This window comes from Motilibacter rhizosphaerae (assembly GCF_004216915.1).
Taxonomy (GTDB): Bacteria; Actinomycetota; Actinomycetes; order Motilibacterales; family Motilibacteraceae; genus Motilibacter; species Motilibacter rhizosphaerae.
The window spans coordinates 1-50,852 of the sequence record NZ_SGXD01000008.1 but is presented as its reverse complement, the minus strand read 5'-3'; the positions used below and the strand labels follow the sequence as shown (position 1 = coordinate 50,852).

Genomic DNA, 50,852 nt, shown 5'->3' with positions numbered 1-50,852 from the left:
CGGGCCGCCAGCAGCTCTACGCCGACCTCCTCCACCGCCTCGACTCCGCACCAGCATCATGATCACTTGACACGGATCACCCGCATAATGCCGATTAAAGGACGTTGCGTTGCCCATGGGCCCGCGCTCGGCTGATCCCGGGACCACGTACTGGAGAGCGGCCTGGGACTAACTCGGGGCCTTTGGCTCCGACAGCAGACCCAGGGTGAAGAGCAGCGGTCGCAACGCGTGCGCCAGCGCGGCGTCCATCTCCTCGTCGGTCAGGTCGCTCGGGAGCACCCGATGTTGGGCAAAGTACCCACGGGACCAACTGTCGGGGCGCTCGAGTAGAGCGTCCTGCTCCTCCTGCGAGTACGTCAGGTCGACGCTGATCATGATGTTGACGTCGGGCATGACGTCATCCTCGCTCACCACTTGCCACCCACGACTAGCGCTTCGTTGGCCAACAGCGGTCGGGGTATGCATCTGCCATGACATCTAAGCCCGCCGGGCGACGAGCTGCACTGCCCCTCGTTCTGCTCTTCCTAGGCGTCGTTGAGGCCGCTGCGCTGACGCTCTCCGTTTGGTCCTCCGGCGGATGGCGCTGGGCCTTCCTGCTGCCGGCTCTACTCGTGGCCGCGGTTGTGGTGGACCTCTGGAGTCGGCGCCCTCGCTGAGACTGGTCCGCTCATGCCCCCGTGGGCGCGCTCCCCGCCTACCGCTGCAGCAGGGCGACAACCACCGGCGCAACAACGATCGCCAACACCAAACCGGCCAGCCGTCGCCACCAGGCCGAACTGCCCCGGGTCGGGCGCTTGCTTGAGTCCTCCACGACCCCGAGGGACTCGGCCATCTGCCAGAGCCGTGATCGCTGCTCGCCCATGCAGAGACCGTAGGGGCTTACGAGCCCCCTGGCGAACATCCGCACGTGCCGCCGCTGGCGCTCAGCGGCACTGGCACTCGCCCGGCTGCACGAGTCGGACAGCGTCGCTTCCCATGCCCAGCGAAGCCGAGGCAGCGAGCTGCTGCTCGATCCTCCCGCAACCCCGAGGCGCAGGAGAGGATGCGCAGCACCAGAGCGCACGGCCGCTAGACCCGGCCCGGGCGTCGTGACGCCGAGACGGCGTCCCCTCGCTGCGCGACATCCGCTGCCGCCCTATGCGCGCCAGCGGACTACCTCAAGAAGGCAACGAGCAACTCGACCAGGCCCACCCCGGCCATGACCCCTGCGACGACCAGGAGGGTCCGCTTCAGCGCCGGTCGACCAACCCGCCTCGCGTTGTACAACACCGACCCGGCCATCACCAGCGAGAGCACGCCATAGACACCGGAGGGACTGCCCAGGGTTCGGTTGACACTTCCGCTGTGAGGATCTTGTCCTCGCTGGAAGGATCAGCATCGTGCCCACGCCCTATCCCAAGGAGTTCCGCGAGGACGTCATCAAGGTCGCCCGGCAGGGTGACCAGTCCATCGCGAAGGTCGCCCGCAGCTCCGGGGTCTCGGAGTCCTGCCTGTCGCGCTGGCTGCGGATCGCCGACCGCGACGACGCCCGCGCCGCCGGCGGCGCCCCAGGTGCGCCGTCGTCGGGCGGCGGTGATGAGTCTGCGGAACTCCGCGAGCTGCGCCGCCGGACCAAGCAGCTCGAGCAGGAGAACGAGATCCTGCGCCGGGCGACGGCCTACTTCGCCCGCGACGTCCTCCAAAATGATGTACCCGCTGGTTCGCGAGCTCGCCGCCGACGCCATCCCGGTGACCCGCTCGTGCCGGGTCCTCGGGTTCTCTCCCCAGGCGTACTACGCGTGGTGCGCCGAGCCGGTGAGCCAGCGGGACTGGGACGACGCCCACCTCATCAACGCCGCCCTCGAGGTCCACCACGACGACCCCGAGTTCGGCTACCGGTTCATCACCGACCAGCTCTCGCCGCCCGCGGCCACATCGCCTCCCGCAACCGGGTCAACCGGCTCTGCACCCAGCAGGGCTTCTTCTCCGCGCACTCCCGCAAGCGCGGGACCGGCCGACGGCCCGGGCCACCGGTCCGCGACGACCTCGTGACCCGCGAGTTCACCGCCAGCCGAGTCGACGAGCTGTGGCTCACCGACATCACCGAGCACCCCACCGCCGAGGGCAAGCTGTACCTCTGCGCGATCAAGGACGCCTGCTCCACCCGCATCGTGGGCTACTCGATCGACATCCGCATGACCGCCGAGCTCGCTGTCAACGCCCTGCGCAATGCGATCGCCCTGCGCCGCCCCGCGCCCGGGACCGTTGTGCACTCGGACAGAGGCAGCCAGGGCGGACTCAACCGGTCGTCGCAACATCTCGTGATCGTGGAGGTGTGTGGTGGTGCGTCGTCAACAGGCAGCGGACCGGGCGGTGCGGCCGGTGATGAGGTCACCGGGCCGGCCGTCTCCCGCGCGGGAGGTGGAGCGGGCGTTCTGGCGACTGATCGGACAGGGCAAGAGCAGCGAGGACGCGTCGCGCGGTGTCGGCGTGTCCACGCCGGTCGGTGCGCGCTGGTTTCGCGAGGCTGGCGGGATGCCGCCGCTGAGCCTGGCCGAGCCGTCCGGCCGCTACCTGTGCCTCGCCGAGCGTGAGGAGCTCGCGGTCCTCAAGGCGCAGGGGCTTGGGGTCCGCGCGATCGCTCGCTGTCTCCAGCGGGACCCGGGAACGGTCTCGCGGGAGTTGCGGCGCAACGCCGCCACCCGCGGGCACACGCCCGAGTACCGGGCATCGGTCGCGCAGTGGAAGGCCGAAGCTGCGGCGCGGCGCCCAAAGCCAGCCAAGCTGGTGAGCAACCCGCGGTTGAAGGAGTACGTGCAGGAGCGGCTCTCCGGGCAGCTGCAACGCCCGGACGGGACCGTCGCCGCCGGCCCGCTGACCACCTGGACGGGGCTGAACAAGCCGCGCCGCGCGGACCGTCGCTGGGCGAGCGCGTGGAGCCCGCAGCAGATCTCCGCACGCCTCGTCGTGGACTTCCCTGACGATGAGGGCATGCGCATCAGTCATGAGGCGATCTACCAGGCACTCTTCATCGAGGGACGCGGCGCGCTGAAGCGGGAGCTGGTGGCCTGCCTGCGCACCGGGCGGGCGTTGCGCAAGCCTCGGGAACGCTCGCGCAACAAGCCCCAGGGCCACGTCACCGCAGAGGTCGTGATCAGCGAGCGGCCGGCGGAGGCCGAGGACCGGGCGGTCCCGGGCCATTGGGAAGGCGACCTCATCATCGGGCTGAACCGCTCGGCCATCGGAACGGTCGTCGAACGCACCAGCCGCTACCTGCTGCTCGTGCACCTGCCGCGCCTCGAGGGCTACGGGCTCGTCGCGCCGGTGAAGAACGGGCCCGCTCTCGCCGGCTACGGCGCCGTCGCGATGAACACCGCCCTGCAGGCCGCGGTCGCCAGCATGCCCTCGGATCTGCTGCGGTCGCTGACCTGGGACCGGGGCAAAGAGCTCGCTGCGCACGCGCAGTTCACCATCGCCACCGGCATGGCGGTCTACTTCGCGGACCCCCACTCGCCCTGGCAGCGTGGCACGAACGAGAACACCAACGGCCTGCTCCGGCAGTACTTCCCCAAGGGCACCGACCTGTCCCGCTGGAACCGGGACGACCTCCTCGCCGTCCAGACAGCGATCAACAGCAGGCCCCGACAGGTCCTCGGCTGGAAGACACCCGCCGAGGTCCTCGACGAGCGCCTACAGTCGCTGCAACAGGCAGGTGTTGCAACGACCGGTTGAGCCTGGTCAGTTCCGCTCCCACGCCTTCGTCCGCGCCCTCACCGCCGGCGGGCTTCGCGGCTCGATGGGTCGGGTCGGCACCTGCGCGGACAACGCCGCCATGGAGTCGTTCTTCGCGCTGCTTCAGAAGAACGTCCTCAACCGGCGCCGCTGGCAGACCCGCGAGCAGCTCCGCCTCGCCATCGTCACCTGGATCGAGACCACCTACCACCGCCGACGACGTCAGGACCGGCTCGGCAGACTCACCCCCATCGAATACGAGACACTGCTTCAAGTCGCGCCAGCGGCGTGACCGCCCCCACCCACCCGTGTCAACCGAACCCTGGGCAGTCCCTGCCGCCGGTCGCGTGGTTGGGTCGGTGGCCCGCCGACAAGTTGCAGCGCGCCGGTGACGGGCACGAGGGAGGTCGTCTTCGTCGGCCAGCTCTCCATCGCGAACATGGAGCCTCGTCCGAGACCGCCGCAGACGTCCTTGACAGAGCGGACGGGTACGCCGGGCCCTCCGTAGGTGAAGGTGTCGCCCTCGGTGAGGGCGACCCGTCCCTCCGGGTCAAGCACCTGGACGAGCCCCTGGTCGTTCCGGCGGGCCGTGAAGCCCGCCGGCCAGACGAGGCGGCGGACGCCCGCGGGCGGAGATGGGCAACGTCGTCTACCGTGAGGCCCGGTGCGGTGCTCAGCGGGGAGCGGCGGGACCACCGGCAGGCTGGAGTCCGACCATGCAGACCACCCGCGACATCGTCGCCGCCCCGGTGCAGCGATAACCGCCCCGGCGCGGCCGCGGACGAGCCGCTGCGCGAGCGAGTACGCCGAGCTGTCCCGCACCGTCCGTGACGCCCGCCTCCTGGAGCGCCGCCTGCCCTGGTACTGGGCGCGGATCCTCGGGTCGACCGCGGCCTTCCTCGCCGGCTGGGCCGTCTTCGTGGTCCTGCAGGACTCGTGGTTCCAGCTCGCGGTCGCTGCCGGCCTCGCCCTCGTCGCGGCGCAGTTCGGCTTCCTCGGCCACGACGCAGCGCACCGGCAGATCTTCGCCTCCGCCGCGTGCAACACCTGGGCCGCCCGGCTGATCGCTGGGGGTCTGGGCGGCCTGAGCCACACGTGGTGGGCGAGCAAGCACAGCCGCCACCACGCGGCGCCCAACCAGGAGGGCAAGGACCCGGACATCGGGGCGGGCGTGATTGCCTTCACCGCGCAGGCGGCCCACCGCCGGTCCGGTGTCGCGCGCTGGTTCACCGACCGGCAGGGCTGGCTGTTCTTCCCGCTGCTCGCGTTCGAGGGCCTGCACCTCCACGTCGCGAGCTTCCGCGTGCTGCTCTCCCGGCGCGACGCGCCCTACCGCCGCCTCGAGCTCGGGCTGATCACCGCTCGGCTCGGGGCCAACCTCGCGGTCGTCCTGCTCGTGCTCCCCGTCGGCAAGGCCGCGGCCTTCCTCGCCCTGCAGGTCGGGCTGCTCGGCGTCTTCCTCGGCGGCTCGTTCGCGCCCAACCACAAGGGCATGCCCGTCGTACCGCGCGAGGCGAAGCTCGACTTCCTCCGCCGTCAGGTGCTGGTCTCGCGGAACATCGACGGCGGACGTCTGACGGACTTCGCGATGGGAGGGCTCAACTACCAGGTCGAGCACCACCTGTTCCCGAGCATGCCGCGGCCCAACCTGCGCCGGGCGCAGCCGCTCGTCCGGGCGTTCTGCGAGGAGCGCGGCGTGCCCTACACGCAGACCAGCCTGCTGGGCTCGTACGCGATCGTCGTGCGCTACCTCAACCGCGTCGGCCTCGCCGCACGCGACCCGTTCACCTGCCCTCTGGTGGAGCGCTACCGCGCCTGACGGCGACGTCATCGTCGACGGCCGGGCCCAGACCGTCCCCGCAGGCCTCGGGGTCGATCCCGCCCGCCAGCTCTTCGCCGAGCTCCACACCCACGACGAGAGCGGCATCCTGCACGTCGAGTCGAGCAGCGACAGGGCGCGCTTCACCCTCGGACAAGCCTTCGTCGAGTGGAACGTCCGGCTCGACGCCACGCACCTCGGCGGCCTCACCACCGCCAACGGCACGACGCTGCACGCCTACGTCAACGGCGCGCTCGTCAACGGGGACCCGGCCGACATCCAGCTCGCCGACCACCAGGAGATCGCTCTCGTCTACGGAACAGGGCGTCCCGCTACTGTCCCCTCCACCTACGACTGGCGGTCACACGGCGTCTGACGTAGAGCGGAGGCGAGGCCCCACCCGTCCACGACACGAGTCGCCCGCGAGTCGTGCCCGGGCCCTGCCCGCTGGCCGTACGCGGTCGCCGGCGGCGGGAGTCCCGCTCCTGCCCAGGTCGGCGAGGTGGAACGCCGCGGCCCCTCAGGGCAGCATCTTGGGCGTGCGCTGCTGCTGCAGCTGGACTCCCTGCGCGGTGACCGGCGCGTACAGGTTGACCAGTGTCCCGTCGGGGTCCCGCACCAGGGCCGAGACGTTGCCCCAGGGCATCATCGTCGGCGGCTGGACCACATCGAGCGCGTCGCCGAACTCGGCCTGCAGGCGAGTGAACAGCTCGTCGACGTCCTGCACGAGGAACTCGACGATGGCGCTGCTGTTGGCAGCAGCCCGCGGGGTCCGGTCGGTGATGAAGGCGACGCGCCGCGGGTGGCTGAGCGCGAACGTCGCGGACGGGGTCACCAGCTCGACGAAGTCCTCGGTGAGCCACTGCGGGGTCGCCCCGGTGAGCAGCCCGTAGAAGCGGACGAGGCCCTCCACGTCCTCGGTGAGCACGCGGACAGAAGCCAGCTGGACGGTGTTGGTATGCGTCATGAGTGGCACGCTAGGACCATTGCCGGACACATCCCGCCCGGTATTCGTGCAGGATGTGGACATGGCTCGTCCCACCGCTCGAGTGCTGGCCCTGCTCGAGCTGTTGCAGACCGGGGGCACGCGCACGGTGTCGGAGCTGGCGGAACGGCTCGCGGTCGACGAGCGCACGGTCCGCCGCTACGTGGAGCACCTGCGCGATCTCGACGTCCCGGTGGACGGGGTCCGCGGGCGCTACGGCGGCTACCGGCTGGCGCGCCACTACCGGCTGCCTCCGCTGATGCTGAGCGACGAGGAGGCGCTCGCGGTGGTGTGGGCGCTGCTGCTCAGCGAGCAGTCGCGCTCCGGACCGGCATCCGCGCTGGCCGTGCAGAGTGCCACGGCCAAGATCCGCCGGGTCCTGCCCGAGGCGCTCGCGAAGCGCGTGGCCGCCGTGCTGCAGGTGGTGAACTTCACCGCCCACCCTGACCACGACGGACCAGACGGCAGCGGCGGGCAGAGCCCGCCCGGCCGGCACGGGGAGCACGGGGCGGCCGGCACCGAGGCGCGAGCACTGCTGGAGCTCTCCGAGGCGGCCCGGGACCGGCACCCCGTCAGGTTCGGCTACACCACGCGCCAGGGCGTACCGGCTGAGCGTGTCGTGCACCCGTACGGCGTCGTCGCGCACCGCGGCCGGCTCTACCTGACCGGGTTCGACGTGCAGCGCCAGGCCGGGCGTACCTTCCGCCTCGACCGCATCCAGGCGGTCGCCGTGCTCGAGGGCACCTTCAGCACGCCCGCCGGCAGCGACCCCGTGCAGCAGGTCCTCGGGCCCCTCGCACCAACCCCAGATCTGCACGACGTGTCGTTCCGCATCCGCACCGACCTGACGCACCTGAGGTCGCAGATCCCCGAGACGCTCGCGTCCGCCACGCCGATCGAGGGCACCACCACCAGCACCGCCGGATGGCTGCAGGTGTTCATGCGCGCCGAACGCCTGCCATGGGTCGCAGCGGCACTGGCCGCGCTCGACCGACCCTTCGTCATCGACCACCCCGAGGCCCTGCGCGACGTGGTGTCCGAGCTCGGGCGACGACTCCAAGCGGGCGCAGCGGCAGTCACCGACGAGCAGACCGCTAGCCGGTAGCCGGTGAACGGCGTTCCGAGCCCGTCTCTTGCCAACGGTTCTTTGCAAAGACTACGTTGCCCCGGTGACGAACGTCCCCGACCACCCGCCTGCCGACGAGCTCGTCCTCGACGCACGCACCCTGCGCGGCATCGCCCACCCGCTGCGCATGCGCCTGCTGGCGCTGCTGCGTCGCGACGGTCCTTCGACGGCGACGAAGCTCGCCGAGCGGGTGGGCGTGTCCAGCGCGTCCGCGAGCTTCCACCTGCGGACGTTGGCGACGTACGGCTTCATCGTGGAAGACGAGGGCCCGGCTGACCGGCACGGTCGCGAGCGCTGGTGGCGGGCAGCGCACCGTGGCACGCGGCTCGAGGACATCCCGTCCGATCCCGCTGCGCGGGCTGCCGCCATCGAGTTCGTGGGCGTCGTCGCGGCGGCGCACGCGCAGCGCATGCAGAGCTGGGTCGCGGCCATGGACACAGCGCCCGCGGAGTGGCTGCAGGTCGGGTCGCTCTCGGACACGACCCTCGACCTCACTCCGGCCCGCGCGCAGGAGCTGCTCGATCGCATCGAGGTCCTGCTCGCCGACTTCCAGCGCCACGAACCCGACCGGACCCTCGCGCCGGACGAGGAGCGGGTGAGCTTCCAGTGGCAGCTGCTGCCCGAGCCGGCGGCCGCCCCGAGGGGCCACCGGTGACCCTCGGCGTCGCCGCACGGACCCCGCGCCGGGCACTCCCGGCGCTGCTCGTGGCTCAGGGTGTCTCCACGGTGGGCACCCGCATGTCGGTCATCGCGGTGCCGTGGTTCGTGCTGGTCACGACGGGAAGTGCGGCCCGTACGGGCCTGGTCGCCTTCGCCGAGCTGGCGGCGTACGTCGTCAGCTCGGTGGCGGGCTCACCGGTGGTCGACCGGGTAGGCCCCCGGCGCGCCAGCCTGGTGTGCGACGGACTCAGCGGAGTGGCGGCGGCGGCCGTCCCCGTGCTCCACGCAGCGGGCATGCTGCACCTGTCGATGCTGCTCGTCCTGGTCGCGCTCCTGGGGGCGGCGCGCGGACCGGGTGACAACGCCAAGTTCGTGCTGCTGCCCGACGTCGCCGCGGGCTCGGGCACGACCACCGCGACCGCGACAGCGTTCTACGAGGGTGTCGACCGCGGAGCGGCGCTCGTCGGGGCACCGCTGGGGGGCGTCCTCGTTGCGGAGTTCGGCGCAGCACCCGTCGTCGCCCTCGACGCGGCGAGCTTCGTGGCGGCCCTGGGCTGCACGCTGCTCGTGCCGCGACGGACCCCCACACCAACGGAGGGGGCGTACCTGAACCGGTTCACCGACGGCCTTCGCTTCCTGCGCCGCGATGGTCTGCTGCTCGCCATCGCGCAGATGCTCCTCGTGACCAACCTGCTGGACACCGCTTTCGCCACCCCGCTGCTTCCGCTGTGGGTGCGGAGCGAGGGGCGCGGTGCCGGCACCATCGGTGTGGTGTTCGGCGCGGCAGCGCTCGGCGCCACGGTCAGCTCGCTCGCGATGGTGCGCCTCAGTACGCGGCTGCCGAGGCGTGCGACGTTCGCGGTCGGCCTGCTGCTGGCCGGGTTCCCCCGCTTCGTCGCGACCGCGCTCGATGCCCCGGTCCCGCTGCTCGTCGCGGTCGTGCTGAGCGGCGGGCTGGCCGCCGGACTGCTCAACCCGATCCTGGCGACGGTGCAGTTCGAGCGCATCCCCGAGGCACTCCGCGCTCGGGTGCTGGCCGTGAGCGTCGCGGTGGCGTTCGCCGGCATGCCGCTCGGGGGACTCGTCGGGGCCCTGCTCGCCTCCACGCTGGGTGTCCACGGAGCGATGGCGGCGGCGGGGGCCGCGTACCTGCTCACCGGCGTCCTGCCCCTCGGTCACCGCTGGCGCGCGATGAACGAACGGACCGCACCCGGCGCCACCCGCCTCCCAGCATGATCCGTGCTCCGTGCGGCGATGCTGCTGCAGTCGGGCCCTGCCAGGGCGGATCAGGACGTGGATCTGGTCCTCGCCCGAGCGTTCGCGCTGGGCACCTCCCGCCGGCGCTGCTCCACCCTCTCGGCGACCTGAGGGCTGACCCGGGAGCCGAAGACCAGCACGGCGATGGGGCAACGGTGCAGACTGGCGGTGGTCAGGGGGAACGGGGCGCGAAGGGGCGTGGACCGTGCAGGTGGACGAGCAGTCGGCCGATCTGTGGCGCGAGCTGTTCGAGGGGGCTCCGGACCAGCAGGCCGTAGCCGGGCCGGACGGGCGGGTCGTGCTCGCCAGCGCGGCCTGGCTCGCCGCGACCCCCGCCCGACCGGCGCAGGGGGAGCTCCTCCTGGACGCCGACCGGTGGTCCCGCGAGCTCGGCACCACCGCTGCGACGGCGCTCGTCGACGGCGTGGCGGCGACGCTCCGGGAGCGCCGCGAGGTCCGGATCGAGCTCCCCGGCCGCGGCCCGGACAGCCCCGCGCGGGTGGAGGTCACCAGCTGGCCGCTGGACGCCGGCAGCGCGGTCGTCCGCCTGAGCCGGTTGCCCGAGGCCCGCGTCGCGCACGCAGCCGCGCTGCGCCGCTCGACCCACGACGCCCTCACGGGCCTGCCCGGCCGCTTCCTCGTCGAGGAGCGGCTGACCCAGGCGAGCGTGGCGGCCCGGCGCACCCGCGGTGCCGTGGCGGTGCTCGTCATCGACCTCGACGACTTCACGGCCATCGACACCACGCACGGCCACGACGTCGCGGACGAGGTGCTCATCGGCGTGGCCCGTCGGCTGCAGCGCTGCGTACGCCCCTCCGACACGGTCGGCCGGCTCGTCGCCGACCAATTCGTCATCGCCGTCGCCGGGTACCCCGCCGGCCTCGCGGCCGAGGAGATCGCGACCCGCGTCACGAGGGCGATGGAGGACCCCTTCCGTGCCGGCGGGCGTCGCATCCGCGTCGCGGTGAGCATCGGCATCCACACCGCGACGAGCTGGGACGAGGAGCCGGAGGAGCTGGTCGCGGCGGCCTACGACGCGATGGCCCGGGCCAAGGCCGCCGGCGGCGGCAGGACCGCGCGCTCGGGCCGCGGGGCCCTCCCGGCCGGTGCCGGCGGCGAGCCCGTCGAGGTGGTGCTCGGGGCGGGCTACCCGGCCGAGGAGGGCGACGAGGGGTACGCCGGGTCGGTCCTCCGCCTGCTCCGCCTGCTGCGGCTCCAGGTGGGGATGGACGTCGCGTGGACGAGCGAGTTCGTCGGCTCCGAGCAGGTCTTCCGCTTCGTCGACGCGGCCCGCGGGGCGCTGGCTCCGACCCCCGGAACGGGTCTGCCGCTGGCAGGGGCCTACTGCACGAGCGTGCTCAACGGGACCATGCCCGCACTGATCCCCGACGCCCGGGCGGACCCGCAGGGCGCGCTGCTCCCCGTGACCTTCGAGCTGCGCATCGGCTCCTACCTCGGGGTGCCCCTGCAGGACCCCGACGGCAGCACCCGCGGGATGCTCTGCGCCATCGGAGCGGCACCGGCGCCGGACCTGGGCTCCGACGACCTCAACTCCGCAAGGCTCATCGCGGAGGTCCTCGAGGACATGCACTACCGGGCCCTGCACGAGGCGGAGGAGATGCGCCTCCACGAGGACCTGCGCGACCAGGTCGCGGCGCTGTGCGACGGCGAAGGACGCACGGCGGTGCTCCAGCCCATCGTCGACCTGCGCACCGGCGAGATCGTCGCCGCAGAGGGACTCACCCGCTTCCGGGGCAGCGAGCGTGGACCCGCGCAGTGGTTCGCCGCCGCGGCCAGCGTGGGGATGACCGGCCGGCTCGAGGTCGCGACCGGGCGAGCCGCGCTGCTCTTCCTCGACCCGCCGATCTCGGCACCCGTCGTCACCGTCAACATGTCGCCCTCCGTCGTGACGGACGGCGGTCTGGACGTCCTGCTGGACGGGTGCGACCCCGCGCGCGTGGTCCTGGAGATCACCGAGCACGCGCCGGTGACGTCCTACGAGGACCTGCACGAGGTCCTCGCGCCCTTCCGCGCTCGGGGCATGCGGATCGCGGTGGACGACGCGGGCGCGGGGTACGCGAGCATGCGCCACGTCCTGCGCCTGCGACCGGACCTCATCAAGATCGACATGTCGCTCGTACGCGGCATCGACGATGACCCGGTCCGCCGCGCGCTGGTCGGTGCCCTGCACGACTTCGCCGTCAGCAGTGGAGCGACGACGATCGCGGAGGGCGTCGAGACGGGGGACGAGCTCCGCGCCCTCGCCGGTCTCGGCGTCGTCCTGGTCCAGGGGTTCCTGTTCGGGGAGCCGGCGCCGACGATCCCCGTGCTCGAGCCGGGCCGGTGGACCGCGGAAGCCCTGCACGCGCTGTAGCGCGCGGACCCGCGACCATCCACCCGGGGCCGTTGGCGATCGCCCAGCGCCGTCCCTTGACGTCTCCCTGGTCATCTGGGCCAGTCAGCGCGGCGACTGCCACGCGCCCGGTCGCCGTCCGAGGGTCCACGCTCCCGCGCTCACCCCGCCGACGAGCACCAGCGCGAGCGCCATGGCCCAGGCGGCGCCCGCATGCAGGACCAGGACAGCTCCCGCCGACGCCCCCATGAGCATGGCGGCGACCGCGACCAGCCGGCGCAGGAGCACCCGTACGTCGCGCCGACGCAGCTCGGCGGCGAGACCCGTCAGCGTCATGGTCAGCACGGTGGTCGTCGCATCGGGGAGGGCGAGCTCGCGGGCGACGGCGTTCTGCATGCCGAGGGCCCCAGCCGCCACCAGGGCGACGGCATCGCGCGGCGCGGCGCCGTACGGCTCCGAGCAGACCGTCGCGATGACCAGCGCGACGGCGAGGAGCACGACCTCGACGGTGGTGCCGACGGCGAGCAGGGTCCCCCGGGCCGTGCGCCACCGCGCGACCAGCACGCCGCTCGCCGCCGCGCCCAGCAGGAAGCCGACCAGCGCGAGCACCGAGGCGACGAGCGAGAAGCCCGGCGCACCGGCCAGCGCGAAGCCGATGAAGACGACGTTACCGGTCATGTTGGCGATGAAGACCCGGCCCAGCGCCAGGATGCTGACGGCGTCGACCACACCCGTCGCGACCGTCAGCGCGAGCAGCAGCGCAGGCAGAGGACCGTGCCGGGCGTCGTGCAGCCAGCCCCCGCCGGTCGCTGTCCCGCTCACGCGCCCTCCTCGGTCCTCAGGCCTCATATCCTGGCGAGAGCCTCGTCCGCGCACGTCGCCGGGTGGGCGCTAGCGCAGGACCGCCGGGTGCAGCGGCCGTCCTGCGCGGGTAGCGCTCACGCCGCCGCCCGGCCACGCAGAGCGCGCCGGGCCGCGGCCGCCAGGCCGATGCTCGCGACGGCCGCGGTCGACGGCTTCGGTGACCAGTGGAGTGCGCCGACCGCCCAGTCGACGGGCGTGTCGCGCTGCCGGTCGGACGTACGCGCCGGTGCGGCCCGCTGCGCCGGCGCCGACGAGAAGGCCTCGATCATCCCGTGCACGAACGCCGTCATGTCCTGCGGCCCTCTGCTCGTGGTGAGGTTCCCGTCCTGCACGAGCTCCTGGTCGAGCCAGACGGCCCCGGCGTTGACCAGGTCGTCGCGGATCCCTGGCCAGGAGGTGAGGGTCCGGCCCTCGAGCAGACCGGCGGACGCGAGCACCCACGGGCCGTGGCAGAGCGTGGCGATGGGCTTGTCCCGCAGGACGAAGCCGCGGACGAACTCCCGCGCCGCAGCGGACTGCCGGAGGAGGTCAGGGTTGATGAACCCGCCGGGGAGGAGCAGCGCGTCGTAGCCGCTGGGGTCGGCCTCGTCGACCGTCACGTCGACGCGTACGCGGCTGGCGGGCATGTGCAGGTTGACCCCACGGATGCGCCCTCGCCGCAGGGACACCACGTCGACGCTCGCCCCGGCCGCCTCCAGGGCGCGGAGCGGGACCACCAGCTCGACCTTCTCGAAGCCGTCGGCCGCGAGGACGGCCACCTTCGTCCCCCTGAGCCTGCGTCGCACGGACATGCCGTCTCTCTCCGGTCGCGGGCACGGCCGGCGTCGCAGGAGCGGCTTCCTGCGCTCGACGCCGTGAGCCCTCGCCCCCAGCAGACCCGCTGCCGCGTGGTGTCCGGTATCGGCAGATGTGCCGATCCCGTCCCGGTGCCGGGGTGCACGATCGGGCGCAGCATGCCGGGGACGGGAACGCCGCGACGAGCCTGCGCGTCGTCAGCGGGCGTGGACAGGACTGCTTCCCGCATCGCCGGTGCGATCCTCGCCGTCGTCTTCGTCGCAGCCATCGTGGGCTTCAGCGGGCTGGTGGACTTCGGGTCGTCCGGCCGGCAGGCGGTGCCCTCCCCCTTCGGCTCCGCTGTCCCGGGAGCGCCCACCCCGGGCTCCGCCGACGCCGTGCGCGTCGCGGCCAGCCCGTCGCTTCCGCCCTACACGGCCCAGGCCCAACCGGACCTGACGGTGCCGGGCGCCACCGCGGCCGCAGCGCCGAAGGGCGCCGTCCCGCTGGAGTCCCTGGGCGGCGAAGTCGTCCAGTCGCCGCTCACGGTCGCCGCCCCCGGGGGCACGACGACGGTCGTCTGGCTCGTGGACCACCAGGTGCTGGCGAAGCAGACGGCGGCTCCGTTCGCGGTGACGCTGAAGCTGGCGAAGGGCGAGCACCACCTCGAAGCACGCGCCACTGTGGGCGGCTCGCCGCACCGCTACCGCGCCCGCTTCACCGTGAGCGGCACGGCGGCACCCGTCGCCACCGTGGTGCGCGCCTCCGTCCCGCTGAGCTCGCTGCCTCCGGCCAAGCACACGGTGCACGTGTCCGGCGCGGACGAGCTGACGACCGCGCTGGCCCGCGCGAAGCCCGGTGACCGCATCCAGCTGGCGGACGGCACGTACACCTCCACGCAGTTCGAGGCCTCCGGGTCGGGGACTCGGACGGCTCCCGTCGTGCTCGTGGGCTCGCCGCGCGCGGTGCTGACGACGGGCGAGACGACCAAGGGCGGCTACGCGCTGCACGTGACCGGAAGCTACTGGCACCTCGTCGGCTTCACGGTCCGTACGGCCAAGAAGGGCATCGTCCTCGACGGCTCCATCGGCAGCGTCCTGCAGGGGCTCGACGTCGGGTCGATCGGCGAGGAGGGCGTGCACTTCCGGGACGGCTCCAGCTCCAGCTCGATCATCGACTCGACCGTCCACGACACCGGGCTGTTCCAGGCGCGCTTCGGTGAGGGCGTCTACGTCGGCTCGGCGCAGTCCAACTGGGGCAAGGTCACCGGCGGCAAGCCGGACCGTACGGACCACGTCCTCATCGCCGACGACACCGTCTCGAACACGGCGGCCGAGGGCATCGACGTCAAGGAGGGCACCACCGGCGGCGTCATCCGCGGCGTGCACTTCAGCAAGGACGGCACCAGCGGGCAGAACAGCGCCGACTCCTGGGTCGACATCAAGGGCAACGACTGGACCGTCACCGGCAACTCCGGCAGCACCACGCTGCTCGACGCCTTCCAGGTCCACCAGGTCCTCGCCGGGTGGGGGCAGGACAACGTGTTCCGCGGGAACCGCGTCGCGGGCGGGGTTCCCGGCTGGACCGTGGGCGTCTACCCGCCGAAGGCCGCCAGCGGCAACCGCGTCGCGTGCGACGACACCGGTGCGCACGAGGGCGTCTCGAACATCGCCTGCGGCTGACGATCGGCAGACCTGCCGATGCCAGGGCGCCGTCGCGCTCTGTACGGTCGCCGGAGGCCCCGACACCGGGCGAGCTCGCGTGCTGCCGAGGAGACCACCGATGACCGCACCCACCACCCGGACCGTGTCCCTGCCCGGCGGGGACGCCGTTCCTGCGCTGGGTCTGGGCACCTGGTACCTCGGCGAGGACCCTGCCCGTCGGGCCACGGAGCTGGCCGCGCTGCGGTCGGGGATCGAAAGCGGCCTCACGCTCATCGACACGGCGGAGATGTACGGCGACGGCGCCGCCGAGGAGCTCGTCGGCGAAGCCGTAGCCGGGCGGCGGGACAGCGTCTACCTGGTGAGCAAGGTGCTCCCCAGCAACGCCACGCGGCGGGGGACGGTGGACGCGTGCCGTGCCAGCCTGCGGCGCTTGGGCACCGGACACCTCGATCTCTACCTGTTGCACTGGCGCGGGCGCGTACCTCTCGCCGAGACGGTCGCCGGGTTCGAGGACCTGCTGCAGGCAGGGGAGATCCGCGGCTGGGGCGTGAGCAACCTCGACGCGCCGGACCTCGACGAGCTGGCCTCGGTCGCCGGCGGGTCGCAGGTGCAGACCGACCAGGTGCTCTACAACCTCGCGCGTCGCGGGCTGGAGCACGACCTCCTGCCGAGGTGCCGCGCCGCCGGCGTGCCGCTGATGGCCTACTCCCCCGTCGACCACGGCGAGCTGCTCCGGCAGCCCGCCGTCCGCCAGCTGGCCGCCGCGAAGGGCGTCACGCCAGCCCAGCTCGCCCTCGCCTGGGTGCTGCGCCTTCCCGACGTCTTCGCGGTCGTCAAGGCCTCGACTCCCGAGCGGGTCGCGGAGAACCGCGCGGCGCTGGACCTCGTCCTCAGCCCCGAGGAGCTGGACGAGCTCGACCGGTCGTTCCCGCCGCCGACCCGCAAGGTGCCGCTCGAGATGCGGTGACCTCCCACGAAGCAGAGGTGAGCGCGGTCCGAAAGGTCCGCCGCAGCACGGTCAGCGCTTGACTCCGTCGATGAGCGGCTTCATCCACGCGGTGACGAGGGACGCGACCACTCCGAGGAGGGCGAACCACAGCGCCACGTCGACGGCGCCTCTCCAGGTGCTGGCAAGGAACAGGCGGGCCAAGGGGATCCCGACCCCGAAGCTGACGACCGCGAGGAGCACCTCGGCGGCCAACCACCGCACTACGCGCATGATCGTCTCCTGCCCAGACGCCTCGTCCTCACTCCGGGCGTCACGCGCTCGAGCGGGCCTGCTTCCATCGGCGCCGCCCCTCAGACCAGCTCGCCCCTCCGCCGCTGCAGGTACGCCCGCTCGGCGGAGTTGCGGGTCGCGGCCAGCGCCGCGTCGTACGCGTCCCTCGCCTCACCGCTGCGGCCCAGCCGGCGCAGCAGGTCGGCGCGGGCCGCGTACCAGGCGTGGTAGCCCTCCAGCGGCAGCCGGTCGACCAGGGCGAGGGCCACCTCGGGACCGTCGAGCTCGGCCACCGCGACTGCGCGGTTCAGCGCGACGACCGGTGAGGGGTCGAAGCGCAGCAGCTGGTCGTAGAGCGCGACGACCTGCGACCAGTCGGTGTCCTGCGCGCTCGGGGCGTCGGTGTGGACGGCGTTGATCGCGGCGAGGACCTGGAAGCGTCCGGGGCGGCCCGTGGCGAGGCACTCGCGCACGAGGCCGTGTCCCTCGGCGATGAGGGCCCGGTCCCAGCCGGCCCGGTCCTGGTCCGCCAGCGTCACCAGCTGCCCGTCGCGTACGCGGGCGTCCCGCCGTGCCTCGAGGAGCAGGAGGAGGGCGAGCAGGCCGGCGACCTCCGGCTCGTCGGGCAGCAGGCGGCGCAGCTGCCGGGCCAGCCGGACCGCCTCGTCCATGAGGTCGGTACGCAGCGGAGCCCCCTCCCCGCTGGCGAGGTAGCCCTCGTTGCCGATGAGGAACAGCACCGTCAGCACGCCGCCGAGCCGCTCCGGGAGGTCGGCAGCGGCCGGGACCCGGTAGGGCACGTGGGCCGCGGCGATCTTCTTCTTCGCCCTGGTGATCCGCTGCCCCATCGTCGTCTCGGGCACGAGGAACGCCTGCGCGATCTCGGCCACGGACAGCCCGCCCAGCAGGCGGAGCGTGAGCGCGACCCGTGCCTCCGGAGCGAGCGCGGGGTGGCAGCAGGTGAACAGCAGGCGCAGCCGGTCGTCCTCGACCGGACCCGTGGGTTCGTGGGGGGTGTCGTCGTAGACCATGACGGCCGCCTGGTGCTTGGCGTCGCGCTGTCCCTCGCGGCGCAGCCGGTCGATCGCGCGGTTCCCCGCGGTCGTCGTGAGCCAGCCGCCGGGGTTGGGAGGGACGCCCGTGTCCGGCCACTTCTCCAGCGCCGCCACGAGCGCCTCGCCCGCCGCCTCCTCGGCGACGTCGATGTCGCCGAAGCGGCGGACGAGCGAGGCGACCACGCGGCCGTACTCCTCGCGGAAGACGCGCTCGACGGCACGCACGCCGGGCCGGTCGTGCGGAGCCGGCGCGCCCCCCGCGTCGTCGACGCCGATCAGGCCACGCCCTCGAAGGGGCGGACCTCGACCACGCCCCGGCACGCCTTCGACCCGGCGGCGGCGAGGGAGAGCGCCACGTCGAGGTCGGGGACGTCGACGACCCAGAACCCCCCGATGAGCTCCTTGGTCTCGAGGTACGGCCCGTCGCTCAGCACGGGAGCCTCCCCCCGGCCGTCGACGACCGTGGCGGTCGCGGCCGGCTCGAGCCCGCCGGCGAAGACCCAGTAGCCGGAGGTCTTCAGCTCCTCGTTGAAGGCACCGGTCGCGGCGAACGCCTCCTCCATCGCCTCGCGGGAGCCGTAGTCGCCGAACTCGCCGCGCTCGGCCGGGCCGTGCACGCTGAGCAGGTAGTGCGCCATGGGAGTCCTCCTCGTTCCGTACGGCCTCGGTGACCGCGTCGTACCTCCACCACGAACGGGTCGGCCCGGATACGACAACCTGCCACAGCCGGGTCCCCGCCCGCCGCGTCGCGCCGGCGCGTCCGTGGCAGCATGAGCGCATGGCAGACGGACGCGCCCAGACCGTGGCATACCCGGACCCCAGCGCGCGGTCCTACAGCCGCGAGCCCGACCACCTCGACCCCCACGTCATCGTGCTGTTCGGCGCGACCGGCGACCTCTCGCGGCGCAAGCTCCTGCCGGGCCTGGCGTACCTCGCGCTGTCCGCGCTCACCCCGGACGTGCAGGTGGTCGCGACCTCCCTCGAGGACCTCAGCACGGACCAGTTCCGCGAGTTCGCCTTCGAGGCGGTGGAGGAGTTCAGCTCGCACCCGCTGAACACCGAGCAGTGGGCGGAGTTCGCCGGCAAGCTGCGCTACGTCCCGCAGAGCGCAGGGCCCGAGGCGCTCGCCAAGGCGGTCGCGGAGGCCGAGGGCGAGCTGGGCCCGGGCGTGCGCCGCCTGCACTACCTCTCGGTCCCGCCGCGGGCCGCGCTCGCGGTCGTCACCATGCTGAGGGACGCGGGCCTCGTGGAGCGCTCCCGGGTCATCATGGAGAAGCCGTTCGGCACCGACCTGGAGAGCGCGATCCGGCTCAACGAGCAGGTCCACGCCGTCTTCGACGAGAGCCAGATCTTCCGCATCGACCACTTCCTCGGCAAGGAGGCGGCGCAGAACATCCTGGCCTTCCGCTTCGCCAACGGCCTGTTCGAGCCCATCTGGAACCGCAACTTCATCGACCACATCCAGATCGACATCCCGGAGACCCTGGGGCTCGACCGTCGCGCCGGCTTCTACGACGTCACCGGCGCGTACAAGGACATGGTCGTCACGCACCTGTTCCAGGTCATGGCCTTCGTCGCCATCGAGCCGCCCACCGCTCTGGAGCCGCGGGCGATCAGCGAGGAGAAGAACAAGGTCTTCCGCTCCCTGCTCCCGATCAACCCCGAGGACGTCGTCCGCGGCCAGTACATCGGCTACCGCAACGAGGAGGGCGTCCACCCGGACTCTGAGACCGAGACCTTCATCGCCCTGCGCGCAGGCATCGACAACTGGCGCTGGGCGGGAGTGCCGTTCTACCTGCGCACCGGCAAGCGCATGGCCGAGGGCCAGCGCATCATCTCCATCGCCTTCCGCGAGGCGCCGAAGTCGATGTTCCCCACAGGCTCCGGCGTCGGGCGCCAGGGCCCGGACCACCTCACCTTCGACCTCGCGGACGAGACCAAGGTGTCGCTGTCGTTCTACGGCAAGCGGCCGGGGCCGGGCATGCGGATGGACAAGCTGTCCATGCAGTTCTCGGCGCACGACACCTCGCACGCCGGTGACGTGCTCGAGGCGTACGAGCGGCTCATCCTCGACGCCATGCGCGACGACCACACGCTGTTCACCACCGCCGAGGGCATCGAGAGCCTGTGGGAGCGCTCGATGCCGCTGCTGCAGGACCCGCCGCCGGTGAAGCCGTACGCGCCGGGGTCCTGGGGGCCGAACGCCATCCACCAGCTCGTCGCGCCGCACGCCTGGCGCCTGCCGTTCGAGCGGACCTGGCGCAGCCCGCGCTGAGCGCTAGTCGTCCTCCGCGTCGCCCACCGTGCGGATGACCCGGAGGACGACCCAGTAGATCGCGCCGGCGCACGCCCCGGTCAGCAGCCCGGCGACGAGCGCGTGCAGCAGGCCCGTACCGGCCAGCAGGTCCTTGACCACCCAGGCGACCGTGAAGAGCGCCGCCAGGCCGAGGGCCACCTGCGCGGGAGGGTGCGGCGCGCTCGTGCGCTGTCGTCGGTCGTCCACGACGCCATCCTCCTCCTCTCCCGGGGCTGCTGCCCGCGCTCCGTCTCCTAGACTCGGCCGCATGTCCCCGGCCCCGGGCGCGCACGGGAGCACCTCGCTGCTGCGCGACGCCAACGAGGTCCTGGTGGCCGGGATCCTGCGCGAGGACGGGCCGGCGAGCCGCGCCGACCTGGGTCGCGCCACGGGCCTGTCGCGCTCGACCATCGCCGCGATCGTGGCCTCGCTGCTCCGCGCCGGCGTGCTCGTCGAGGACGGCGCCGTCGATGCCGCAGCGCGTCCCCAGGGCGGGCGCCCCGGCTCGCTCCTGCGCTTCCGCCCGGAGGTCGCCTCCGTCGCCGTGTGCGCGCTCTACCAGGGCGAAGTGGCGGTCACCCTCTGCGACGCCTCGGGCGCGGTCCGCGAGCGGTCGCTCATCCACGTGGACCTCTCGTCCGAGCGGTGCCTCGAGGAGGTGGCCGACGAGGTCGAGCGACTGGCCGGGGTCCCCGGGACGCCGCCGCTGGGGGCGGTCACCGTCCTGTCACCGGGCCTCATCGACCGGCGCACCGGGGTCTGCCTGTCGTTCCCGCCGTACGGGTGGACCGACGTGCCGCTCAAGGAACCGCTGGCACGACGGCTCGACGTGCCCGTCACCGTGCTGAGCCCGCCCTCGGCCGCCGTGCTCGGCGAGCTCGCGGACGGCGCCGCCGTCGGGCACGACGAGGTGCTCATGGTGTTCCTGCACATCGGCCTGGCCGCCGGTGCGGTGACCCGTGGACGCGTCGTCCACGGGGCCGCCGGCGCCGTCGGAGAGCTGGGCCACTGCCGCACGACCAGCTCGACGGACCCGTGCATCTGCGGCAGGGCCGGCTGCCTCGAGACGGTCGCCGCGGGCTGGGCGATCGACCGCAAGGTGCGACAGGTCCTGCGGCGCAAGGAGATCCCGCACACGCTGGCCGGGCTGGCCGCGGTCGGCAACGCTCGCGTGGACGGCCTGCTCCACGAGGCGGCCGTCGAGGTGGGCCGCGCCACTGCGTGGATGGTGAACATGCTGAACCCGAGCATCGTCCTGCTCGGCGGCACGGCGTACGCGCAGGGGGCCACGGCGTACTTCGAGCTCTTCCGCGAGACCGTCCGCGCCGAGGCGATCTCGACGGGGCACGCCGAGCCGGAATTCGCCCTGGTGGGGCCGGACTCCGACATCCGGGGGGCCATCCGCGCGGCGCTCGAGCAGCTCCCCGAACCCGTACGCCCGCGCCGTTCCTTCCACGTCTGACGCAGACCGCGCCGCAGTCCCCGTCGGGACTGCGGCGCGGCACTGCTGGGCCGGATCAGCTCTGCGCGGGCAGGCTGTTCCAGAACGAGCACTGGTGCTCGGCGGAGAAGGTGCTGTCGTTGATGGTGGTGCTGGCGCCCGCCGGGCGCAGCGAGATCATCGACCCGCGGTGGTCGTAGCGCGGCCAGGACGGCAGGCCGGCGACGCGCGGGCGACCGTTCTTCGTGAAGGCGCCCCAGTACTGCGTCATCTCGTTGGCGAGCTGCTGCTCACCCGCGTTGAACAGCGGTGCGATGGGCGTGCCGTTGTTGAAGGACGGCCAGATGTAGGCGAGCTCGGCGGCATGGCCGGCACCCCAGACGTAGCCCGGGATCTGGACGAGCCCGGGGCCGGTGCGGTTGTCGAACTCGTAGGCGTAGGTCCGAGTCCACTGCGCGAAGGTCCGGACGACGTCACGCAGTCCGCAGCCGCCGATCTGGGCGAGGATGCCGGAGTCGGTCTCGACCGCTGCCACGAGGTACGCCGCGGTGAACTGGTCCGACGTCGCGGGCCACGGGTAGTGCGCGAGGACTGCTGGCGCGTTGGAGCCGAACGTGCCGTTGACCCAGGCGAGGTACGCCGACTGGCCCTGCCCGATGAAGCCCTGGGCGAAAGTACGGCCTTCGTCGCGGTTGGCGCCGACGAGGATCGGTACGCGGGCGAACTGCCCTGCTGCCACGGCATCCTTCGGCGCGACCGGGAACGTCGACGTGCCGCTGACGAAGGACGGTCCGAACGACGAGCTCGCGTCGAGCAGCGTCGCCACCGGGAGACCCCGCAGGCACGACAGATCCCCTGCCGCGCAACCGGTCTTGGCGGCGAAGGCTGCGCCGTTCGCCTCCGCCCTAGCTTGGGTGATGCTCGGGCACGAGCCGCTCTGGATCATCGCCCGCTTGAAGAGTCCGCGCGAGCCCGGCGCGACGAGGTGCCCGCAGACGGAGAAGCCGCCGGCGGACTCACCGTCGATGGTGACGGCTCCGGGCTTGCCGCCGAAGCGGGCGATGTTCGCCTGCACCCAGCGCAGCGCCGCCTGCTGGTCGAGGAACCCGTAGTTGCCCGACTCGCCGCCCTCGGAGGTGAGGGCGGGCAGGCCGAGGAAACCGAAGACCCCGAGCCGGTAGTTGAAGGAGACGCCGATCACGCCGGTGTCGTGGACGAGCTTGGTCTCGTCGTTCTGGGCGCCGCTGCCGTTGACCAGGCCGCCGCCGTGGATGAACACGTGCACGGGCAGGCGGGCTCCCGCTTGCACACCGGCGGGACGCCACACGTTGATGACGAGGCAGTCCTCGGTCTCGGACCGCGGGCCGTTGGTGCTGGGCAGCACCGGACAGGGGTTGCCGAAGGCCGTGGCGTCGCGCGTGCCCGGCCACGGCGTTGCGGGCTGCGGCGGCTTCCAGCGCAGGGCGCCGGTGGGCGCCGCGGCGTACGGGATGCCGAGGAACGCGTCCACACCGCCGCTGCTGCTGCCACGGACGGCACCGGACGCCGTCGTCACGACGGGGCCCGGCGCTGCCGACGCGGTGGTGGGCGTGAGAGCGCCGGCGCCGACCACCAGCGCGGCCGTCGCGGTCGCGAGGGCGGAGAGCCTGCGCGCGCGGGTCCTCCTGCGCCGTCGGGCAGCGGGGAGGAGGGTCAGGGCAGTGGTCACAGTCGTCCCTTCGTCGGGGTACTGGATGTCCGCACGAGCGCGCGCGGGCGGCGGGAGGGCGGCCACGTCTGCCTGCCCCTCACCGAGGTTCTGCCTAGGACCTACGCAGGCGAAAGCGACTATTCCCCCGCTTCACAGGGGTGTCAAGGGCTCGCCCGCCTCCTGCCCGGAGTCCTCCGTCCAGGCCCCCGCTCGGCTGCCGGCGTGCGCTCAGGCCTGCGCCGCCACCGTCGACCCGCTGTCGTAGCGCTCCTGAGCAGCGAGGAGGTCGTCGGTGTGGGCACCGAACCAGGTCAGCAGTCCGCAGAGGGGCTCGGCGAGGCTCTCACCGAGCGCGGTGAGCGAGTAGGTCACCTGGGGCGGGGTCGTCGCCTCCACGTGCCGGTCGACCAGCCCTGCCCGGGCCAGCGACTTCAGGTTCTGCGACAGCATCTTCTGGCTGATGCCGCCGATCCGCTGGTGCAGCTCGGAGAAGCGGTGCGGGCCAGTGATGAGTGCCGCGATGATCAGGGTGCCCCAGCGGGTGGTCACCTGGTCGGAGATGGCGCGGGAGGGACAGCGGCGGTCGAAGGTGTCGCCGGCGAGGAGCCGGAACGCGGACTGCAGCTGCGGACTCACCGGCATGGCAGCACCTTACCAAAAGGTGCCTACTTCCGAGAAGTGAGCACGTTCCCTAGCGTCAGTGCCATGAGCGATCTGAAGAACCGCACAGCACTCGTCACCGGCGCCTCCAAGGGGATCGGCGCCCATCTCGCCTCCGCTCTCGCCGCCGCAGGGGCCGCAGTGGTGGTGAACTACCGGACTGACGCCGCCGGCGCTCAGAGGGTCGTGGACGACATCGTCGCCGCGGGAGGACAGGCGCTCGCGGTGCAGGGTGACGTCGGCCAGCGCGCCGACGTCGAGGCGATGTTCACCGCTGCCCGCAACGCCTTCGGCCCCGTCGACATCCTCGTCAACAACGCCGCGGTCGTCGCGTTCGCGCCGCTCTCCGCCCTGACCGAGGAGGACTTCCACCGCCAGGTGGACACGAACGTGCTCGGCCCGCTGCTGACCATGCAGGCCTTCGCGGCTCAGGACGACCTCGGCCGGTCCGCCTCGATCGTCAACATCTCCACCGCCGGCACCTCCACCCACCCACCGTTCAGCTCCGTGTACGTCGCGACCAAGAGCGCCCTGAACTCCGCGACCCGCGTGGCGGCCAGGGAACTGGCCCCGCGCGGCGTACGGGTCAATGCCGTCGCGCCGAGCGCGTCCGACACCGACGGCACCCGCGCGATGGGCTTCCCCGGATCGCCGGCAGCCGAGGCCGCGGTCGCGGAGATCCCCCTGGGCCGGCTGGGCGTACCCGAGGACTACGGCCAGGTGGTGGCCTTCCTGGCCTCCGATGCCGCCCGGTGGATCACCGGGGAGGTGCTGTTCGTCAGCGGGGGTCAGCGCTGACGGCGAGCTCCTCGGCCTGGGCATGCCCGAAGGGGCCGTGCGGCGCGGCGTCCTACGACCAGTCGCGCGGCAGCCGCGTGTGGCGCGACATGCGCACCTGCGGCAACGCGATGGACCTGTGCGCCTCCCCGTACGCGGCGGGCACTCGCGCCGACCTCCGCCCGCGACGACGCGAGCCGGGCGGGGACCACGGGCACCCGCGGAGGTGGCTCGTCCTGAGCAGCCGGGCGTTCCGACGTGGCGGAGCAACGGGCGACCTCCGTCCGCCTCGGGCCGGGAAGCGAGGGAACGAGTCGAGCACGCGCCCGGACGTCCCGTGGTGCCGGTGAGCGGACGTCGCGCGGGCAAGTCCGCTCCTGATGAGCGACAGTCGGGGGACGATGTCGGGGCCGTACCGTGCCTGCAGCAGCGCGCACGTCAGCGCGCGAGCAGCAACGCCTCGGTTTCGGCGCTGCTGGCCGGTCGTCCCAGGTAGAACCCCTGACCGAGGTCCACGTCCAGCGCGGTGACCAGCTCGAGCTGCCGGGCGTCCTCGATGCCCTCGGCCACGACCTGCAGCCCGAGCGCGTGGCCGAGGGTGACCACGGCCGCCGCGATCGCGGCGTCCGTGCTGCTCGTGGCGAGGTGGCGCACGAAGGACTGGTCGATCTTGACGCAGCTCACCGGGAAGCGCTGCAGCCACGCGAGCGAGGACGCCCCCGTCCCGAAGTCGTCGAGCGCGAAGGTGACGCCGAGGGCGGCTACCTGGTCCAGCTGGTGGGCTGCGGCGTCGACGTCGGCGAAGGCTCTGGTCTCGGTCACCTCCAGCTCGAGCCGGCCGGGGTCGAGCCCGCTTCCGGACAGGGCACTGCTGACGGCGCCGACGAGGCCCGGGTGGAGCACCTCCTCGGCCGAGGTGTTGACCTGGAGCCGGACACCCTCGCCCCCGCGCCAGCCCTGCACGTCCCGGCACGCCCGGTCGAGCACGAACGCGCCCAGCGGGAGGATCAGGCCACTGTCGAGCGCGGCCTCCAGGAAGTCCTCAGGCAGGAGCAGGCCGCGCTGCGGGTGCTCCCAGCGCACGAGGGCCTCGACACCGGCGATGCGCCCTGTCGCCAGCTCCGTCTTCGGCTGGTAGTGCACGACCAGCTCGCCGTGGGCCAGGGCGCGGCGCAGCTCGTCGGCGACGTCTGCCCGCAGCGAGGCGTGCTCGCGCAGACGGGGGCTGAAGACCTCCGTCCTGTCACGGCCCCTCCGCTTCGCCTCGTACAGCGCGGTGTCGGCCATGCGGAGGAGCTCCTCGGCGGGCAGCGGGGAGCTCGTCGTGACGACGCCGAGGGACAGCGTCAGGTGGACGGCGCGCCCCTCCAGGACGTACTCCCCGCCGACGGCCGCTCGCACCCGCTCCGCTGCCCGCACAGGCGCGACGACCGTGTCGGGGAGGTCCTCCAACAGCAGGACGAACTCGTCGCCGCCGAAGCGGGCGACCGTGTCCTCGGGGCGCAGCGCCGCCTCCATGCGGCGGGAGACCTCCTGGAGCAGAGCGTCGCCGGCGGCGTGCCCCAGGCGGTCGTTGACCTCCTTGAAGCCGTCGAGGTCGCAGAGCACGAGGGCGAGGGGCGCGCGGTGCCTGGCGAGCCGCGCACGAGCACGACCCACCCGCTCCTCGAACAGGCGGCGGTTGGCGAGCCCGGTGAGGGCGTCGTGCAGCGCGTCGTGGGCGAGCGCCCGCAGAGCCTCGCGCTGCGGGGAGACGTCGCGGTACTGGCAGGCGTAGCGCTCCCTGCCCACGGCCACGCACACGACCGCCCACGTCCCGGGGGAGCCCGAGGGATCGGCGCTGCTGGGCCAGGGCAGCTCACCCTCCCAGCGGCCCCCCGTCAGCTGCAGCTGGCGCAGCGCGGCGAGGAGCGGCCCACTGCCGGTGGGCAGGACGGCGGAGAGCGGCACCCCCGCGAGGGGGCCCTGCCGCATCACCCGCTCCGTCGCACCGTTCGCGTACTCGTGCAGGAAGTCAGTACCCCCGCTGCCGTCGGGTACGGCCCGCAGCAGCACGACCCCCTCCCCGGGGTTGTCGCCCAGGCCCTCGGCGAGCGCGGACCAGTCCTCCAGCTCCACCCGGGGCTAGAGCGGGAGGACGAGGTGACCCTCGTCGCAGCGCGGCGAGCCGGCCACCCCGGGGTGCCCGAACCTGCAGGTCGTGTGCCGGCTGGGCCGGTGGGTCCGCGGGTCACGCTCGACGTCGGCAGGGGCTGTCGCCGCGGACGCCGCCACCAGCTGGGCGGGTGGCAGGCCCGGCTCGCCGGAACCCCGCACGATCAGCAGCCGCATCCCGCTCGCCTGCGCCTGGGCGGCGGCGGTGCCCTTTAGGCCGCGCACCACGACCGTCCTGCCGCGGTGCCGCTCACGGCGGACGAGGTTGAGCAGGAAGCCCTGCGCCTCGTGCTCCCAGCTGCGCAGGCGCGTGAGGTCGATGACGAGACCGTCGGGTCGTCCGGTGACAGCGCCTCCGACATCGGCCCGGAACTCCGCGATGCGGCGGTCGGGCGCGTCACCGCTGATCTCGAGCACGAGGCACCCGGGCTCGTCGAGCACCCGGACCTGGGTGAAGCCGTCTGGCTGGTCGTCCATCGGACGGTCCGCCTGTCTCCCTCCGCGAGCGGAGGGGCTCAGTCCCGCACTGGGACCTGGGTGCAGCGTACGCCGGGGCGCGACGCTGTGCCGCGGGCCCTCCCTCTCGACCTCCACCTCCACCTACGAGTGCGTGGAAGGGAACGAGTTCCTCGATGGGGTGACCCGACCCGCTGGCCGCCACCTCCCCCGGCCGGAGCCGCCTCTGGTCGTCGAGGAGCGGGCGATGGACGACGTCGGAGGAGCGTCCCAGGCCGGATCGCCTCCATCGTCGTCCTGGAGGCGGCGAGGCGGGTCGAAGGAGCTCCGGAGCAGCACCACGATGCCGAGCAGCATGAGCGGCAGAGGCACCACGACCTAGCGAGCGCTGCGCCACAGCGCGGTCGCGAGCAGGCCCGGCGCGAGCAGGAGCAGAGCGGCCACCGCGAGGAGGCAGTACCCCTGGACCTGCTCGCCCGAGGGCGGGTGGCACGCACCCATGAGGCAGCCGCTCACCATGATGGATCCGAGGAAGCCCGCGACCGTCGCCGCCGGGACGGCGGCCACCCCGACCGCGCCTACCAGCACGACCTGCCACCAGCGTCGTCGGCGGTGCGTCGACGGCGGGAGCGGGAGAGGGGGCCCGGGGGGCAGAGCCGCGAGGATCTCCGGGGACAGTGCGTGCTGGGAGGTCATGTCCTGAGGCTGCCGCGACGAGGGTGACCGCGCCTGAGCGGGACTACTCATCTGCTCCGCCACACGTCCCGGGGCGTTGGTGAACCGGATCGCTCGACCAGGGTCTCCCCTGTCCGTGAAGAAGACCCGGATGCTCGCGGCGTCCCTGCTGCTCCCGCTGACGCTCGTCGCCCCGCACGCCGAGGCGGACACCTCGGAGGGGACGCGGCTGCACGAGGTCGCGCTCAGCGCCCCCACCGCTCCGCTCACCGGCGCGCACGTCGGTCACCTGTCGGTGAGCGTGCACCTCTCGAACCCGGCCGGCGTCCGCGTCGGCACGGCCCTGCAGCAGCTGGAGGCCGGGGACGAGCAGCCGACCTCGACCTGCCCCTGCGTGCGCCTGGTCCGGTCCGGGCCGCTCGAGATCGCCAGCAGCGACCTGCAGGCGCCGCTCCAGCTGAGCGCAGGCACGCCGGTGGACGGCACGTGGACGGCTCAGGTCCCGGTGACCGCGGCGCAGGCCGGCACCTGGCACGTCGAGACCGTGGGGATCGTGCCCGAGGGGGACGGCGGCGACAATCGCTTCGACCCGCCGCCGGTCCCGCCCGTCGTCGTCCGCGGCAGCGACCCGGTGGTGCTGTCGCTGGTCCCCGCGACGCGCCTGCCCGTCAAGGCCGGCAGCCCGGTCGTCTACCGCGTCGTCGCCCGTACGCGGGACACGCACCGGCCGGTGCCGGGGCTGCGCATCGGCGTGCTGGCCTGGGAGTACTGCGACCCGCACCCCTGGGGCACCTTCGTGCGCACGGGCGTCGACGGGACGGTGCGGTGGGCCTACCCGCGGAGCCGACCCGGCTCCTCCGTCGTCCTGCGCCGCCCGCTGGGCGGCGACGAGTCCGTCGTCGGCACCGGGCGCCGCGGGGAGCAGACGTGCTCGCCCGTCGCGCCGTACGCCGGCTCGGTCACCGCCCGGGCGGCACGCACGAGCGTCCGCGCGGGCACCGATGTCGCCATCACCGGACGGGCCGGGTGGGCGTGCCGCGACGCGCGGCCGCAACTCCAGCGCAAGGTCGGCCGCGCCTGGCGAGCGGTCGGCAGGACGCAGGTGCACCTCCAGCGCGGGCCGGAGTGGCTGGCCGGCTGCACGTACCGCGTCCTCGCAACCCCGCACGCCGGCACGAACGTCTACCGCGTAAGGCAGCCGCCGACCGCCTACGGGTCGCGCGCAGCCTCGACGCGCGCCTTCCACCTGACCGGCCGCTAGCGCACCCGGCCCCACGCTTGGACGGTCGCGGACCAGCAGACTCGCACCCCCTCCAACACGTACCAGGCCCAACCGCGACGGCCATGTCACGCCCTCAGGCAACGCACTCTCATGCCGATTTGCGGCTGTTCGCGCACGTCGGGCTCCCCCTCTACGTGCTTCCGTACGGCCTCAGGACGGAGGACGGTGGCGGCGAGAAGGGCCGCCCCCGGGGTGGGGGCGGCCCTTCGCGGTGCTGGTGGTGCTAGTAGGTGACGGTGATGTCGGCGCGGCGGTTGAGGGCCTTGCCGGCGGGGGTGGCGTTGCTGGCCTTGGGATCGGCCTCGCCCTTGGTCTCGACGACGGTGTGCAGGTGCAGCCCGGCGGTGAGGGCGGCGGCGACGCGCGCGGCGCGGCGCTGCCCGAGCCACATGCCGTAGGCGGCGGTGCCGCGGTCGTCGGTGTGCCCGACCACCGTCACGCCGGTGACGCCGACGAGGTGTCGGCGCAGACCGGCCAGCATCCGCGCCTGGACAGGGGTGAGCTTGCTCGAGTCCGACGAGAAGTACACCGGGGCGAGCGTCACGTGCTCCAGCACTACCCGGGTGGCGCGGCTGCCGGTCACCGCTGCCCGGGAGTCGCGGGGGGTGATTGACGCGGTCGCGGTCGCGGTCACGCCGCCGACGGTGTTCGCGAGTGCCCGGCCGAGGGCGTTGAGCCGGACGTGCGTGATGACGGTGCGGGCGCCGGTCCGGGCCTTGACGGTGCCGCTGCCGATGACCTCATGCCGGCCGGACACGGTCGCGGTCAGGGTGACCGTGCACGCCCCCACCGTCGAAGCGTTCAGGGCACAGCGCACCGGAACCGTCGCACGCGCGGTCGCGCCGGTCGCGACCGCGAGCGCCGCCACCGACACGTGCACGGCAGCCGTCCCCCCGGTCGCCGGCTTGGCCGTCGCACCCGAGCCGGTGCTGCCCGTACCCGTCGTGCCGGTGCCCGTCGTGCCACTGCTTCCGGCGCTGGCGGCACCGGACCCGGTGCTCGCGGTGCCGGTGACGACGGCGGTGTAGGTGCCGGTCACGATCGAGCCCAGGGCGTCGGTGAACCGGTAGGTCACCGGGTGGGCGGTGCCGACGAACCCGGCGACGGGGACGAAGGTGATGGTTCCGGTGGAAGCATCGAGGGCGTAGGTGCCCTCCGCCACAGTCATGGTCGTGACGGGCGCGCCGTTGCCGTCGAGCAGGGTGATCGCCCCGCCGGTCGGGACGGGGAGGACGGTCTGCTGCGTGCCGGTGTTCGCCCCGGTGGACCCCGCGGTGGTCGGCGGGACGGTGACCGGCAGCTCCATCGCCCGGGGCCCGCCCTGCGGGTCGACACCGGTCGCGAGGAACGTGTGGTGCCCCGCCTCCAGAGACGCCGGAACGGTGACCGGGACGGAGAAGTTGCCGTTGGCGTCGGTGGTGACCGTGCCGAGGTCGATCGGGCTGGAGTAGACCATGACCTTGGCCGTGGAGTACGGCGCGAACCCGGTGCCGATGACCGTGATCTGCTGGCTGGGGACCGCGAGCGCGATCTGCCCCTTGTCCGTGGTCAGCGTGACCGGGACGTTGGCCGGAACCGTGGCCGGGGCCACAGGAGCGGCGGGCACGACCGCGTTCGACGCGGCCGACGGGGCCGAGTCCGAGCTGCTCGGGTCGTGCGCGACGACGGTGAAGGTCGTCGGCACCCCGGCCTCGGCGCCGAACACGCACGAGGTGTCCGACGCGGAGTGCGTCGCGCACGTCCCGTTACCCGGGTGCGCGGTCACGGTGTAGCCGGTCACGCCAGGCACCGCGGCCCAGGACGCCGTCACCGAGGAGGTCCCAGCGACCGCGACCGGAGCGGTCGGCGTCGCTGCGCGGCCGAGAGCGGGGACCACGGAGGCGGACGCGGTGGCAGGGCCCGTGCCGATCGCGTTCACCGCGCGGACGCGGACGGTGTAGGTGGTGCCGTTCGTCAGCCCGGTCAGGTCGGCGGTGAGCGCGCCCGTCAGGGCGGACGTGGTCAGGGCGGTCCAGGTGGTGCCGCCGTCGGTCGAGACTTCGTACCCGGTGATGGGCGAGTGCCCGGTACGCACCGGGGACTGGAAGGAGAGGTGCGCCCCGCGGTCGGCGCGGCTGACGACGAGCGAGGTGGGAGCGCCGGGCGCTGTGGGGTCCGCGGGCGCCATGATGACGCCGCCGCCGTCGAGGGCGACGTAGACGTCGTCGGTCGGCGAGCCGTTGACGCCGATCGGCCACGAGGAGGCCGGGAACGGTGTCGCCCACTGCGCGGTCACGGCGCCGCTGGGGTCGATCTTGGTGAGGCCGCCAGCGCGGGTGGACTCGCTGGCGTAGATGTTGCCCTGCGAGTCCATGTCGAGGTCGGCGGGACGGTTCACGGTCGCCCACGCCTGCGTGAACGTGCCGTTCGCGTCGATCTTGGAGATGAACCCGCCACGCCATGCCGCGGCGTAGACGTCGTCGTTGGGGGCGACGACAAGGGCCTCGAGGCTCGAGCCGAGGGGCACGGGGTAGGTGTTGAGCAGGTTGCCCTGAAGGTCGTACTCGGTGATCGAGTCGCCGCCGTTGTTGGCGCTCCACAGGTGCTGCTGGGAGTCGAACGCCAGGCCGTACGGACCGGTCGGCGTCGCAAACGTGGTGAGCTGACCGGTCGCTGTGTCGATCTTGTCGATCTCGTTGGCGCTCATCGCGGCGACGTAGAGGTTGCCGGCGTGGTCGAGGACGAGCTCCTGCGCGTAGGCATTCGCCGGCAGCTGGACCCAGGTGGCGTTGACGACACCGAGCGGGCTCACCTTGACGACGTACTGGTGCGCCTGGTCGGGCGCGTACACGGTGCCGTCGGGAGCCACCGTGATGCCCTCAGTCACAGACCCTGCGGGCAGCACAGCCCAGTTGACGTCGAGGTTGCCGTAGGGGTCGAGCTTGACGATGCGGTTCTTGCACTCGTCGGCGCCGTAGTAGTTGCCTTGGGAGTCGAACGCCCCCTGGTAGATGCACGACCCCGACCCCGTCGAGTAGAGGGTGGTCGTCGCGGCCCAGGCCGGAGTCTGCACCGCGAGGAGGCCGGCCAGCGGCAGCGCCGCGCTGACCACTCCGGCTACCTTGCGCCCTGCCCGCGGCGAGCGCCGCGCCCCACGCCTGCTCGTCTCGTCCTTCAACGTCCCGTGTCCTTCCGATGAAGCGGTCCCCCGCGCCCGGTCACGCCGGCCGGCTCACCGCAACATCGGTTGCCTCCGACCTGCCCTGAGGCCACCGATCCTCTGTCGCCCTCTTGGCGGGTCGCGCGCTTGCCAGCAGCGGCGTCTCAGGGCGGACGCTGCTGGCACGCGCCGCTGACCAGGACTTCGTCCTCGCCGGATCGGCGCTGCGCTCCGTGATGGCTGTCATCCGAAGGACGAGGAAACGACGAGCACCCGGGGGTAGTGGTGGGCGAGGTGGACGACGCCGTCTGCTGCCGGCTGCAGCCGGGCCGCACGAGCTGAGGACGCCGCTGACGGCCGTGCAGGGCTACCTCGAAGCGCTTCTCGACGAGTTGGCGGGCCGCTGAGCGAGCAGCAGCGTGATCTCATCCTGGTGGCCGCGGGCGGGGCGGTACGCCTCGCCGAGCTCGCGGAGCACCTGCGGCACGACGATCGGCTTGCCGCCTGACCGCGGACCGCTCGCCGCTGCTGCCGACGCGCCTTTCGGGCTTCGCTACCAGTGCGTGCACCTGGCGAGGAGGGGTCGCGTGCGAGCGACGCGCCGGCGACTCCTCATTCGGCCACCCGCCGCACGCCGGGCAGCGCCTGCGACGTCTAGACGTCAGCCGTCAGGCTGTCACCGTCTGGTTGCGGCCGCGCCGCTTGGCCTCGTAGAGCGCCTGGTCGGCTCGGCGGAGGGTGTGCTGTGGGCGGTCTGAGCCCTGATGCAGGGCGATCCCGGTGGGGAACGTGGAGTCGGGGCGCGCCGCCGACCACGCGGAGCGGAGCCGGTCGGTGACCAGTCGGGCGCCGTCGAGGCTGGTTGCGGGAAGCAGGAGGAGGAACTCCTCTCCGCCGTAGCGGACGGCGGTGTCGCCGTTGCGCAGGGCCCCTTGCAGTACTGCCCCGAAGTCGGCGAGCACCGCGTCCCCGACCTCGTGCCCGTGGGTGTCGTTGAGCTGCTTGAAGTGGTCGAGGTCGAGCATGACGAGCGTATCGCCGGGTTGGAGGACCGCGAGGCAGCCGTCGAGTCGTCGCCGGTTGGCGAGGCCGGTGAGCGGGTCGGTCTCCGCGGCGTCCTGCTCGGTCTGGCGGAGGCGGCGGTGGCGGTCGACGAGGTCGGCGAGGAGGAAGGCGAGCATCGTCTAGACGGCCAGCGAGACCGGCAGCCGGGCGAGCAGCTCGCGGGTCACGCCGTCGTTGGCGAGCACGGCGAACGGTACGAGCGCGGGAACACCTGCCAGGGCGATGGAGCGTCGCTGGGTGACGCCGGTGTAGGTCGCGGCGATGGTGAACAGCCCGTTGTACGCGGCGGACCCCTGCTCGGCCACCGCGAGCGGGCCGACGACCAGCACCGGGTAGAGCAGCAGCGCCGGCGGAGGCAGACGCTCCCACGGCAGTAGCAGGCTCACGGCCGCGAGGAGCACCGCGATGCACTCGGTGGCCAATGCGAGTGTTCTGTCCGCGAGCGCCTCATTCAGCACGACGCTGGTGAGGGCGACGAGCGCCGCGCAGACGACGACCATCGACGCGCCGAACTGGAAGGCCCGCAACCCTCCGGGCAGAAGCCCCCGGTCAGGTCATGGTGGTGCCGGGCGCGCATGCACATCCTCCGAGGTCACTGCTCCTTCGCCCTCCCCCGCCCGCGTGCCGCTCACCAGCGCGAGGCTAGTTGCAGCGCAACTTGCCCGATGAGCTCCTGCGTGTGCCCTTCCGGGTGCGCTGCCCCGAGCAGCGCGACCGCCGCCGCCGCGAGGGTCATCACCAGCTCCAGCTGCTCGCCGTCACCGGTAGCGGCCCACAGCTCGTGCACGGCGTGCCAGTCACTCTCGTTGGCCCGCCCCAGCATCGCGACGGCCGTGCGGATGGCGTCGAGGTGAAGGGCGTCGACCGGCTGCGGACCGTCCACGCGGCTTACTTCCTGAGCTCGAATTCGGCGGCCATGCGTGCCTGCTCCTCGAGGATCCCGTTGATCCGGAGCTGGACGCCTTCCAGCTGCCCGATGGTCTGGCCGGTGCCGTGGATTCCTTGGGCGACGGTCTCGCTGGTCTGCTGGATCGCGGCGATCTGGGTCGCGACGCGTGAGGTGGCTTCGCTGGTCTCGCGGGCCAGGTCCTTGACCTCGTTGGCCACGACGGCGAACCCGCGGCCCACCTCACCGGCCCGGGCAGCCTCGATGGTGGCGTTGAGGGCGAGCAGATTGGTCTGCTCCGCGATACCCGTGATGATCTTGATGATCTCGCCGATCGCGCTCGAGGCCTCGGCCAGCGCTGCGACATGGGTGGTCATGGTGCTCGAACCGTCCGCGGCAAGCTGCGCGACATGCCCGGCCTCGATCGAGGCCTCACGCAGCTGAGTGACGGTGTCGAGGAGCTGCACGGCCTTGGTGGCGTCACGCTCCGTACGGCGCAGGACCGCGAGGCGCTGCGAGAGCAGCTGCTGCACGTTGCGCAGCGCTGCGGCCCGCGACTCGGACAACTCGATGGTCTCGGTGACGAAGAAGTCCATCGTGCCGATGACGTCTCGGCCGTCGAGGATAGGGAAACAGATCCCCGACTTCACCCCGGCGCGCTGCGCGGCTGGGGCGCGCACGCAGTCGGTCATCTCGGCCAGGTCACGCACGAACACCAGGTCACGTGCCTGCCAGGCACGCCCGGACAGTCCGACACCCTCAGCGAACGACGCCGACAGCGTAACCCGCCGGAACTCCTCCCCCGCCGAGCCGGACTCCAGCGAGAAGTGGAGCACCTGCTCCCGGTCGTCGAGCGCCCAGTACGAGCCGTACGCCCAGCCGAACGCCTTGCGCACGCTGTCGAGCGCCATGCGGATGGCCTCGTGCTCGGTGCCCGCGTCGCCCACGCTGCTCACGACCTCGGTCAGCGCGGCGCGGTCGTGCAGCATGTCGCGCAGGGCCATGCGGTCGATCGCGTGGTCGCGGGCCATGAGCCCGATGCGGACGATCGACGCCCACTTCTCGCTGGCGAACTCCGGCAAGGCACTCCCGCCGAAGAACTCCATGACCGCGATGACAGCGCCGTCAGAGATGACCGGTACGCAGGCTGCTTCGACCATGCCCAGGCCACGCGCGTGCCGCCACCGGGCGCAGTGCGTGCCCGGCTCCGGCTCCGCTGTCACGCTCACCGCACGGCGGGACGACACCGCGGCCCCGAGCATCCCCGCGTCCGCCGGGATCAGCCGTGCCCCGTCCGCTGCGGCGCCCATCGGCGCGACGAGCTCGCCGGTCTCCGCCACGAGGCTGAAATGCCCGTCGGAGTTCCTCGTCCACAGCGCCCCGTAGGCCAGCCCCAGCGCATCGACGAGCGCGGTGATGATCCGCGCCCGCGCCTCCTGCAGGTCGCTGATGTCGCCGGCTAGCGCATCGACCACTGCCTCCAACGCCTCCACGTCGCGCGGCTGCGCCGTCGACGCGGTAGCCGGGGCGCCTCGTCTGCCGAACATGCATCCTCCTGGGGCGGGTAACCCCAAGGTCGGCACCCGAGGAGGCAACCTGAGCCAGGGTGCCCCGGAGAGCTTCACCGCTGAAGCATCACGAGGCCGATGCTCCTGTTGCGGGCGAGTCGACGCTTCACCCGTTGATGGTTGCTGACGAGAGAACTAGCATGCTGGCCGCCCTGCCCCGAGACACTCCGGCCGCCGAGCCCATCGTCGCGGACAACGGCCTCGAGCTCGGCTACCTCGCCCTGTTGGCCGCGAACAGTGTGCGGGCCGGCGTCGACCAGGCCGCGGACGAGCTCGGGCTGCTCCCGCTCGACGTCCACGCGCTCTACGTCCTCGCCGTGCACGGAACCTTGCCGTCCGGCACGCTCGCCGCCCTGCTCGGAGTGCAGCCCGCCGCCGTCACCGGGCTCGCCCACCGCCTCGAGGAGGCCGGGCTCCTCCGTCGGCAACGCGACGAGCACGACCGCAGGCGAACGTGGCTCGACCTGACCCCCGCCGCCTCGCCCGTCCTCGCCCACGCCGTCGAGATCGTCCGGCCCCTCATGAGCGAAGCCTTCGGGCGGCTCGGACGCGGCACCGCTGTCGCGCTCGCCAACCTGCTCGGCGCCGTCCTCGACCCCTGGATCCTCGACCACCTCCCCACCACCAGACCCGGCACCGGCCTCCGCGAGCACCGCGAGGACCGCGAGCTCTAGGGCCGCCGGCCCAGCAGGACTTCCCCGCCGGGCCCGGAGCAGCGCGTGCTGCGCACAACCAGGGGAACGGGCGCCGGCGCCCTCAACGTCCTCGCCCTCCCCATCTCCGCCGAACGCAGGCGCCGTCGAGCACCCCCTCTGCGGTCCCACCGGACAGCGACCACGACGGAGAAGGAGACGCTCATGCTCACCTGGCGGGCCCGAGTCCAGTGGCGGCTGCCCGAGAGCTGCGACATCGAGGAGACCGTCGCAGCGCTCGACGCGCTCGCTGACGACCTGGACACCGCCTGGCCCTCCGCCCACCTCCACCCTGACCGTGTCGTCTGCATCTCGCTGAACGTCGACCATGCCGAGTCCCCGGCAAAAGGCACGGGACGAAGCTGTCGCCGCCGTGCGCGCCTCCGCACCCCGCCACGCCCTGCACCTCCCGCGCCTCGTCAAGGTCACCGCGGAGCCGGCTCACCGTCACCGACCCTGCCCGTGACCGTCGTTGACGCACTCCGCGCGGTTGTCGGGCGACAACTCCACCCCTAAGATCGCGGCGCCGAGTGGAGCATCCCCCGCCCCGCGACGAGGGCGAGGACGCAGCGTGGAGACCAGCGGACGCTCGGACAGTGAGGGCGCCCTGTCGATGATGGCGACCCCGCGCGGCGCGTGGCTGGTCCTCACGGTCGCTGGGGAGATCGACGCCGCCACCGCGCCGGCACTGCGCCAGCGGCTGATCGACCTCCCCGCCGAAGGCCACACCGACGTCCTGCTCGACCTCACCGGCGTCACCTTCCTCGACTCCACCGCGCTCGGCGTGCTCGTCGGCACGTACAAGCGGCTCGCCGCCCTCCACGGGACCCTCGCCATCGTTCCCGGCACCACGATGACCAAGCGGCTGCTCAAGCTCACCGCCCTGGAGCGAGTCTTCCCCCTCTACGCCAGCGTCGACGACGCCGTCGCCCAAGCCCCGTCGTGACCTCACGGTCATAGCCCAGCTGATCACCTCACGGTCACCCGGCGCTTGCGCACCACCCGCCAACGCAGTCGGTGCGCCTCGGACTGCCGCTCGTACCGAAGACGGAACGGTCGGCAGGTGTAGGGCTAGGCGACAAGGAAGGGCCGCCCCGGTGGGGGCGGCCCTTCGCGGTGCTGGTGCTAGTAGGTGATGGTGATGTCGGCGCGGCGGTTGAGGGCCTTGCCGGCGGGGGTGGCGTTGCTGGCCTTGGGGTCGGCTTCGCCCTTGGTGATCACGATGGTGTGGAGGTGCAGCCCGGCGGTGAGGGCGGTGGCGACGTGGGCCGCGCGTGCCCGGCCGAGGGTGAGTCCGTAGGCGGTGGTGCCTCGGTCGTCGGTGTGCCCGACCACGGTGACACTGCGCGCGCCCGCCAGGTGGCGGCGCAGGCCCGCGAGGACGCGGAGCTGCGGGCCGGTGAGCGTGCTGGAGTCGGTGGCGAAGTAGACCGAGGCGACGGTGACATGCTGGAGCGCGACCCTGGTGGTCCCGGCGCCGGTGACGGTGGTGTGGCTGCCGCGGGGGGTGACCGTCGCGGTCGCGGTGGCCGTGATCCCGCCGGCCGTGTTGGCGAGCGCGCGGCCCAGGGCGTTGAGCCGGACCTGGACGGTTACGACATGCTTGCCGGCGCGGGCCTTCACGGTGCCGGTGCCGATGACCTCGTGACGCCCGGACACCGTCGCGGTGAGGGTGACGGTGCAGGTCCCGACGGTGGCGGTGGTGAGGGTGCAGTGCACCGGAACCGTCGCGTGCGCGGTCGGGCCGGTGGCGACGGCGAGCGCCGCCACCGACACGTGGGCGGCGGCCTTCGCCCCGCCCGGCGTGGGCTTCACACCGGTGCCCGTCGAGCCAGTCCCGGTCGAGCCAGTGCCACTGCCCGTGCCAGTGCCCGTGCCTGTGGGCCCGGTGCCCGTCGGGCCGCTGCTTCCCGCGCTGCCGGCACCGGATCCGGTGCTGGCGGTGCCGGTGACGACGGCGGTGTAGGTGCCGGTGACGACGGAGGCGAGGGCGTCGGTGAGCCGGTAGGTGACCGGGTGTGCGGTGCCGACGAACCCGGCAACCGGGACGAAGGTGATCGTGCCGGTCGAGGCGTCGAGCGCGTAGGTGCCCTCCGCGACGGTGACCGTGGTGGCCGGGGAGCCGCCCGCGCCGAGCAGGGTGATCGCCCCGCCGGCCGGGACGGGGAGGACGGTCTGCTGGGTGCCGGTGTTCGCGCCGGTCGACCCCGCGGTGGTCGGCGGGACGGTGACGGGGAGCTCCATCGCCCGCGCGGCGCCCTGCGGGTCGACGCCGGTGGCGAGGAACGTGTGGTGCCCGGCCTCCAGGGAGGCGGGGACGGTGACCGGGACGGAGAACTTGCCGTTGGCGTCGGTGGTGACGGTGCCGAGGTCGATCGGCGTGGAGTAGACGACCACCTTCGCCGTCGAGTACGGCGCGAACCCGGTGCCGATGACGGTGATCTGCTGCGACGGGACCGCGAGGGCGATCTGCCCCCGGTCCGTCGTCAGCGTCGTGGGCACGTTCGCGGGCGCCGCCGCCGGGACGACCGGCGCGGTCGGCGTTACCGCGTTCGACGGGCCGGACGCGACGGAGTCCGAGCCGTTGGAGTCGTGCGCGACGACCGTGAACGTCGTCGACACCCCAGACTCAGCGCCGAACACGCACGACGTGTCGGACGCGGCGTGCGTCTCGCAGGTCGCGGACCCCGGGTGCGCCGTGACCGTGTAGCCGGTGATGCTGCTCGACGGTGCCGGCGCGGTCCAGCTCGCGGTCACCGAGGAGGTCCCCGCGACGGCGGTGCCGGCGCTCGGGGTCGCCGCCCGGTAGGGGGTGACCGACGCGGTGGCGGCGCGACCGGTGCCGAGGCGGCTGGTGGCGCGGATCTGGACCTGGTAGGTCGTGCCGTTGGTCAGGCCGGTCAGCTCGAGGGTGTAGGGGCTGGCGCCGGTGGTGGTCGCGGTGTGCCAGGTGGTGCCGTCGAGGGAGTACTCGTAGCCGGTGACGGTGCCGTGCCCGGAGCTGGTAGGGGCGCGGAACGTCACGGTGGCGCGGCCGTCGTAGGCGTGGGTCGTGGTGACGACAGGCGCGCCGGGGGCGGAAGGATCCGCGGGGGCGACGACGACGGTGCCCGCGCCGTCATTGCTGACGTAGACGTCGTCGGTCGGGCTGACCGCGACACCGGTCGTTCCGCTGTTGGCCGCCTGGTGCAGCCACTGCGCAGTCTCGACGCCGGCCGGGTTGATCCGCAGGACGCTGCCGTCGCCGTAGCTGGTGGCGTAGACGTTGTCCTGCGAGTCGACGGCGATGCCGACGGGGCGGCTGAGGTGGCCCCAGCTCTGCGTCACCACACCGGCCGGGGTCACCTTTGACACGTCGTTGGTCGACCAGTTGGTGGCGTAGACGTTGCCGGCCGAGTCGATGGCGAGGTACTGCGGGTCGGAGCTTCCGCTCAGCCGCCCCCATGAGGCGTTGACGGCGCCGCCGGGAGCGATCTTGGCGATGGTGCCGTCGCCGTTGTCGGCGACGTAGAGGTTGCCGGACTGGTCGAACGCCAGCCCGAGCGGGTACTTGCCGGAGCCGAGCACGGCCCAGGAGGCGTTCAGGGTGCCGCCGGGAGTGATCTGAGCGACCTCGTTGAGGCTGTAGAGAGCCACGTAGACGTTGCCGTCCGGGCCGATCACGATGCCCTGCGGGTTGGAGTTCGAGGGCACCGGCACCCACAGGTCGTGCACCGTGCCATCAGGGTCGATCTTCGAGATCGCCCGCGCCCCGCTGTTGGCCGCGTAGATCGTGCCATCGGGGGCCACCGCGAGGTTTTCCACCCCCATGTTGCTGAAGGTGGCCCAGCCCGGGGTGACACTGCCGTCCAGGGCGATCTTCGTGATCGACCGGTGGCCGTTGTCCTCGTTGGTGACATAGAAGTTGCCGGCCGCGTCAAAGCCGCCCGAGTACGGCGCGGCGTTCGTGCCCATCGCGTGCGACGCGACGGAGCGCGGCAGGACCGTCAGCGCGCTCGACGCCCCGCCGGCACCGACACCGTTGACCGCCCGGACCTCCAGGCTGTAAGCGGAGCCGTTGGCCAGCGACGCGATCGTGCCCGACACCGTCGACCCACTCGTCGTGGTGGTGAGCAAGTGCCAGGAGCCGCCACCGTCGGTCGAGTCCTCGTAGCCGCTGATCGCGGAGCCGTTATCCCCCGGTGCGGGGAAGCTCACCCCCACCGAGCCGTCCGCCTGCGTCCACGCCATGCCGGAGGGGGCGGACGGCACGGTCTGCGGGGTCACCGACACCGCCGACGACGCCGCGCCCGCGCCGCCCGCCGACTGGGACCGGACCTGGACGCTGTAGGAGGTCCCGTTCGTCAGACCGGTGACCGTGCCGGTCACCGTGCCGTTCGAGGTCGTTGTGGGCAGAGTCGCCCATGTGGTGCCCGAGTCCACGGAGTACTCGTAGCCGGTGACGGGAGTGCCGTTCGGCGCGGCCGGCGCGAAGGTCAGGGTCGCGGTCGTGTCGCCGCCCGTGGCCGTGGAGATGGTCACCTGCCCGGCGGCGCCGTACGGGGTGGCGGTCTGCGCCCCGGACGCGGAGCTCGGCCCGGCAGCGGACAGTGCGCGCACCGTGAAGCTGTAGCTCGTGCCGTTGGTCAGCCCGGTGACGGTCGCGGTCAAGTGGCCGTTGCTGCCCGAGCTCGTCGACAGCGTCGCCCAGCTGGTGCCGCCGTTGGTCGAGTACTCGTACCCGGTGACGGGCGTCCCGTTACCGGTCGAGGGGGTGATGTCAAGGGTCGCCTGCTGGTCCCCCGCTGTGGCCGAATTCAGCGCCGGAGTCGAGGGAGCCGCCGCGGGGGCCACGATCGAGACGGTGAAGCTCTCGTCGCCGACGACGAACAGCCGGCCGCTCGAGTCGAACTTCGCATCCGCAGGGCGGGTTCCTGCCGGGAGTTGCGCGAAGATGGACTGCACGCCCGCGGGCGTGGTCTTGGTGACGTTGTCCTGGGTGTATTCCGTCTCGTAGACGTTGTCCTGCCCGTCCACGACGACCGAGAGTCCTCCGTCGCCGGGCGCCCAGGAGTTCGTGACGGCACCAGCAGGAGTGACCTTGGCGATACCCGCGTTGGTGGCGAAGTTGGCGACGAACAGGTTGCCGTGGGAGTCGAAGGCCATCTCCTTGGGCTGGGAGTTCGCTGCCAAGGTGGCCCATACCGGGGTGATGACACCTGCTGGCGTGATCTTGCTGATTGTGCTGTTGCCGAAGTTGGCGGTGTACAGGTTGCCGGCGGAGTCTTGCGCGAGGCCGTACGGTCGGGCGCCTGAGGCGAGTGTTGCCCAGGCCGGGGTGCTCACGCCCGCCGCGGTGATCTTGGAGATGGTGCCCGCGAACTGGTTGGTGACGTACACGTTGCCAGCCGCGTCGACGAGCGCGTTCTGCGCGTCGTAGTTCGAGCTCACGGTCCCCCAGTTCGGGTTCACGGCGCCGGCTGCCGAGACCTTCACGAGCTTGTTGTGGTTCCAGTCCGGGACGTAGAGGTTCCCGGAACCGTCGATCGTGATGCCCTGCCCGTCGAAGCCGCTCGGCAGGGAGACCCAGGCCTGAGTGAGGATGCCACCCGCGCTGATCCTGGAGATCGTGCCGTCCTCGTTAACGGTGTAGAAGTTCCCCGCCGAGTCGAAGACTCCTTGAGCGGGCCAGGAGTTGTTCGCCAGGTTGACCCGCTGCACGGTCGAGTTGATGTACGCCGACGCCGGTGAGGCGAGACCTCCGACGACCGAGACCGCTGACGCGAAGGCCACGACCAGCGGGAGCGGGCGCCGCAGGGAGCGGCGGATCGCGGCACGAGAGGCACGACGAGACTTCAGGACCACGCGGAACTCCCCCGGAGTGTGCAGCTGGCGGCCGGGCATACGACTCCGGCCTGTTCGCCCGCAACATCGGTTGCGTGCTGTGCCTGCCTGAGGAGTCCGCGCTCTCACGTTGCCGCCATGATCAAACGCTTCACAGGGTGTTGCGCACAGCGCAGGGGGGCTCGGGAAGCCGCGGAGCCGGGCAGGGGAACGCCCGCCGAGCTCGCCCAGGAACCCCGCAGCTAGCGAGAGCCGCGCCCTTCTGGGAAGCAATCCGCTTCGCTCGCCGTCACGCTGCGGGCAGGGTGAGGACGAACGTCGATCCGGTGCCGCTCGGGGAGGGGCGGTGGGCGATGTCGCCGGCGTTGGCGCGGGCGAGCTCGCGGGTGATGTAGAGCCCGAGGCCGGTGCCCTTGACGGTTCTGGACGTGCTGTCGGCGCGGGCGAAGCGGGTGAAGAGCCGATCATAAAGGTCGGCGGGGATGCCGGGTCCGTTGTCGGTGACGTGGATCTCGACGGTGCCGTCGGGGCGGGCGGTGGCGGTGAGGGCTGTCGCGCCGCCGGCGTACTTGGCGGCGTTGGACAGCAGGTTGGCGAGGATCTGGTCGAGGTGCCCGGGCTGGACGTGCACCGCGAGGCCTTGCGGGCAGCTGACGACGCACTGGTCGGTGCGGGGGGCGTGGGCGGCGGCAGCGTCGAGGACGCCGGAGAGGTGGACGGTCTCGGGGTGGGCCCGGAGTTGGCCGGCGTCGAGGGAGACCAGCGCGAGGACCTCGGCGAGGGTGCGGGCCAGGGTGCGGGCGTTCCGCTCGATCACCGCGAGGTTGCCGCGCTTGTCGTCGTCGTCGAGGGCGTGCCAGTTCTCGTTCGCGAGCTCGCTGTAGCCGAGGATCGAGGCGAGGGGGTTGCCGAGCTCGTGGCCGACCATGCCGATGAGGTCGAGCTTGAGCCGGTTGGCCCGCTCGAGCTGGACGTTGCGGTCGGCGAGGGCAGCAGCCGCAGCGTCGCGCGCGGCTTCGGCGGCTCTGCGGGCGGTGATGTCGGTGAACAGCGCCACGACGCGCTCGGGAGCGCCGTCCTCGTCCTTCACGAGCGAGACGGAGACGTGGGCGGGCACTCGGCGTCCGTCCGCCGCCAGCAGGAGTGTCTCCCGTCCGGCGCTGTCGGCGTTCCCGGCGTGAAGGTCGGTGAGATGGCTCGCCCGGGCACGCCTCGCCTCGGGGGCGATGAGCTCGGTCATGGTGGCGTCGACCAACTCCTCCGGCGCTCGCCCCAGCATGGCGGCGAACGCGGGGTTGACCTCGAGGATGCGGTCGTCGAGCCCGCGGACCGCCTGGCCGACGCTGGAGTGCGCGAACTGCGCCCGCCATCGGCGCTCGCTGGCGGCGAGGGCGCGCTCGGCGTGCCGCAGCGCGGTGATGTCGGTGTTGATTTCCAGGATGACCGGCGCGGTGCCGTCGTCCGGCTCGTGGCGCACCATCGAGCTGAGCACCGTCAGCTGACGGCCGTCAGCGGCGGTGTGCTGCAGCTCCCCCGACCAGCAGCCCTCCACCGCCAGGGCCTGCTCAAGGTCTGCGAGCGGCAGCGGGAACCGGGTGGCCAGCAGGTCGTGGGTGATCTGGCCGACCGCGGCGGTCGCGGGGTGGCCGTAGGCGGCTTGGGCGCCGGCGCTCCAGAACAGGATCGTGCCGTCGAGGTCGCGGACGATGACCGGGCTGGGGATCGCGTCCACGAGCCGGGCTTGCCGGGCGATCTCCCGGCGGGCGCGGCGCGCCTCGGTCACGTCCTGCACCTGGGTGACCAGATGGCTCGGAATACCGTCCTCGCCACGGACGACCGCCGCGTGCAGGGTCACGTGCAGCAGATGGCCGTCCCGGTGCCGGTAGCGGCGCTCCAGCGTCCCCTCGTCGGTCTCGCCCGAGATCAGTCGCTGCAGGTGCTCGGCGGTCGAGGCGTGGTCGTCCGGGTGCTGCAGGTCCCGGAACGTCATGCCGCCGGTGAGCTCAGCGTCGCTGTAGCCGGTCATGCGGCAGACCGCCGGGTTCGCGAATAGGAATCGGCCCACCTCACCCGGCTGCAGGCTCGTCAGGAACACCCCGAGCGGCGAGTGGTGGAACGCCAGCCGCAGCCGCTCCTCGGACGCTGCGAGGGCCGCGTGTGCTTCCGCCAGCCCCGCCTCGCGGACACGCTGGTCGGTGATGTCGCTCTGCGCGACGACGGCGCCCAACAGGGTCCCGTCCGCCGCCGTCAACGCCCTACCGGAGGCCAGCACCCGCGTCGGCGGTCGCCCGTCCGGGGCGATGACCATCTCCACCGCGCTGACCTTGCCCTCGTGGAGCGCGCGGGCGAGCGGGACCTCGTGCGGCGCGAGCCGGGTGACACCGTCAGCATGGGTCAGGTGGTAGCGCTCGGCGTGCTCGGCGGGCTGCAGGCTGTGGTCGGCGTCCAGGCCGTGCCAGTCGCGAGCGGCCTGGTTGAACAGCGTGAGCCTGCCCTCGGCGTCGGCGGCGACGATGCCGACCTCCACGGTCTCGAGGACGGCGTCGGTGAACTCCTGACGCTCCGCGAGCTCGCGGACCGCGTGCTCGAGCAGCTCACGCTGCTCGTCCGCCTGCGCGGCGAGCCGGGCGTTCTCCCGGGCCTGGCGGCGCCGCTCGAACAGGGCCAGCACGACCCGCGCCGCGTCCTCCAGCAGCGCGAGCTGACTGTCGGTGAGCTCCCGGGTCTCGCTGTCGAACACGCACAAGGTCCCCAGCGCGTGCCCGGCAGGAGTGACCAGCGGCACCGAGGCGTAGAACCGCACCGCCGCCAGCACGCCCGTCACCCACGGGTTCCCCGCATAGTCCGGGTGCAGGCATGCATCTCGTGTCCACACGGTGCGCCCCTCAAGGAACCGCACCGCGCACATCGAGTCCGAGCGCGCGGAGTCCTGACCCTCGAACCCGACCGTCGTCAGCTGGCACTGCCGGTCCTCGTCCACCAGGTTCAGCGTCGCAGTCGGCACCCCGGCCACGGCCGCCGCCAGCCGCACCACCGCCTCGAGCTCGTCACCCGCAGGCGTGTCGAGCAGCGCGTACTCGTGCAGCGCAGCCAGCCGCAGCGCCTCGCCACCGACAGGCTCGCCCAGGGCTCCCACTCGTGCCACTTCGACAGCTGCCACCGGGATGTGAGCAGTCAACGGCTCGCTTTGCCCTATGAGCCGAACCCTCACACCGACAGAAGCCGCGCACCAGCACTCCCTCATCAACTTGCGCAACGTCCGCTAATCAGCGTAAGAGGTTCTGGGTCAAGTGGGTGGTCGGTGCCTCGTCCGTCGTCTGGCCCTGCATAGAGCAATCGGGATGGGTCCCGACAGCGCGTAATCGGGTTGGACAGACGACGGGCGGGGCTGCCCAGGATTAGCGGCGAGGTCAGCAGATGCCTCAATGCCGCGTGGGGCTCGCCCCGACCGCCTGCTTGTGCGGCCCTCTCCGGCGGCTGACGGTGACCGTTAGGCGGCGGGCGCGAGAGCGGGCCGCGCGACGCCGTGGGCGGCGATGTCGGGATCCCACCGGCGGCCGGTAGTGACGACCGCGTGGAGTTGGCGGAGCAGCGCGGCCGCGACCGCCGCCTGCGCTTGGGTGGGGGTCAGCCGGTTCTCCGCCCTGCCGGTGAGGTGCTGGTAGCGGGCCGCATGGACAGGGCTGTGCTGCAGCACTCCCCAGGCCGCCCGCCATGCGGCGAGGCGCAGCCCGGGCCGGCCCTGCCCGGTCAGCTTCGTCCGCCCGACGAACCCACCCGAGGCCTTCTCCCGCGGCGCCAGGCCCGCGTGCTTGACCACCGCCCGCGCCGAGGTGAAGCGATGTAGGTCCCCCGTCTCGGCGAGGATCGCGGCCGCACCAACGGGCGAGAGCCCAGGGATGGAGGTGACCAGCTCGGTCAACTCGAGCTCGTCGAGCACCGCGACCATCCGGGTCTCGGTCTGCGCGCACCGCCCCGCTGTCAAGTGCCAGTCCTCAAGCACGAGAGCCACCCGCTCCAGCGCGCCGCGCCGGTGAGCGAGCACCCCGGCCGGATCCGCCAGCGCGTCGAACACCTTCCGCGCGATCCGCAGGCACGGCTTCTGCGCTCCCCAACGGACCACCTCCTTGCGCACCTGCGCCTCGAACCGGGCGCGCCCGAGCCGACGGGTGCGGGCGAAGTCCCCGCCATCGCGGTCCAGCACCACCGTCAAAGCGGCCGCCCACGTGCGGGACTTGAACGGCTGCGCCGCGCTGGCCAGGACCGCGGGCCACACGCACTCGAGCAGGTCACGCATCTGCTGGACCTGCCCGACAAGCTCGCTGACCAGCTGCTCGCGGCGGGCGCCGAGGTGGCGCAGCCGGCCCCAGGTCTCCTCCACGGGCTCCGGGACATAGCAGCGCAACTGCGCGGTCAGCCGGGCGATGATGACCGCGTCCTTGTCGTCGGTCTTGTCGAAGGTCAGGTCCTCGCCGCGCCGCGCCCATGACGACACCAGCGGCTGGACGCAGACGAACGGCATTCCCCGCTCGGCGGCGAGCTGTCCCAGCACCCGCCACCGGTGCCCGGTCGGCTCGCACGCCACCGTCACCCCCACGAACCCCTGCCGCGCGGCCTGCGCCGCCGCCCAGTCCAACGCGGCCCCCAGATCCCACGCCCGGCAGCGGAACGTGCGCCGCGCCACCACCCTTGAGTCGTGATCAGTGACCACGACCATCTGCTTGCTGTCCGCCAAGTCGACCCCGACGATCGCACGACCAGCCGACACCAGCTCACGAAGCCGCGACAGGCGCGCGTTCCGGCTCCGGTCACCACGCGAGACACCACTACCGTTGACCACGGACGTCCTCCTCCTGCGCTGGGACACCAAGCCCAACAAGCGCATCAGGAGGACGTCTCACGTCCGACACCGACACGCACAATGCGTTCCTATGCCGCGGACCGGGCGGTCAAGGGAGGGGCACGCTGTAGCGGGCGAGCGTCTCGAGGAGCTGCGAGCTGGCTGCGCGGGCCTTCTGGCCGGTGATGGCAGCTCCGGGCGGGGGCCCGCCACAGGTTGCGGGTTCGACGTCCACTCGAGTTGGAAGGGACTTTGCTGAGGAGCTGTCGAAGACCAGGACCCAGCTGTCAGCGAGGTAAGGAGGTTCGGCCTGGGGCGGGCAGTCGTCCGCGGGCAGGGACGAACCCGCGCCCGTGGCGATCTGTCGGGCGAGACCGGTCACGGCTTGCCCGGAGAGACGGCGCGTTGTGCTGAGCCAGCGGGTCCCGCCGATGGCGTTGTAGGAGCAGATCCGCACCGCGGGCGACGGCTGAGGGATCAGGAACGGGATGGTCGCCGGGCCGGTGGCCGAGGGGTCCGGGGTGGTGGCTGCGCACCCGTCGACGACGTCGGCTGCGTTGAGCACCCGCAGGCTCTTCAAGGTGGCGTCGATGACCTTCCGCTGGCTCTCCGGCGCGAACACTGCGACGGTGACGTGGCGGTCGGCGATCGTCCGGTACGACGACGCCCGGCCTGCCGCTCGGGCAGCTACCCACGCGGCGGCGTCGGACCAGGAGCCCGAGGAGTCGAACGCGATGACCTCGACGTGCTCCGGCCCGAGGACGAGGCAGTCCCGTACCGCGCGGCGCGCGACGTAGGCCGCGTCAGCGACCGAGCTGCCGCACCTCTGGCGCTGGGGGTCGAGCCAGGCCGCTGGCACGCTCACCTCGACGCCCCGGTACCGCAGCACGCTGGTGGTCCCGCCCGCTGCGGGCGCCGCGTGCTCGTGGTGGAGACCGGAGAGCAGCGCCGCCCCGCTGGCGAGCGCGACACCTACGACAGCGGCCGCGAGGCTCACGGCCCAGCGGCGGCGGCTCTGCGTCCGTTCCCGGCGCTCGAGCGATGTCAGCAGGTCCTCCCCGCTGGGGGCGAGGCCGGCGGCGTGCTGGAGGGTGGCGCGGAGCTCGTCTTCGACGCTGGTCATGACTCGGCTCCTGAGGCGGATGTGGGAAGGGTGCGGCGGAGTGCTGCGAGTGCGCGGGCGGCGTTGGAGCGCACAGTGCTCTCGGAGCAGTCGAGGAGGTCGGCGATGACGCGGTCGTCGCAGTCCTCGTAGTAGCGCAGGACCAGCACGGCCCGCTGCCGAGGCGGGAGCGTCGCGAGGACCTGCCACATCTGCGAACGAGCGACCAGGGCCTCCGCCAGGTCCGGTGCGGCGGTGGTCTCCCAACCTGCCAGATCGGCGGGTAACTCGGCGCTCGCCCGCCGTCGCTTCCGGTCGAGGTGAGCGTTCAGCACAGCTCGCCGGGCGTAGGCGTCCGGGTCGTCCCGCTCGATGCGGTGCCACCGCCGGTGCACTCCGATCAGCGCGGTCTGCGTGATGTCCTCAGCCAGGTGATGGTCACCGGTGAGCAGGAACGCGAGGCGGAGCAGCGCGGGCCCGCGCGCGGCGACCCAGCCCTCGAACTCCACACCCTCCAGCCTGCCCACACCAGTAAGACGCACCAAGCAGGCCCGCTCGCTGCATCAGGACCGCGAACATCCGGTAATGCCGCTCTGCGCGCGTATTGGGTCCTCGCAAGCGCGCGCTCTCATCTGGCTGCCATAGCGTGAGGGCTGTGCCGCTGCTAGGTCCCACCGATCCGCTGCCGGCGCGTCCGCGACGAGTGCTCATCGCTGGCACCTCGGGCTTTGGCAAGAGCACCCTCGCCCGCCGCGTCTCCGGCACGCTCGGCATCCCCTACGTCGAGATCGACGCGCTCTACCACGGCCCCGGCTGGACCCCCCGCCCCACCTTCGAGCACGACGTCCGCAGCTTCAGCAGCAAGCCCGCCTGGACCACCGAGTGGCAGTACGACGCGGTGCGCGCGCACCTCGCAGCCGCAGCCGACCTCGTCATCTGGCTCGACCTGCCCAGGGTCCTCGTCATGCGGCAGGTCATCGACAGGACGCTCCGCCGCCGGCTGCGCCGCCTCGAGCTCTGGAACGGCAACGTCGAGCCTCCGCTCAGCACCATTCTCACCGACCGCGAGCACATCGTCCGGTGGGCATGGACGACCCACCACAAGACCGCCCCACGCATCCACGCACTCATGCAGGAACGCCCCGACCTCGCAGTCGTCCGGCTCACCAGTCACGGCAACGCGGACCGCTGGATACGCGGACCGCTCAGCGCGACTGCGCAGCCCGCCTGACCCGCCACTGACGGGCTCGAACGTCCGCACATGCCGCTGGCAGGTGGAGGTCCGTCGCTGCCCCAGAGCATGGTTCGCTTGGCCGGTGCCGTCTCCACGAGCTGAGCTAGCCCGCCGCTACTGCCTGGGGTCCTTGCAGGAGCGCGCTGGACTTGCCGCAAGAGACGCTCAGCACGAACCCACGAGCGGGCTGCTCGCTCTCCACGTCATTCGCGCTCGGTTCCTGCCTTACCTGAACGTCCGCGTGGATCGAGTGATCGAGAGCGGCAGGGACGTGGTCGTGCAGATGTGGGTCAACGCCACCAGGGAGGAGAGCTCTGCCGGCTGGCCCGCCGTCGCCATCCTAGGCTTCGACGAGCACGACAAGATCGTCTCGCACTTCGGGGTGCAGGACACCGCCGAGTTCCTCGTGGCCGCCGGAGTTCTGGACGAGCCGGAGCTGGAGGCCCAGCTCGAGCGGGTTCCACGGCCCGGAGACCACGAGCTGAACTGGGAGCAGCGCCTGTCCTGAAGGCCCGCGCCCACCTGCCCGACCGTTCCGCGGGAGCACCCTCGCGCAGACCTGCTCAACCTCCGGCCGCGCCCAGCCCCGCGTCTGCCGCCCTCCGCGACCGCTGTGCGAACGTCCGCTAGTAACTCGGTCTACGGGTCAGGGGTAGACGTAGGAACGTCCCCCTGATGCGGTGTTGGGCTTGGTGTCCCACGCATCGAGGAGGACGTCCGTGAGCAACCGTAGCGACCTGTCCCGAGGTGACCGCAACCGCAACGACCGCCTCGGGCGGCTGCGCGAACTGCTGCCAGGCAGCCACGCGATCGTCGGGATCGACCTTGCTGACGAGGTGCAGGCCGCGGTCGTGACCGACCACGACTCCCGCGTCCTGGCCCGCCGCCGAGTCACGGTCAAGGCGTGGCAGCTCGGCGACCTGCTCGACTGGGCGCTCGCGCAGGCGAAGGCCGCGGGGTTCGCGTCGGTGACGGTGGCGTGCGAGCCGACCGGGCACCGCTGGCGGATCCTCGACCAGCTGGCTGCCGAGCGCGGTCTCGCGCTGGTCTGCGTGCAGCCGCTGCTGGTCTACCGGGCCCGCGAGGCCGAGGACCTCACCTTTGACAAGTCCGACCCGAAGGACGCGGTTCTCATCGCCCGGCTCGCCGCCGGGCTGCGCTGCTACGAACCCGAACGCACCACCGAGCCCTACGCCCGGCTGCGCCACCTCGGCGCCCGCCGCTCCCAGCTCACCACCACCGCGACCGCGCAGGTCCAGGAGCTCCGCGACGTGCTCGAATGCGCCTGGCCCGCCGCGCTGGACGCCTCACCGGCACCGTTCCGATCCGCGACCTGGTGCGCCGCCCTCCACACGGCGCTGTCCCGCCCGGACCTTGCCGCCGTGCGCCGGCTCGGACGGGCCCGCTTCCTCGCCGCGGTCCGCCGCGCCATGCCGCTGTTCGGCGCGACGCATCCGCGGATGCGGATCGTCGACGCCGTCTTCGACGCTTTGAGCGACCCGACAGGAGTGCAGGTGCAGCGCGCCGGTGCGCTCGAACGCGCCGGGTTCGTCCTCGCCGACTGGGTCGAGACACGCGCCAGGTT

43 protein-coding genes and 2 pseudogenes are annotated in these 50,852 nt (G+C 72.5%); 20 read left to right on the top strand and 25 right to left on the bottom strand.

Going from position 1 to position 50,852, the window contains the following annotated elements:
• Nucleotides 1–168 precede the first annotated feature (168 nt).
• Both EV189_RS19550 and EV189_RS20410 read right to left on the bottom strand, forming a co-directional pair.
• Entirely contained in the window at nucleotides 169–393 is a 225-nt protein-coding gene (locus EV189_RS19550; protein ID WP_130494692.1) for a hypothetical protein, read from the bottom strand.
• 301 nt (nucleotides 394–694) lie between these two features.
• Nucleotides 695–862, bottom strand: coding sequence for a hypothetical protein (locus EV189_RS20410; protein ID WP_165400406.1), 168 nt, complete (start codon nucleotides 860–862; stop codon nucleotides 695–697).
• 517 nt (nucleotides 863–1,379) lie between these two features.
• Here EV189_RS20410 and EV189_RS19545 point away from each other — a divergent pair.
• From EV189_RS19545 to EV189_RS19530, 4 genes and pseudogenes are all read left to right on the top strand, one after another.
• Nucleotides 1,380–2,270, top strand: a pseudogene (locus tag EV189_RS19545) (IS3 family transposase); the annotation flags it as partial.
• Nucleotides 2,271–2,364: 94 nt separating this feature from the next.
• Nucleotides 2,365–3,711, top strand: coding sequence for an IS30 family transposase (locus EV189_RS19540; protein ID WP_231116593.1), 1,347 nt, complete (start codon nucleotides 2,365–2,367; stop codon nucleotides 3,709–3,711).
• A 7-nt stretch (nucleotides 3,712–3,718) separates the two neighbouring features.
• Nucleotides 3,719–4,003, top strand: a pseudogene (locus tag EV189_RS19535) (IS3 family transposase); the annotation flags it as partial.
• 465 nt (nucleotides 4,004–4,468) lie between these two features.
• Nucleotides 4,469–5,530 (top strand): fatty acid desaturase family protein, encoded by a 1,062-nt coding sequence (locus EV189_RS19530; RefSeq protein WP_196788605.1) that lies wholly within the window; start codon nucleotides 4,469–4,471, stop codon nucleotides 5,528–5,530.
• Here EV189_RS19530 and EV189_RS19525 read toward each other — a convergent pair.
• The gene (locus tag EV189_RS19525; protein ID WP_130494691.1) at nucleotides 5,496–5,825 is read right to left on the bottom strand and encodes a hypothetical protein; all 330 of its coding nucleotides are present in this window, start codon (nucleotides 5,823–5,825) and stop codon (nucleotides 5,496–5,498) included. The two genes, EV189_RS19530 and EV189_RS19525, sit on opposite strands and share 35 nt — an antisense overlap.
• Before the next feature lie 225 nt (nucleotides 5,826–6,050).
• On the bottom strand, nucleotides 6,051–6,497 hold the full coding sequence (locus EV189_RS19520; RefSeq protein WP_130494690.1) for a VOC family protein: 447 nt from the start codon (nucleotides 6,495–6,497) through the stop codon (nucleotides 6,051–6,053).
• Between the two features lie 61 nt (nucleotides 6,498–6,558).
• Here EV189_RS19520 and EV189_RS19515 point away from each other — a divergent pair, with 61 nt between their 5' ends.
• The 4 genes from EV189_RS19515 to EV189_RS19500 all read left to right on the top strand — a co-directional run bounded on the left by EV189_RS19515 (nucleotide 6,559) and on the right by EV189_RS19500 (nucleotide 11,932).
• Complete coding sequence (locus tag EV189_RS19515) at nucleotides 6,559–7,620, top strand: helix-turn-helix transcriptional regulator (protein ID WP_130494689.1); 1,062 nt, start codon at nucleotides 6,559–6,561, stop codon at nucleotides 7,618–7,620.
• A gap of 64 nt (nucleotides 7,621–7,684) precedes the next feature.
• Nucleotides 7,685–8,296, top strand: a complete 612-nt coding sequence (locus tag EV189_RS19510) for a winged helix-turn-helix domain-containing protein (RefSeq protein ID WP_130494688.1) — start codon at nucleotides 7,685–7,687, stop codon at nucleotides 8,294–8,296.
• Nucleotides 8,293–9,537, top strand: a complete 1,245-nt coding sequence (locus EV189_RS19505; protein WP_130494687.1) for an MFS transporter — start codon at nucleotides 8,293–8,295, stop codon at nucleotides 9,535–9,537. The genes EV189_RS19510 and EV189_RS19505 overlap by 4 nt, the downstream gene beginning before the upstream one ends.
• Nucleotides 9,538–9,763: 226 nt before the next feature.
• Nucleotides 9,764–11,932: an EAL domain-containing protein gene (locus EV189_RS19500; RefSeq protein ID WP_130494686.1), complete on the top strand. Its 2,169-nt coding sequence runs from the start codon at nucleotides 9,764–9,766 to the stop codon at nucleotides 11,930–11,932.
• Between the two features lie 84 nt (nucleotides 11,933–12,016).
• On the opposite strand, the gene EV189_RS19495 is transcribed toward EV189_RS19500, so the two are convergent.
• On the bottom strand, nucleotides 12,017–12,733 hold the full coding sequence (locus tag EV189_RS19495; RefSeq protein WP_165400404.1) for a DUF1275 family protein: 717 nt from the start codon (nucleotides 12,731–12,733) through the stop codon (nucleotides 12,017–12,019).
• Nucleotides 12,734–12,849: 116 nt separating this feature from the next.
• Entirely contained in the window at nucleotides 12,850–13,566 is a 717-nt protein-coding gene (locus EV189_RS19490) for a type 1 glutamine amidotransferase domain-containing protein (protein WP_130494684.1), read from the bottom strand.
• A 210-nt stretch (nucleotides 13,567–13,776) separates the two neighbouring features.
• Between EV189_RS19490 and EV189_RS19485 the strand changes: the two genes are divergently transcribed.
• Both EV189_RS19485 and EV189_RS19480 read left to right on the top strand, forming a co-directional pair.
• The gene (locus EV189_RS19485; protein WP_130494683.1) at nucleotides 13,777–15,231 is read left to right on the top strand and encodes a chondroitinase-B domain-containing protein; all 1,455 of its coding nucleotides are present in this window, start codon (nucleotides 13,777–13,779) and stop codon (nucleotides 15,229–15,231) included.
• Between the two features lie 100 nt (nucleotides 15,232–15,331).
• On the top strand, nucleotides 15,332–16,180 hold the full coding sequence (locus EV189_RS19480; protein ID WP_130494682.1) for an aldo/keto reductase: 849 nt from the start codon (nucleotides 15,332–15,334) through the stop codon (nucleotides 16,178–16,180).
• A gap of 51 nt (nucleotides 16,181–16,231) precedes the next feature.
• On the opposite strand, the gene EV189_RS19475 is transcribed toward EV189_RS19480, so the two are convergent.
• From EV189_RS19475 to EV189_RS19465, 3 genes are all read right to left on the bottom strand, one after another.
• Complete coding sequence (locus tag EV189_RS19475) at nucleotides 16,232–16,432, bottom strand: hypothetical protein (RefSeq protein ID WP_130494681.1); 201 nt, start codon at nucleotides 16,430–16,432, stop codon at nucleotides 16,232–16,234.
• An 80-nt stretch (nucleotides 16,433–16,512) separates the two neighbouring features.
• Nucleotides 16,513–17,712, bottom strand: coding sequence for an RNA polymerase sigma factor (locus EV189_RS19470; protein ID WP_130494680.1), 1,200 nt, complete (start codon nucleotides 17,710–17,712; stop codon nucleotides 16,513–16,515).
• Between the two features lie 50 nt (nucleotides 17,713–17,762).
• The gene (locus EV189_RS19465; protein ID WP_130494679.1) at nucleotides 17,763–18,125 is read right to left on the bottom strand and encodes a YciI family protein; all 363 of its coding nucleotides are present in this window, start codon (nucleotides 18,123–18,125) and stop codon (nucleotides 17,763–17,765) included.
• Nucleotides 18,126–18,265: 140 nt separating this feature from the next.
• Here EV189_RS19465 and zwf point away from each other — a divergent pair, with 140 nt between their 5' ends.
• Nucleotides 18,266–19,762 (top strand): glucose-6-phosphate dehydrogenase, encoded by a 1,497-nt coding sequence (zwf, locus tag EV189_RS19460; protein ID WP_130494678.1) that lies wholly within the window; start codon nucleotides 18,266–18,268, stop codon nucleotides 19,760–19,762.
• Between the two features lie 3 nt (nucleotides 19,763–19,765).
• Here zwf and EV189_RS19455 read toward each other — a convergent pair whose 3' ends face one another.
• Nucleotides 19,766–19,990, bottom strand: coding sequence for a hypothetical protein (locus tag EV189_RS19455; protein WP_130494677.1), 225 nt, complete (start codon nucleotides 19,988–19,990; stop codon nucleotides 19,766–19,768).
• A gap of 61 nt (nucleotides 19,991–20,051) precedes the next feature.
• Between EV189_RS19455 and EV189_RS19450 the strand changes: the two genes are divergently transcribed.
• Nucleotides 20,052–21,245 carry an ROK family transcriptional regulator gene (locus EV189_RS19450; RefSeq protein ID WP_130494676.1) on the top strand — a complete coding sequence of 398 codons (1,194 nt, stop codon included), beginning with the start codon at nucleotides 20,052–20,054 and terminating at the stop codon, nucleotides 21,243–21,245.
• 55 nt (nucleotides 21,246–21,300) lie between these two features.
• Here EV189_RS19450 and EV189_RS19445 read toward each other — a convergent pair whose 3' ends face one another.
• The gene (locus EV189_RS19445) at nucleotides 21,301–22,932 is read right to left on the bottom strand and encodes a carboxylesterase/lipase family protein (RefSeq protein ID WP_231116590.1); all 1,632 of its coding nucleotides are present in this window, start codon (nucleotides 22,930–22,932) and stop codon (nucleotides 21,301–21,303) included.
• 210 nt (nucleotides 22,933–23,142) lie between these two features.
• Complete coding sequence (locus EV189_RS19440) at nucleotides 23,143–23,556, bottom strand: winged helix-turn-helix transcriptional regulator (protein WP_130494675.1); 414 nt, start codon at nucleotides 23,554–23,556, stop codon at nucleotides 23,143–23,145.
• A gap of 63 nt (nucleotides 23,557–23,619) precedes the next feature.
• On the opposite strand from EV189_RS19440, the gene EV189_RS19435 reads away from it, so the two are divergent.
• Entirely contained in the window at nucleotides 23,620–24,372 is a 753-nt protein-coding gene (locus EV189_RS19435; protein ID WP_130494674.1) for an SDR family NAD(P)-dependent oxidoreductase, read from the top strand.
• Between the two features lie 417 nt (nucleotides 24,373–24,789).
• On the opposite strand, the gene EV189_RS19430 is transcribed toward EV189_RS19435, so the two are convergent.
• From EV189_RS19430 to EV189_RS19420, 3 genes are all read right to left on the bottom strand, one after another.
• Nucleotides 24,790–26,469: a putative bifunctional diguanylate cyclase/phosphodiesterase gene (locus EV189_RS19430; RefSeq protein ID WP_130494673.1), complete on the bottom strand. Its 1,680-nt coding sequence runs from the start codon at nucleotides 26,467–26,469 to the stop codon at nucleotides 24,790–24,792.
• A 6-nt stretch (nucleotides 26,470–26,475) separates the two neighbouring features.
• Nucleotides 26,476–26,982, bottom strand: coding sequence for an STAS domain-containing protein (locus tag EV189_RS19425; RefSeq protein ID WP_130494672.1), 507 nt, complete (start codon nucleotides 26,980–26,982; stop codon nucleotides 26,476–26,478).
• Between the two features lie 357 nt (nucleotides 26,983–27,339).
• Nucleotides 27,340–27,657 carry a hypothetical protein gene (locus EV189_RS19420; protein ID WP_130494671.1) on the bottom strand — a complete coding sequence of 106 codons (318 nt, stop codon included), beginning with the start codon at nucleotides 27,655–27,657 and terminating at the stop codon, nucleotides 27,340–27,342.
• Between the two features lie 115 nt (nucleotides 27,658–27,772).
• Between EV189_RS19420 and EV189_RS19415 the strand changes: the two genes are divergently transcribed.
• A complete protein-coding gene (locus EV189_RS19415) occupies nucleotides 27,773–28,897 on the top strand; it encodes a hypothetical protein (protein WP_130494670.1) in 1,125 nt (374 codons plus the stop codon).
• 244 nt (nucleotides 28,898–29,141) lie between these two features.
• Here the strand turns inward: EV189_RS19415 and EV189_RS19410 are convergent, their stop codons facing one another.
• Nucleotides 29,142–32,009 (bottom strand): virginiamycin B lyase family protein, encoded by a 2,868-nt coding sequence (locus EV189_RS19410; RefSeq protein WP_130494669.1) that lies wholly within the window; start codon nucleotides 32,007–32,009, stop codon nucleotides 29,142–29,144.
• 284 nt (nucleotides 32,010–32,293) lie between these two features.
• Here EV189_RS19410 and EV189_RS21185 point away from each other — a divergent pair, with 284 nt between their 5' ends.
• A complete protein-coding gene (locus EV189_RS21185; RefSeq protein WP_407938164.1) occupies nucleotides 32,294–32,464 on the top strand; it encodes a histidine kinase dimerization/phospho-acceptor domain-containing protein in 171 nt (56 codons plus the stop codon).
• Nucleotides 32,465–32,725: 261 nt separating this feature from the next.
• Here EV189_RS21185 and EV189_RS19400 read toward each other — a convergent pair whose 3' ends face one another.
• The 4 genes from EV189_RS19400 to EV189_RS21050 form a co-directional block, all read right to left on the bottom strand.
• A complete protein-coding gene (locus EV189_RS19400; RefSeq protein WP_130494667.1) occupies nucleotides 32,726–33,238 on the bottom strand; it encodes a GGDEF domain-containing protein in 513 nt (170 codons plus the stop codon).
• 3 nt (nucleotides 33,239–33,241) lie between these two features.
• Entirely contained in the window at nucleotides 33,242–33,649 is a 408-nt protein-coding gene (locus tag EV189_RS19395; RefSeq protein WP_130494666.1) for a hypothetical protein, read from the bottom strand.
• A 101-nt stretch (nucleotides 33,650–33,750) separates the two neighbouring features.
• Complete coding sequence (locus EV189_RS19390; RefSeq protein ID WP_130494665.1) at nucleotides 33,751–34,005, bottom strand: hypothetical protein; 255 nt, start codon at nucleotides 34,003–34,005, stop codon at nucleotides 33,751–33,753.
• A gap of 5 nt (nucleotides 34,006–34,010) precedes the next feature.
• Complete coding sequence (locus EV189_RS21050; RefSeq protein WP_130494664.1) at nucleotides 34,011–35,555, bottom strand: methyl-accepting chemotaxis protein; 1,545 nt, start codon at nucleotides 35,553–35,555, stop codon at nucleotides 34,011–34,013.
• A gap of 161 nt (nucleotides 35,556–35,716) precedes the next feature.
• Between EV189_RS21050 and EV189_RS19380 the strand changes: the two genes are divergently transcribed.
• Nucleotides 35,717–36,250, top strand: coding sequence for a MarR family winged helix-turn-helix transcriptional regulator (locus tag EV189_RS19380; protein ID WP_165400403.1), 534 nt, complete (start codon nucleotides 35,717–35,719; stop codon nucleotides 36,248–36,250).
• 589 nt (nucleotides 36,251–36,839) lie between these two features.
• Entirely contained in the window at nucleotides 36,840–37,214 is a 375-nt protein-coding gene (locus EV189_RS19375) for an STAS domain-containing protein (protein ID WP_231116589.1), read from the top strand.
• Between the two features lie 179 nt (nucleotides 37,215–37,393).
• On the opposite strand, the gene EV189_RS19370 is transcribed toward EV189_RS19375, so the two are convergent.
• The 5 genes from EV189_RS19370 to EV189_RS19350 all read right to left on the bottom strand — a co-directional run bounded on the left by EV189_RS19370 (nucleotide 37,394) and on the right by EV189_RS19350 (nucleotide 48,542).
• Complete coding sequence (locus EV189_RS19370) at nucleotides 37,394–42,112, bottom strand: virginiamycin B lyase family protein (RefSeq protein ID WP_165400402.1); 4,719 nt, start codon at nucleotides 42,110–42,112, stop codon at nucleotides 37,394–37,396.
• A 268-nt stretch (nucleotides 42,113–42,380) separates the two neighbouring features.
• Nucleotides 42,381–45,236, bottom strand: a complete 2,856-nt coding sequence (locus EV189_RS19365; RefSeq protein WP_196788604.1) for a PAS domain S-box protein — start codon at nucleotides 45,234–45,236, stop codon at nucleotides 42,381–42,383.
• 345 nt (nucleotides 45,237–45,581) lie between these two features.
• Nucleotides 45,582–46,931, bottom strand: a complete 1,350-nt coding sequence (locus tag EV189_RS19360) for an IS110 family RNA-guided transposase (RefSeq protein WP_165400401.1) — start codon at nucleotides 46,929–46,931, stop codon at nucleotides 45,582–45,584.
• Between the two features lie 109 nt (nucleotides 46,932–47,040).
• Complete coding sequence (locus tag EV189_RS19355) at nucleotides 47,041–48,054, bottom strand: hypothetical protein (protein ID WP_130494659.1); 1,014 nt, start codon at nucleotides 48,052–48,054, stop codon at nucleotides 47,041–47,043.
• Nucleotides 48,051–48,542, bottom strand: coding sequence for a SigE family RNA polymerase sigma factor (locus EV189_RS19350; protein ID WP_130494658.1), 492 nt, complete (start codon nucleotides 48,540–48,542; stop codon nucleotides 48,051–48,053). The genes EV189_RS19355 and EV189_RS19350 overlap by 4 nt, the downstream gene beginning before the upstream one ends.
• 146 nt (nucleotides 48,543–48,688) lie before the next feature.
• Between EV189_RS19350 and EV189_RS19345 the strand changes: the two genes are divergently transcribed.
• The 3 genes from EV189_RS19345 to EV189_RS19335 all read left to right on the top strand — a co-directional run.
• Nucleotides 48,689–49,264: a P-loop NTPase family protein gene (locus EV189_RS19345; protein ID WP_231116588.1), complete on the top strand. Its 576-nt coding sequence runs from the start codon at nucleotides 48,689–48,691 to the stop codon at nucleotides 49,262–49,264.
• Nucleotides 49,265–49,508: 244 nt separating this feature from the next.
• A complete protein-coding gene (locus EV189_RS19340) occupies nucleotides 49,509–49,775 on the top strand; it encodes a hypothetical protein (RefSeq protein ID WP_130494657.1) in 267 nt (88 codons plus the stop codon).
• A 211-nt stretch (nucleotides 49,776–49,986) separates the two neighbouring features.
• On the top strand, nucleotides 49,987–50,852 hold an 866-nt coding region (locus EV189_RS19335; protein WP_165400400.1), incomplete at its 3' end, for an IS110 family transposase.

What these genes read in the sequence shown, in the direction of transcription:
- EV189_RS19355 (WP_130494659.1), bottom strand. Translation starts at nt 48,054, where the DNA reads ATGACCAGCGTCGAAGACGAGCTCCGCGCCACCCTCCAGCACGCCGCC.
- EV189_RS19450 (WP_130494676.1), top strand. Translation starts at nt 20,052, where the DNA reads ATGTCCCCGGCCCCGGGCGCGCACGGGAGCACCTCGCTGCTGCGCGAC.
- EV189_RS19400 (WP_130494667.1), bottom strand. Translation starts at nt 33,238, where the DNA reads ATGCTCGCCTTCCTCCTCGCCGACCTCGTCGACCGCCACCGCCGCCTC.
- EV189_RS19550 (WP_130494692.1), bottom strand. Translation starts at nt 393, where the DNA reads ATGCCCGACGTCAACATCATGATCAGCGTCGACCTGACGTACTCGCAG.
- EV189_RS19520 (WP_130494690.1), bottom strand. Translation starts at nt 6,497, where the DNA reads ATGACGCATACCAACACCGTCCAGCTGGCTTCTGTCCGCGTGCTCACC.
- EV189_RS19515 (WP_130494689.1), top strand. Translation starts at nt 6,559, where the DNA reads ATGGCTCGTCCCACCGCTCGAGTGCTGGCCCTGCTCGAGCTGTTGCAG.
- zwf (WP_130494678.1), top strand. Translation starts at nt 18,266, where the DNA reads ATGGCAGACGGACGCGCCCAGACCGTGGCATACCCGGACCCCAGCGCG.
- EV189_RS19480 (WP_130494682.1), top strand. Translation starts at nt 15,332, where the DNA reads ATGACCGCACCCACCACCCGGACCGTGTCCCTGCCCGGCGGGGACGCC.
- EV189_RS19420 (WP_130494671.1), bottom strand. Translation starts at nt 27,657, where the DNA reads ATGACCTCCCAGCACGCACTGTCCCCGGAGATCCTCGCGGCTCTGCCC.
- EV189_RS21185 (WP_407938164.1), top strand. Translation starts at nt 32,294, where the DNA reads ATGGCTGTCATCCGAAGGACGAGGAAACGACGAGCACCCGGGGGTAGT.
- EV189_RS19540 (WP_231116593.1), top strand. Translation starts at nt 2,365, where the DNA reads ATGAGGTCACCGGGCCGGCCGTCTCCCGCGCGGGAGGTGGAGCGGGCG.
- EV189_RS19440 (WP_130494675.1), bottom strand. Translation starts at nt 23,556, where the DNA reads ATGCCGGTGAGTCCGCAGCTGCAGTCCGCGTTCCGGCTCCTCGCCGGC.
- EV189_RS21050 (WP_130494664.1), bottom strand. Translation starts at nt 35,555, where the DNA reads ATGTTCGGCAGACGAGGCGCCCCGGCTACCGCGTCGACGGCGCAGCCG.
- EV189_RS19490 (WP_130494684.1), bottom strand. Translation starts at nt 13,566, where the DNA reads ATGTCCGTGCGACGCAGGCTCAGGGGGACGAAGGTGGCCGTCCTCGCG.
- EV189_RS19465 (WP_130494679.1), bottom strand. Translation starts at nt 18,125, where the DNA reads ATGGCGCACTACCTGCTCAGCGTGCACGGCCCGGCCGAGCGCGGCGAG.
- EV189_RS19475 (WP_130494681.1), bottom strand. Translation starts at nt 16,432, where the DNA reads ATGCGCGTAGTGCGGTGGTTGGCCGCCGAGGTGCTCCTCGCGGTCGTC.
- EV189_RS19435 (WP_130494674.1), top strand. Translation starts at nt 23,620, where the DNA reads ATGAGCGATCTGAAGAACCGCACAGCACTCGTCACCGGCGCCTCCAAG.
- EV189_RS19425 (WP_130494672.1), bottom strand. Translation starts at nt 26,982, where the DNA reads ATGGACGACCAGCCAGACGGCTTCACCCAGGTCCGGGTGCTCGACGAG.
- EV189_RS19380 (WP_165400403.1), top strand. Translation starts at nt 35,717, where the DNA reads ATGCTGGCCGCCCTGCCCCGAGACACTCCGGCCGCCGAGCCCATCGTC.
- EV189_RS20410 (WP_165400406.1), bottom strand. Translation starts at nt 862, where the DNA reads ATGGGCGAGCAGCGATCACGGCTCTGGCAGATGGCCGAGTCCCTCGGG.